A 57,671-nucleotide genomic window follows, 5' to 3' on the forward strand; every position below is an offset into this window, starting at 1 on the left:
GATAAAAACTATTAAAAGCGTCTTGCTGACCAATGGCAACTTTAGTTTTGGCCAATTTTTTTAAGTTATAAAATAAAGCTACAGTTTCTTTGGTAGCATTTGCATCAACCATAAAGGTTGTTACGTTTTGCGTCGTCAACAGATCGCTTGGGTTTAAAACCGGCGGTTCGATGATAATCTCAGGATCTGATTCGTCGTTTGAAGAACAACTTGCCAGAGTCAAAATCGACAGACTTAAAAATGCTATTTTAAGGAAATTGATTTTCATTTTTTGTGGTTTAATTTGGTTAGTTAGCCTTTATGTAATTAATTTAAGTTGATAGTTAATAAGTGTAGTCCCTACGGGACAATGTAATTAAGTTAAGATTTTTTCTCATTTTATGTCATTTCGACGAAGGAGAAATCTTCGCAAGTAACTCCGCAACTAGAGTCCAATCTTTGACGAGCTTCTCGCGAAGATTTCTCCTTCGTCGAAATGACAAACAGAACGTTTGAGCATTACATCGTGAGAGATTTGTCCGTTATTTAACTTTTTGTCACAACTAATTTATTTGTTAAACAACCACTTAAATTTTATAAAATTCGGTTAATCAGCTCTAAACAAGCCCGACTATTATGATACGGGCATTTCCAGAAACCGGCTTTGTCTTTTTCGATCAAAGAATAGTCGCGATTAATTCCCCAAAACCATTCTCCGTTTTCGTTGTCTAAAATGTGTTTTTTTATAAACTTCCAGTTTTTATAAACGATGTCTAAATACGTTTCATCACCGGTTAATTGGTAAGCGTTATAGAAACCAATTAAAGCTTCGGCCTGAACCCACCAATGTTTTTCGGCTACTAATTCGTTATTTTCGGGATCAAATTCATACAATAAACCGCCATCCGAATCAAGGCCTTCTTTGGTAACTTCTGCCATCTGAATGGCGTATTTTTTATAATTGGCGATTAGATTTTCATCTTCAGAAATTTCGGCACATTGCAATAAAAGCCAAGCCGCTTCGATATCATGACCGTATGAAATTACGTCTGGCTTTTCGATCCAGTTTTCATCAAAAAATAATCGTAAATGACCTGTTTGGATATTGATGAAATGTTTCTCGATTGTTTCTAATAATTCAATAATATCACTTTGCAGTTTTTTATCTTTCCAGACTTTAAACAAATTTGCATAAGCTTCAACAATATGCAAATGCGTGTTCATGGTTTTTTTTTCGTTGGCATCTTTATCGCTCAAACGCAAATCTTCGATAGGTTGCCAATCTCTTGTAAAAGCTTCCAGATAACCTTTATTTACAGGATCGTAACTGTATTTCTGAATCTTTAAATATAAATTGATGGCTATTTCTAAAGCTTTATCTTCTTTAGAAATAGCATAATATTCAGATAATCCATAAATCGCAAAAGCTAAAGCATAAATCTGGTTTTTGGTATCTTTTGGAGTTGCATCAGCATTAATACTCCAAAATAAACCTCCAAATTCGGGATCATAAAAAGAATCCGAAAGAAACTCAAAAGCACGTTTGGCCATTTTTTTATGACTTTCGTTTTGGGTTGCTTTATAACCTGCTGAGAAACTCCATAAAATTCTCGCATTTAAAACAGAACCTTTTTCAGTATTGGCAATAATGTGATCGTTGTAATCAATCTGGCCAATAAAACCTCCATTTTCGTTGTCTAAAGTATGTTTCGACCAATATTTTAAAATCGAATCAAGTTCAGCTGATAATTCCGTTTTAAGTTGCTTTAGTTGTACTGACACGCTAATTAAATTGTATTGTTTTTTTCGATTTGACTGATGATGGTTTTCACAGAACCTGCAGAAATAAAAGTATCTGCGGGCGCGTTCGTAACATAATCAACCAGTTTTTCTACTGATGAAACGGCAACATGCATTCTCGTGTCTGATGATGCGTAATACACATAAACGGTTCCGTCATTATCTTCGATCCATCCGTTTGAAAATAAAACATTCGATACATCGCCAACTCTTTCGATTCCTTCAGGCCCCATAAAATGTCCTGCGGGAACGTGCGTTACTTTGCTAATATCATGTAAATCGGTCATGAACATATAAAGTGTATAACGCAATCCAGCTGCGGTGTTACGAACTCCATGAGCCAAATGCAACCAGCCTTTTTCGGTTTTGATAGGAGCGGGGCCAAGACCATTTTTTAATTCATAAATCGTATGATATTGTTTTCCAAAGATGATTTTCTCCTCTTTTACAACTGGGTTTGTCATATCATCAACGTAGCCTAAACCAATTCCGCCACCGGCTCCAACATCGATAAAGCCATCTTGCGGACGTGTGTATAAAGCGTATTTTCCGTTTACGAATTCCGGATGCAAAACTACATTACGCTGTTGTCCTGTATTCGAAATTAAATCTGGCAGCCTTTCCCAGTTTACCAAATCTTTCGTGCGGACGATTCCTGCATTGGCTACAGCCGAACTGGTATCACCTTTTGGTGCTTTTGGATCTTTTCTTTCGGTACAAAAAATACCATAAACCCAACCGTCTTCATGATGAATCAAACGCATATCATAGACATTCGTATCCGGTTCTTCGGTTTGCGGAATCACGCATGGTTTCTCCCAAAACTTAAAATTATCCACTCCGTTTGGGCTTTCCGCTATAGCGAAAAAAGATTTTCTGTCGATTCCTTCTACACGAACGGCAAGCAAATATTTTCCGTTCCATTTCATGGCGCCTGCATTAAAAGCGGCATTCATTCCTATGCGTTCCTGTAAAAACGGATTGGTTTTTTCGTTAAGGTCAAAACGCCAGTTCAATGGTACGTGGGCTGCTGTAACAACCGGGTTTTTGTAGCGTTCGTATATACCGTTTCCGGCATGATCCTGAGGAGCATTTTTTTGCTCGATCAGTATTTTATGTTCTTTTTCTAATGCTACTTTTCTATCCTGAAATGTAGTTGAAGTGGCTATTGCTGTCATATAAATAGATTTCTGTATCTGTATTTTTTAATTGCTTTGGTCTCGTTTTTCGTTTAAATCTTGTTCGATTACCTGAAGTTTTTCTTCGGATAATGGATAGAATGCTATAAAAGCAACTGATATTAGGGCTGCTATGGCAGGAAGTATGCTTAACATTAACTGAATTCCGTTTTGAGCTGTGGCGGTTTGTTCTACATTGGCCTGAAAGCCATAATAACCCAAAAGCCATCCGGCTCCGGCTCCGCCAATAGTCCATCCAAATTTTTGTGACATTGAGGATGCTGAGAAAACCAATCCTGTGGCACGGCGGCCTTGTTTCCATTCAGAATAATCGGCGCTATCTGCATACATGGACCAGATTAGCGGAAAAATACAACCGGCACAAATACTAATTAAAACCTGAAAACTCATGATTAAGAATATTTCTTCTTTCCCGAATAAATAGAAAATCAAACTCAAAATTGCAGCTAATGCCATGGCACCAAAAAAGGTTTTCTTTTTACCAATTTTATTAGCAATTGGCGTAGCGATAATTACCCCGATAATGTTGGCTGCTTGTCCTAAAACCAAATAGATTGAAGTTGGCGTCATGTGAAAATCGGTTCCGAAAAGTGAGAAGTCAAAATTCACGCTGCTGCTGACATAATATTTAAAATAGTAAACGGCAGCTCCGTCACGAATCGAGTTGAAAACCAATGCGCCAATTCCGGCTCCGAGTAAAATCCACCACGGTTTATTTTTTAATAAATCTTTTAAATCTTCCTTTAAATTGTTTTCTTCGTCCGAAATGGGTTTTACTCTTTCTTTGGTGAATAAAAAACAAGCCCAGAAAAAAGCAGTTGTTATTACTCCAAAAACAGCAATTGTGGTAAGCCACCCTGATTTAGAGTTTAGGCTTCCGCCGAAATAATTTACTAAAGGTTCAATAAGCCAAAGTGCCAAAAGACTTCCTCCAAAGGCAAAAACCATTCTGTAAGACGATAATGTATTTCTTTCTTTTCGGTCAGATGACATTACGCCCAAAAGTGATGCATATGGCACATTGATTAAGGAATAAATCATCATCATGGCCGAATAAGTGACATAGGCATAGATTATTTTTCCTTTTTCGTCAAAATCTGGTGTGTAAAAAGTCAATACGCCAATTACGGCAAACGGCACCGCTACCCATAACAGGTAAGGTCTGAATTTTCCCCATTTGCTTTTTGTCCGGTCGGCTATGATTCCCACGATTGGGTCAAAACAAGAATCCCAGATTCTGGTAATCAAAAACATGGTTCCTACAACGGCAGGCGCCAGTCCGAAAACATCGGTGTAGAAAAAGAGAAGATACATACTGAAGATTTTCCAGAACATGGATGATGCTGCATCTCCAAGACCGTATCCTATTTTTTCTTTTAAACTAATTTTGTCGTGCATCAGGCTTTTTTTAATGGTTGTAATTTAGATTTGGTTAGTTATTTTAATGTTTCTATCCGTTGATTTTTTTGACGCGGATAAAACGGATTCACTTCGTAAAAATGCGGATAAAAACAGAATTTATTTTGAAAGCCATATCTTAAAATCTATGTTTCTATGTGTTGAATTTTTTGCACGCAGATCACGCAGATCACGCAGATTTAAGCAGATTTTTAATTTTTTTTAATGTCTTTTTCGAATAGGGTTTTGTCGAGATTATAAAAATCAACAAAATCCTTTGCGCTTATTTGTCCTGTATATGGCGCGTAATAATGCATTTTTTGTTCTTTTTCCTGCCAGCCGTGGTTTCTCCATAATAAAACATAAGAAATTTTATAATCACCAATAGCTTGAGATAAAGTTCCTGTCCACCATTTTGGGTCTGGAATTGCTTCGTAACCAGCTTCTGCAATGGCAATTAATTTGTGTTTTTCAATGCCAATTTCGTTGATGATTTTTAACTGATTCTGAACTTCTGTAATGAATTTTTCACCTTGTTTGTCGTCGTTATTTTGATAAGAATCGAAACTTATAATGTCAGCATAATTATCACCGGGATAGTTTGCCAGAAAATCTTCTTTCGAACTAAAATTGCTTGTGTTGTAAATATAAATTAAATTGTGAACTCCCTTTTTTTGAAGATAATCAAAAGTAAATTTCCATACCGATTTGAATTCTTCAGGCGTACCATTTCCTTTTCCCCACCAAAACCAGCCTCCGGTAAGTTCATGATAAGGTCTGAAAAGCACCGGAATGTTTTTTCCTTTTTTATCTTTTAAGGATAATAGATAATTGGCTGCTTTATCTAGCCAAACGGTAAATTTTTGATGGTTTTCACCGCTGGGTAAAACTGTTTTTAATGAATTTGGTGTGTTATCCCAGGCACTTTTTCCGGTTGCCGGATTGTCAAAATGCCAGCTTATAGTGGTGATTCCGCCTCTTTCGTGGCTTTCTTCTATAAATTGTTTCATTTTTGTAAATGGAATTCCGTCTATATTATCAGGACTGTCTTTTTCAAGACCCGCAAGATCCCATCCATAAACGGCAGGATAATCGCCTACGACATCTTTTATATCGCTTCGACCGTTTTCGTATTTCCAGTTTACACCATAAGCAAGATCATCCTGATGACCAAACATGTATCCTTTCTGAGTTAATTGATTGAGCTTTTTATATAAAGAAACGGTTTCTGGTGTAGCTTTTTTATCTGAAAGTGACAAATTAGTATTACTTATAAATTGTTGCGACGAACAGGAAGTGCCTATGAATATTACTGCTATTACTATTATTATGTTGTTTTTCATTAGAAATATGGTTGTTTATCAGTGATATAAGTGTAAAAGTAATAATTCAAAAACAGCTTATAAAACCTTCATTTTTTAAATCTTTAAATCGTTATTGTTTTTAGACTAGAATTATCAAAACTATAAAAACTTATTACATTAAAAATGATTAATGTTTATTATCAATGTTGTTTTTGTAAAAATGATAATTCTATTTTTCAAAGATAATGGGATGTTTATCGTGTAATTAATATTATTTTATCAATTATATATCATATTATTGCAAATAAAAAATACAATATCACTTCTTAAAATAGTTCTTAAAGATGAGCAGCACTAAAAATTTTTATAGAGAAATCGCTCCGCTTTCGGCTGGAGATAGTTTTTTAGTTTTCGACAGAGTAAAAGATAGTTTTGATTTTCCGGTACATTATCATCCGGAATTTGAGATCAATTTTATTTTAAATGGCAAAGGAGTCAAGCGAGTCGTGGGAGATAATATTGAAGAAATAGATAATGTCGAGTTGGTTTTGATTGGTCCAAATTTATATCACGGTTGGGAATTAAATAAATGTACGAGCAAAAAAATTCACGAAATTACGATTCAGTTTCATAACGATCTTTTTCATGAATCTTTATTGTCAAGACGTATTATGAATCCTATTCGGGATATGTTTAACAGATCGATTCACGGTATTTTATTTTCGAAAAAAGTAGCCGAAGAATTGACTCCAAGACTGGTAAAGCTTTCTAAATTAGATGGTATGGACTATTTTTTAGAAATTACTTCTTTATTATATGATTTGGCAAATTCCAGGAATCAACGTTTGCTGTCGACTTATACAGTAGATTATGACACGTTTGATGATTATGATAAAATGAAGCTGGTTTACGAATATGTGCAGAAACATTTTGCAGAAAAAATAACTTTAGAGGATGTTGCCAGTGTTGCGAGTATGTCGATTATTTCTTTTAACCGATTTATTAAAAAACGTACCGGAAAAACTTTTGTAAATTATATCAATGATATCCGAATTGGATATGCGGCACGCTGGCTGGTAGAAAAAGATATGAGCGTTTCTGAGGTTGCCTTTAAATCCGGTTTTAATAACATTGCCAATTTCAATCGTAGTTTTAAGGCTATTAAAAATTGTACACCCAGCCAATATAGAGAAGATTTTTCTGGATTAAAACGTATTTTGTAGTGATACTTTTTTTGCACAAACAAATATTATTTTTAACGAAATCGTTTGCTTTTAAGCGAATTCATTAATTTTTATTTATAAGATCAAGTAATTTAGCAGGGTTGATTTGCGAATAATGTAATTTTTTATACTTTTTATTTTCATATGTGTTTTTTTAAAACGTTATAGTAAAAATATTATCATCAAATGATATAATACTATCGATTTAATGTTTACTTGTGTTATAGATTTGTTAAATAATTTAAGAAATAAATACAACCCTTTTTTTATGACTTGAATTAAGAACAAATTTAAACTAACCAAACATTTATTATGAAAAAACTAATGACTAACTTCATTCATTGGAGCGCTAACCACAGAGTAGTTCCTTTGATTTTATTTTTGTTGCTGACCAGTAATTGTATTACAGCTCAGGTTAAGGTAACAGGAGTAGTATCTGATGAAAAAGGACTTTCGATACCAGGCGCAAATGTCATGGTAACAGGAACTAAGAAATCAGTTTCAACAGATTTTGACGGAAACTATTCTATTGATGCGCCAGCGAACGCTAGTATTTCAGTTTCGTTTATTGGATATGTTACTCAAACCATTAATGTAAAAAACGGAGGCAAAATAAACGTAGTTTTAAAGCTTAGTGCCGAGGATTTACGTGAAGTGCTTGTAAACGTTGGGTATCGTAACCAGAAAAGAAAAGATGTTACAGGTGCAATTTCATCAGTAACAGCAAAGGATTTTAAGGATTCTCAACAAGTAACAGTAGAGCAATTACTTCAGGGTAGAGCTGCCGGGGTTGTTGTAACGAATAATTCAGGAAAACCGGGAGGAAGTATTTCTGTAAAGATTCGTGGTAGTGCATCGTTAGGTGGTAGTAATGAACCGTTATATATTGTTGATGGTATTCCTATTTCAGGAGATGCTACAAATCAGGCTACTGGAGGAACAATTGTTAGTGGTTATATTGGTACAAATACAGGAAGTGTAACCAATAGCCCGTTAGCATTTTTAAACCCGAATGATATTGAGACTATGGACATTCTTAAAGATGCTGCTTCTGCTGCGGTTTATGGTTCAAGAGCGTCGAATGGTGTTGTAATTATTACTACTAAAAAAGGTAAAAAAGGAACTGGAAAAATAACATATGATACTGCTTTTTCTACACAAAATGTTACAAGACTACTTAAAACAATGGATCTTAGTCAGTATGCTACACAACAAAATGCATTGGCTCAATATTACGGTGTAGCGCCAAGAGATGAGTTTGCAGTGCCTTCGGTTTTAGGGAAAGGTACAAACTGGCAGGACGAGATATACAGAACAGCTTTGATGACAAGTCACCAACTGTCTTTTTCAGGAGCAAAAGATAATATGAGTTATTATGTTTCCGGAGGATATTTGAATCAGGACGGAGTTGTTATTGGATCTGATTTTAAAAGATATACTTTCAAAACTAATCTTGAGGCTAAAGTGAAAGACTGGCTGACAATGGGTATCACTATTAATACAGGAATCACAAACCAAAATATTACTATTGAAGGTTATAGCGATGGTATTATTGGTACAACAATATTATCAACTCCGGATGTAGCGGTTAAAAATTTAGACGGAACTTATGCCGGACCGCCTAAAGATGGTACACAAGGCGCATGGATTAATCCTGTTGCCAGTACTTTGATGAATACAAATTATCTGGTACAAAAGAATTTTCAGGGAAATTTTTATGCTACTGTAAAATTAGCAAAAGGATTAGATTATCGTTTTGAATTTGGAGGTTCGACCAACATTCAGAATTTCGAAGGATTTCAGCCTACATATGCCTGGGGTGCTGCTGTAAATAAAGTAAACCAGCTTCAGGAAAGATCGAATACCTGGTATGGACTGAATCTTAAAAATATGCTTACCTATAATATTTCTTTAGGAAAACATAACTTTAATGTTATGGCGCTTCAGGAGGCAAATGATTCTCATTGGTTTGGAGGAAGTCAGTCTGTAAGTGGTTTATTGAGTAATGATGTTCATTCTATAAATCTGGGAGATCAAAAAACATTAGTAGCCAGCGAATATAAAGGAGCTAATGCTTTGTACTCTTTCTTAGGGTCTTTGAACTACAATTTTGATAATAAATACTTTTTGCAGGCTACAGTAAGAGCTGACGGAAGTTCGAATTTTGCCGAAGATAAAAGATGGGGTTACTTTCCGTCGATTTCAGGTTCATGGAAGCTTTCGAATGAAAAATTCATGGAAGGTACAAAGGAGTATATCGACAATATTAAATTTAGAATTGGATATGGTGAAACAGGAAACCAAAATATTGGTGGCGGATTGTACGCTTCTAATATCCAAACTATAAAATCGGCTTTGGGGAATTTCTTTACTGCGGGTAATATTGCCAATCCGGATTTAACGTGGCAAAAAGCAGAAGACAGCAACTTAGGTCTTGACTTTAGTTTGTTTAAATCGAAATTATTTGCCACTATTGATGTCTACAGAAAACAATCTTCAGGATTTTTATTTGTATTGCCTTTACCAAGTTACGTGACAGGTTTAGAGCAATATCAAGGTGGTTTGGCAGCGCCAACAGTAAACTTAGGAAGTATGAGAAATCAGGGTATTGAGGCAACGCTGAAATATTCGAACAGTTTTTCTAAAAACTTTTCATGGGATGCTACTCTTATGTTCTCTAAAAACAATAACAAATTGTTGAGCTTAGTGGATAATTTTGATTTAATCAAAGATGTTCAGGTAAACGGATATACGACTAAAACAGTAACGAAAAGTGAAGTGGGTCAGCCAATAGGTCAGTTTTACGGATACCAAACGGTAGGAATCATTAGAACAAACGAACAATTAGCAAATGCGCCAATTCCTTATACAGGAAACAAAGCAGTAAAAAGTGTTCTGGGAGATGTAGAATATGTAGATCAAAATAAAGACGGATTGATTGATGAAAAGGATTTAACGTATATAGGGAATCCACAGGCTGACTTTATTTATAGTTTCAACAATCAATTTAGATACAAAAATCTTGATCTTTCTGTTTTCCTAACAGGATCTCAGGGGAATAAAGTGATGAACCTAACCAGAAGGGCTGCAACAAAAAATCAGCGTTTATACGAAAATCAATTAGCAGAAGCGGCAGATTTCTGGACGCCGGATAATCCTAATGCGAAATATCCTAGACCTGACGGCGGAGACGGACATCCAAATATTGCTATTTCTGACCGATATGTAGAAGATGGTTCTTATTTGAAAATTTCGCAGTTAACCTTTGGATATAGTTTGCCATCAGATGTGATTTCTAAAACTAAATTAAGCAAATTAAGATTTTATGCAAGTGTTCAAAATCTTTACACTTTCACAAAATACACAGGTTATGATCCGGAAATTGGAGACTACAACCAAAATGCTTTATTGAGCGGAATTGATTCGGGACGTTACCCTACGAACCGCACAATTACTTTTGGGATGAATGTTGAATTTTAATAAAAACTATTATGAAAATATATAAAATAAATTTTAAAAGCTTAGCAGTTTTTGTTTTACTGGCTTTATCTGCTTCGTGTAGTGATGATTACTTAGATCGACCTACTCAGGATGGTTATGTTAGTGATAACTTTTATACTTCGGATGAGCAGGTGCAGCGCACTACTTACGGAATGTACGGAAGAATGTGGGCGCCGTTTTACACTAAATGTTTTTACGCGCTTTCGGAATTGTCATCAGGAAATTGCTGGTCGAATGTTGACGGAAATGAAGTAATTCAGTTTAAACTAACTTCAGATAGTTTCATCTTATCAGATCCGTGGAGATCTTGTTTTAGTATTATCGCGCAATCAAATGATTTGATTAATAATTTAGATAAAAATGCAAAAGAAGGTGTAAGTCCGGCTGTAATTAAAAATACAATTGCCGAAGCTCATTTTTTCAGAGCAGTTTCTTATTTCTATTTAGTTCGTTTGTTTGGTCCGGTACCTATTATCGAAGATAATTTAGCACTTGCTAAAAACCCAATGGTGAATACAAATAGAATTGAAGATGTTTATAAATTCATCGAAAATGATTTAAAATATGCTGCGGCAAATCTTAAATCAAAAGTGAGATTAAGAGGAGGAAGTACAGAGAATGTTTTTGTTTCTCAAGGAACTGCAGAGTCATTTTTGGCTAAAGTATATCTTTATGAAAGAGATTATCCAAACGCAAAATTAATGGCGGAGAAAGTAATTAATTCAGGAGAATTTGGACTTTTACCTAATTACGCCGATTTGTTTTTGACGAGTAAAAACAATAACGAAGAGTCTATTTATTCCTGGCAATGGTCTGGAGCTGTAAACGAATATCAGGCAGGAAATTTTTCGAATGTGCAATATGGTTTAGATATTTTAAATGACAGAGTATCTTATGGAGCTGTATATATTCCTAGTAATGATATTCAGGAAGCTTTTGAAGTGGGAGATGTAAGAAGAAAAGAATCTTATATGATCTACGGAGATACTTATCCGGCACTAAAAGGAGATGATGTAGTAGGGTTTACTTTAGATAAAACAAAATATCCAAATGTTTTAGATGCAACAGGGGCAGCAGTAAAAAAATATGTTGTAGGTCAGGAAACAGGCGAAACTGGTCCGGCAGATAATTGGGGTGCGATGAGCAACTGTAATTATATCATGCGTTATGCTGATCTTTTATTAATTCATGCCGAAGCAATTTTGGCAGGAGCGAACGAAACCAGTGATCCTGCGGCTAAAGCCTCTTTTAATAAAATCAGAAAAAGAGCGGGATTAGGTGAATTAGGCGTTAATGTACCATTAACCAAAAAAGCGTTGTTTCAAGAGCGTAGAGTAGAGTTTGCTTTTGAGGGAGAATTCTGGTATGATTTAGGAAGATTACCAAGAGCTGAGGCTATTGATATTATTTCGAAACAAGACAGAGGTTCTGATTATGAAGGAGTAAAACACTATACGCCTGTAGAAACTGATTTTATTTTTCCTAAACCAGCGAACGATGTTAGGAAGAATCCAAAATTAAAAGAAGCTCCGGTTCCTTACGTTTTTAAATAAACCTTAAAGAAAAAACAATCATGAAAAATATAAAAAAAATAATGGCATTGAAGTTTTATTTACTGGCTTCAATTTCAATTTTCTTACTTAATTCTTGTTCTAATGACGACGGAGGTTCTTCGGGTACATTAGCCATAACGGGAATTAGCAAATCGGTTATAGATGATCCCTTGATAGAAGGCGACAGGCAGGTCGATGTGCCAACAGATGTTATCAATGCGGGTAATACTTATATTATTAGAGGTTCTGGTTTTTCGACTTTAAAAACAATTTCTTTTAATGGTTTAGAAACTATATTCAATCCAACCCTGGTTACTGATAATGTGATTGTGGTAACTGTCGATTCAGATACTCCTTATTATAACGAAATGGATGAGATGAAATTGGTTACTAATATCGGAACATTAGTTTATTCTGTAAAAGTAAGACCTCCTTTTCCTAGTATTACAGGATTTCCTATTAATCCTACTCCGGGAGACATAATCACGATTACAGGAGATTATTTTCTTCGTCCGGTTGTAAATTTTGGAACCACTAAAGTCGAGCCAATTACCTCTTCATTAACAGAACTTACAGTAAAAGTGCCAGACGATATTCAATACAAAAGTTTATCGATTACCAATGTATCAGGAACTACTGTTGCCGGACAATCTTTTGGAAGTGCAATTTATGATGATGCTTACACTTCGATTAGTGATGGTTACGCATTATGGGATGCAGCTAATCCTTATAATGATGCTTATACTAAAGATCCTAAACAAGGCACAAAATGTATTTCCTGGACAGCAAATCAATGGGGCGGATTAGAATTTAAAGTTTTAAGTTCTAAAGTTGATTTGTCTAGATATAAAGGTATCAGAGTAAGTCTTAAAGGGCAAAATGCAGGTAAAGTAGGTGTTTTCTTAAATGGTAGCGATGCGATTAAACCGTCATATGATTTTTCATCTGACTGGACTTATGTAGAAATTCCGTTCAGTGCTTTTAATAATCCTTCGGAGTTAAATAAAATTACTTTCCAGGAATTTGGAGGTAAAGTAGGAGGAAATACGATTTATATTGACGATTTAGGTCTGATATTAAAATAGTGAATAGACATTAAAAGAGTCATTCAAAATTATAAAATGATTCTTTTAATTCTTTTAGATGTAAAAATTACTAAAAAGAAAACTTATGAAAATATTATATAAATTAAAACAAATTGCATTAGGCGCACTTTTGCTTGCAATGGCTTCTTCCTGCGATGATACGATTGAAGATGTTGGAGGCGCTCAGCAAAATTATAACTCAGTTTATGGGATAATCGCAGCCAATACTAATTTAGCGACTTTTACCAAAGCTATAGATTTGGCAGGATTAAAATCTACTTTTGACAAACCCGACGATTTTACTTTTTTTATTCCTACAGATGCTGCTTTTGATGCTTATTTGGTAAAAAGCGGTTATGTAAATTCGCTTGGATATCCTGATATCACACTGGTTCCGGTAGATGTTTTAAGAGAGGTGGTTTTAAGTCATGTTGTAAAAGGAGTAAAAAAGAGAGTAGGCTATTTAGATGGTGTACAGGCTGATTATCTAACAACTGGTGAATTGTCTACAATGGCGAATGCAGAAGATGCAGATCTTTATTTGCTAAGTGTCAATGTTACAAATGGCGTTTTAAAAGTAAACGGATCTGATAAACCTGCTCCGGGAGTAGATTATTATGGTACAAATGGTTTTGTAAATGTTTTAGACAACGTGATATCTTTAGATCCTCCGGCTCCGGTAATTGAAGGCGTTTCTAATGCGTCTCCTTCTCCTGGAGAAGATATAATTGTTAAAGGTCTGAATTTTGTACAAGTTCAAAATGTTAAGTTTGACGGTAAAGTTGTTACGTTTAAAGTGTTGTCTAAAACAGAAATACAAGTAACAGTTCCGGCAGATTACGGATCGAATGCGATTGTAACGGTACAAACAGTTTACGGGACTTCAAATGTTGCTACGTTAGGTATTAAACATTTACTGTTTGGTGATGATTTTGATGGTTCGCCAACTCCTAGCTGGACTTGGAATTGGGGAGGAACAGAAGATTTTCAAAATACTGAAGTAGTAAGCAGAGGAACCAAATCAATTAAAAGAGAAAATAAAGATGCATGGAGTGGTCTTATGATTGGATATAATAGCTTAAAAGTTAGTGATTATCAATATTTGAAACTTTCGATTTATTCAACAGCTTCTACACGAATTTTATTCTCAATTGCGGGTCAGGAAGATGCGACAGGAATTGCTGTTGACATTAAAGCGGGACAATGGAATAATATATCAATACCATTTTCAAGTCTTCATACTGAATTACTAACCACTGGGGAGTTTAATTCTTTATTTATGAAAGAATATTCAGGACTTCCGGGAATTGTATATCTTGATGACATAGGTTTCTTATAAAAAGAAGGTTTTATTTTGAGTTTTGTTTAAAGTATTCCCTAATTCATTCAATTAGGGAATATTTTTTATATAAAAAAAAATAATTTATTTACTGATAATCAGTTTGTTATGTGATTGTTTAGTACTGCTATTTGAGAAAATAGTATCTTTTTTTATCTGTTTTTCTGGTTAAATTTATTTCATATTAACAAACCAAAAAAAAAAAGAATTTATGAAAAAAAATGACTTTCAATTATCAACCAAACTAAAACTTTGTTTATTAAGTTTTATTTTAATTTTAATGGGCTATCGGTCAAATGCTCAGGAAATTACAGGCTTAAATCCTTATTGTGTAGCCTCAAATCCTTCTTATTCAGTGGTGGCACCAAGCGTACCTTATGATGAGGTAGTGTGGTCTTGTACAGATCCACTGGTAACCTTTTCAGGAAATCCATCGCCTTTGACACTTTTTAAAGTTTTGTATAAATACCCGGGATTTATTGCCGGAGGAGAAATCCTTAAAGTAGAATTTAAAAGCGGAGGTACAGTTGTAGCAGTAAAACAAATGACATTCGTTGCGCCAGAAGTACCTGTACAGCCCAATTATCTTGTAACAAAAACAAATGATTATTGTACCAGTCAATATCATATTATAACATTAACCGTAACAACAGATCCAAATCCAAGCCCAAACACAAATTTTTCAATCGCACCAAGAGTACCGGATCCCAGTATTGTGGTAACACAAACCTCAAAAAATGTATTTGAATTAAAATTACCCTTAAACGGACAATCTTATTTTTTGTATGATGTTACAAGCACAACATCACTATCAGGATGTCAGTCAAATACTGTGTCGTCGACCACATATAGTAATTCAGTTTCGTTAAACTTAACAGGTTGTATAAATAACACGCCAAATCCGGGTCCAAATTATGAATTTACGGTATCGCCAAATCCGTATAGTGATGGATATATTACTATCGTAGCAACTGCAGTTTCATCGCAAGCTCCGGCAACTTGTAGAATTTATAATAGTTCAGGTGCTTTAAAACTTACATTTTCATTATTGGGTCCAAGTACCTATATTCCGCTCAGAACGGCTATAGGGCCATCTTTGACTGCAGGAATTTATATTGTTCAGGTAACGTATCCAAATGGAACGGTTAAAACTAAAAATTTAGTTGTGAATTAAAAAAAGTTGTTCTTAAAACAAAGAACTCCATTTCGAGCTAATCGATTTGGAGTTTTTTATATCGTTAATTATTAATGTATTAAATTAAAGCATTCTTCAATATTATAAAGAATAAAAAATATCAAAAATTAATTATAATGAAAAAATCAATAATAGTATTAGCCTTTTTAATCTGGTTCAATTTTAGCTTTAGCCAGGGAAATACACATACACAAACAGCAGGAAAATTCGAAGGTTTAGCCATGACACCTCTTATGGGTTGGAATTCCTGGAACACCTTTGGTACAAGTATCGACGAAAAATTAGTAAAAGAAACCGCAGATATAATGGTTTCGTCAGGAATGGCTGCCGCAGGATACAATTATATTGTGCTAGATGATGGCTGGATGACAAGAGAGCGTGATGCAAACGGAGATTTGGTTCCGGATCCAGTAAAGTTTCCAAACGGAATGAAAGCTGTGGTAGATTATGTGCATAGCAAAGGATTAAAATTTGGATTGTATAATTGTGCAGGAACACAAACCTGTGCAGGTTATCCGGGAACTCGTGGTTATGAATATCAGGATGCAAGATTTTATGCTAAACTAGAAATTGATTTTCTTAAATATGATTGGTGCAATACAAAAGGAATTACCGCTCCGGAAGCCTATACAACAATGAGTAATGCACTAAAAACTGCCGGAAGACCTATTGTTTTTAGTCTTTGCGAATGGGGAGATAACCAGCCGTGGGAATGGGGAAAACCAGTTGGGAACCTTTGGAGAATCTCGGGCGACATTTATCCTTGTTTCGATTGTGAATTCAAACATCCTGAGAATTGGTCATCCTGGGGATTTATGAAGATAGCCGAAATGAGAAAAGATATTCGTAAATATTCAGGTCCTGATCATTGGAATGATTTTGATATGATGGAAGTTGGAAACGAAATGAATGATACCGAAGATAAATCGCATTTCGCCATTTGGTGTATGCTTTCGTCTCCGCTTGTTGCCGGAAATGATTTCAGAAAAATGTCTAAAGAAACTCTGGCGATTTTAACCAATAAAGATCTGATCGCAATAAATCAGGACAAATTAGGAATTCAGGGTTTTAAATATTCAGCCGAAGACGGATTGGAAGTTTGGGTGAAACCTTTATCAGATGGAAATTGGGCAGTTACTTTTTTAAATAGAAGTGAAGTAAGTAAAAAGATTAATTTCGATTGGAAAAAGCACTTAATCAAAGATGCAGATTTTGGTTATGAAGCCGATTTTAGTAAAACAGTTTACAAACTGAAAGATCTTTGGAAAAATAAAGAAATAGGAAATACTAAGAAAAGTTTTGTTTCAGATCTGGCTTCTCATGATGTGATTACCTTAAAATTATCCCGTTAAATCTTTTATTATGAAGTTGAAGAATAAAATATTTCTTGTCCCTTTTATATTCGCTTTTGCATTTCTAAATGCCCAGGTTCAAACACATAAATATCTTAGTGTTTCGGGTACTCAATTAGTAGATAGTGATAATAAACCCATTGTTTTAAGAGGAATGAGTTTTGGTTGGCACAGTATGTGGCCAAGGTTTTATAATGAAAAGGCAGTACAATGGCTCAAAAAAGATTTTAACTGTAATGTTGTTCGTGCTGCTATGGGTGTTGAGCTTGGAGAATACTCCTATATGAAAGATCCGGAATTTTCGAAAGAAAAAATCGAAGCCGTTATAAAAGGAGCCATTAAATCTGATATCTATGTAATAGTAGATTGGCACAGTCATAATATTAATTTGAAAGAAGCCAAAGAATTTTTTGCAGAGATTTCGAAGAAATATTCTAAATATCCCAATATTATATATGAGATATTTAATGAGCCCGATCATGAAAGCTGGGCTGAGGTAAAGGCCTATTCTGAAGAAGTGATTAAAGTGATTAGAGAAAATGATCCTAAAAATATTATTTTGGTTGGTTCCCCACATTGGGATCAGGATGTAGATCTTGCCGCAGCCGATCCTATTTTGGGTTATAGTAATATAATGTATACAATGCATTTTTATGCTGCAACACATGGTAAGGAACTTAGAGATAAAACAGATGCAGCTATAAATAAAGGTTTACCCATTTTTGTATCAGAATCTGCCGGAATGGAAGCTACAGGCGATGGCCCGTTAGATCTAAAAGCCTGGCAGGAATATATCGATTGGATGGAAGCCAGAAAACTAAGCTGGATTACCTGGTCTGTTTCTGATAAAGATGAAACCTGTTCCATCTTGAAAAAATCAGCTAAATCTACTGGTAAATGGAAAATGGAAGACTTAAAAGAATCCGGAATTATCGCCCGTCAATATTTCAAAAAATATAATACTTGGGATTAGTGTGGATGCAAATGCCTGTTTATAAACAAACTTATTTATTTTTCCGTGATAAAAAATAGGTAAGCGACCAGGAAGAAATTCGTGGTATTAATTTTAATGGTAATTTATCGATATAAGGACGTACAATTGTGCGTCCTTTTTTTGTTCCTTTTTTTGGATCATTTGGTACTATTCCGGTCTATACATTTTGGTTTGCTATCTGTCAAAATGAGAGTTTTATCGTTGTGTTTTTGTAGGAATTTAGACTTTATAACTTGAACTGGATTATTTGTTATATAAATGCTTGTTTTGGCTTGTCTTTTATTTTTGTTTTTAATCATACCCCTATTTTTTTAGGGGGTGTTTTATTTTAATGTGTGTTTTTTGGTGGTTTTAGTCTTTTTTTTAATGTGTATTTTTTATTATGCGTGCGTTTTTGGTTAAAAACACGATAAAATTCGTTGTTGAATTTTCAAAAAATATTCTTTATAAATGTCAAATCACGATTATTGTTAATTTAATTTTTGTAATCCATAATTCTGCTATCAAAACATCAAAAAAATAGACTTCAGTTATTCTACTCATACAAAAGTTAATAAATTCGCTAATGAAAATGAAGATGTTTTAGAGGCAGAAAGGAGGTTTTAAAAAGGGACTTATAGTATTACAATACATATATAAAAGATTAACTAACCAGAATCAATTAATAACCAAAAACCAATTACACATGAAAAAAGTATTACACATTTTTGCCGCGATGTTAACGAGTTCTTTTGCTTTTGCTCAAGAAGATACTGAAACCACGACTTCGCCAGCAACAACTTGGGGAGGATCCGCAGATGCTTACTATAAATATGATTTTTCAAAACAAATGAACGGATTAACGAGCTTTACCAACTCTCAAGATTCATTCGAATTAGGAATGGCCTCTGTTCAGGCAGCGCACACATTTGGAAAAGCCTCTGTTTTTGTAGACTTAGGTTTCGGAAAAAGAGCAGGAGAATTTTCATATAATGAAACAACAGATAAAGATATTGATGCGAAATTTTTAATTAAACAATTGTTTTTCACTTATCAGATAACAGATGAATTTAAAGTAGTGGCAGGTAGTTTTGGTACACATATAGGATATGAGGTATTAGATGCGGTAGGAAATAAAAACTACAGCATGTCATATGCCTTTTCTTATGGGCCATTCTTTAATACTGGAGTAAAAGCACAGTATACATCAGGAAAATTTACTGCCATGGCAGGAATTACAAATCCTACTGATTTTAAATCAGCTATGGATGCCGGTTCAACTCAAAAAACATATATAGCGCAATTGGGTTATATAGGAGAAACAGGAAGTGCGTATTTGAACTTTACATCAGGAAGTACAAATCCTACTCCGGGAACTATAGTAATCCCATCTGATGAAAATAAAACACAAATCGATTTTGTGGCATCAAAAACAATAACTGATGCTTTTTCTTTAGGATTTAATGCAACGTACGCTAAAACTAAAAATGATTTCGACAGCGAGTTAGATGGTGATTGGTTTTCAGTAGTAGGATATGCTAACTATGCTTTCAAACCATCATTGAGCTTAGCTTACAGAATGGAATATTTTGATGCTAAAGATGCTGCAGCAAATGTTGGAACATTAATGGGATCTAGTGTTTTTGCAAATACAGTTTCTTTAAATTATAAAGTTGGAAAACTAACGATAATTCCTGAGTTAAGATACGATGCTGCTTCAGAAGATATCTTTTTAGATAAAGATGCTTTACCAACAGGAGGATCATTCTACGCACTAATTGCTACAACATACTCTTTCTAGAGATAAAGATTGATATTTTTTTTTTTTTTTTTGGAGCTGTCAAAACACACTAATGTTTTGGCAGCTTTTTTATTTGAAGTTTTTTTGTGATGACTAGAGTGATAGAGCAGAGAAATAGTAGTTCGTAAATTCTTTTTTCACGCAGATTTAAAAAGATTTGGGCAGATCTACGCAATACATTCATCGCTAGAGTTTGAAAATTAAATCCATTTTAATCTGCTTTGATCTTTTTAAATCTGCGTGAAACAAAATCATTTTATTTTTTTGTGCAGTCTCTGATGTTAAGTTTTTATTTCAAGTTGTGCGAAGAATTGATGTAATTGCTTCGCCTGTTCGCTGTCGCTCGGGTTGTGGCAAAAAGTATAGATAAAGAGAAGTATTAATCTTTCTATCCTTATAGCTATCAGGAGTAGCTAAATTTTATATTCTTAATTTGTGCAAATTTGTGTAATTTGTGGTAAAAAAAAATTAATCTGCTTTAATCTTTTTAAATCTGCGTGAAACAAAATCATTTTATTTTTTTGTGCAGTCTCTGATGTTAAGTTTTTATTTCAAGTTGTGAAGAATTGGTGTAATTGCTTCGCCTGTTCGCTGTCGCTCGGGTTGTGGTAAAAAAAACTTTTAATCCTTTACTTAGGTAGCGATAGGGTGGTTAAATTTTCCTTATTTCAATTTGTGTAAATTCGTGTAATTCGTGGCAAACTTTACTCAAAAAAAACGCGTCTCTAAATGCTTAGAAACGCGTTTTATATTTTAGTATTGTATTCTTTTTACTGAATTTGCTTTTTATAAATCGAGTAAATAGCATCTATTGTTTTTCGATCTAAAGTAGGCGTTACATCAGTTTGAATATAATGTAGTTTAAAAGCCTGAATTGCTGCCGAAAGATTCTTGGTGTTATAACCAATAATTCTCAAAGCAGGTTCGATTTTAAAATCAAAAGGAGCTTCTTCCAGAATTTCATCCGGCCAGATACCAAATCCTTTTTCAGCTAAAGTCTTCCACGGAAATAAAGCACTTGGATCTTGTTTTCTGCCTGGTGCAATATCCGAGTGACCTAGGATATTTTGAGTAGGGATATTGTAGTCTTTCTTCAGTTTTGTTAAAAGAGCTACTAAACTGCTAATTTGTGCTTCTGTAAAAGGTTTAAAACCATTATTGTCCAGCTCAATTCCTATAGATGAAGAGTTTATATCGGTGTTTTTCCCCCAGGTTGCTGCACCGGCATGCCACGCTCGCAAATAATCATTCAACATCTGAACTACTTTTCCGTTCTCAGAAATGATATAATGAGCACTTACCTGAGTTCTTGTTAAGGTGAATGTTTTTATTGTTTGCTGGATAGAATCCTGAGCAGTATGGTGAATAATGATAAAGCTTGGCTTTCTCAAATTAAAATTCACGGTTCCAACCCATTCTGTGTTTACTCCATTTAGTAAATACGTAGATCCTGTTTTCGATAAAGTATCTTTTACGATACCTAACTGAGCTGCATAACTTGTATCGATAACTACAGGACTAACAGCAGGTATAGGTTTGGCCTCTTTGCTTGTAATTTGAGTTTCTAAAGTTTTAAGCTGTTGATCATAGACCTTTTCTGTAGTCTTATAAGGGTTTGTCGAACAAGCGGTGATAACAAGGGCTAAAATCAGATAACAAAAGTGTTTTTTTGTCATAGTGCTTATATTTTAAGATGAGGTTGAAACAATTATTCCTGAACTTTCGTTGCTTCAGTTTCTTCTTTTACTTCTTTCGTGTCTTTATCTTTAGAATCTTTTTTCTTTTTTGACTTCGCAGGTTTTTTGATCTCCTTAAAGTCGGCCATAAAGGCAGTATATTTTTCAACCTGATCCGGATTCAGGAAAGCAGTTACTTTTTTAGTGGTACTTTCTCTTAGCGCTTTTATTTGTTCTACCTTTTCATCCTGATTACTGCTTTCGTTTTTCAAAAGAATTCCTTGTTCTTTCATGCTGTCGGTAAAAACATTTGCGATGGCAATGGCCTGAAGTTCATCAAGGTTAACTACCGGCTTCATTTGTTCTACAATTTTAGCTGCCATTTCTTCGGGTGGAGTTTCTTTGGGTTTGCTTGTATTAGGCTGAGGTCCTGACATCATACTTCTGTCCATTCCGTTATTGCGCCCATAACCATTTCCGTAACCGCCGCCGCCATAGCCATTATTATATCCGTTTCCGTATTGAGCCGAAGCAAAATTGAAGCAGAATAAGGTAAAAACCAAAAGAAATAAAGATTGAGTAGGTTTCATAAAAAATGTTTTTATCTTAAATTGATAATTGTTTAGCGTAAATTTAAGCAGGTTCTCCGTATAAATCAAATTCTGTTGCTTCTATTATTTTTATATTAACAAATTCCCCTGTTTTTACATAATGTTTAGAGGCATCAATCAAAACTTCATTATCGACATCCGGGCTATCAAATTCCGTTCTTCCAACAAAGTGCGCACCTTCTTTTCTGTCAATAATACATTTAAAAACCTGACCCACTTTTTCCTGATTCAGATCCCATGAAATTTGCGATTGCAATTCCATGATTTCGTTTGCTCTTGCTTGTTTTACTTCGTCCGGAACATTGTCTTCTAATAAATAAGCATGCGTATTTTCTTCATGAGAATAAGCAAAACAACCCATTCTGTCAAATTTCATTTCCTGAACAAAATCTTTCAAAATTTCAAAATCTTCCTGAGTTTCTCCAGGATATCCAACGATTAAAGTCGTTCTAATGGCCATTCCCGGAACTGCAGCACGGAAATCTTTCAATAATTGAGTCGTTTTAGCCTGTGTAGTACCACGACGCATCGATTTTAATATGGAGTCAGAAATATGCTGTAACGGTATATCGATATAATTACAAATCTTAGGTTCGCGTTTCATTAATTCCAAAACATCCATCGGGAAACCTGTAGGGTAGGCGTAATGCAAACGAATCCATTCGATGCCTTCTACTTTTGCTAATTCTTCTAAAAGTTCAGCAAGATTTCTCTTTTTGTAAATATCAAGACCATAATACGTTAAATCCTGAGCAATCAGTATTAATTCTTTAACGCCATTTTTTGCTAAACCTTGTGCTTCCTTAACTAATTTTTCAATTGGCTGCGAAACGTGCGAACCTCTCATTAACGGAATAGCGCAAAAACTGCAAGGTCTGTCGCAACCTTCGGCAATTTTTAGGTAAGCATAGTTTTTAGGAGTAGTAGTCAAACGCTCTCCTAATAATTCATGTTTATAGTCGGCTCCTAAAGCTTTCAATAATTGAGGTAATTCTGTTGTACCAAAATATTGGTCTACATTCGGAATTTCTTTTTCTAAATCAGGTCTGTAACGCTCAGATAAGCAACCAGTCACAAAAACTTTGTCAACTAATCCTCTGTCTTTTTTGTCTGCATATTCCAAAATCATATTTACTGATTCTGCTTTGGCATTGTCAATAAAACCACAAGTGTTAATTACGATAATGTTTCCTTCTCTTTCTGCTGGTGCTTCGTGTTCAACTTCTTTTCCGTTTGCACGAAGTTGTCCCATTAGCACTTCACTGTCATATACATTTTTCGAACACCCAAGAGTGATTACGTTAATTTTGTTCTTTTTTAAAGACTTGGTTCTCATACTTTTATAAATTGGAGTGCAAAATTACACTTTTTTATTCAAACACCGCTTGTTTCCTTTTCTTTTACGTGTTTTTTATGAAGCTTTAGGAGAGTTATCTGATGTGCGGACAAATTAGAATAAACACGAATTTCACTGATTTACACCAATTGCTTTGTGGAATTAACTTTACAAAGTAAATCAGTTTATTAAAATTTGGTGCAAATTCTTGAAATTCCTGTTTAAAAATAAGCTAACGAGACTGCTGTCCGATTTTATTAGTGTAAAATTTCCGGTTTATCAGGGATAAAAAAAAATCCGCCAGACAAACGCCTGACGGAAATTTCCATTCATCTATTTATTCTTAATTACAATTCAAATAATAAAGTCAAAGAAACATTATTGAGTTTCGATGTAATATTCGCGCCATCTGTAAATCCGGTTGCGAAAAATCCCTGATTCGATTTTCTTTCTAAATAAGAGTAAGCTAAATCTACTCTTGTTCCTCCAAAATTATATCCTAAACCTCCAGAGTAACTGTTTAAATCTCCAATTGTAGTTCCGTTTTTATAAGGACTACCTTCAAAACGATATCCACCGCGTAAGCTTAATTGTTTTATTTTGTATTCAGCACCAACCCTTAATTCGCCTGCGGTAGTCAATTGATTGCTAATGTCATTGTTTAATCCTTTAAATCCTGAATCATTTGGTTTGTATTTAGTGTTTCCGTAATCTTTAATAGCATAATCAACACTAATCAATCCTGATTTTCCAAATACATACGCGGCACTAAAAGTTGTTTTTCCTGGAGTTTGCAAGGTGTATGATTCGTAAACATTTAGTACATCAGGGTTAATGTCATAATATTGAGATTGTCCTCCAATAACGTCTGTTGTAGTGTATAAACTTTGTGATAATTCATCATAAAGTTCGTACCAGGTATTAGATTCATATGCTAAACCAAGTCTAAAAGATTCTGTTACTTTGGCAATGGCTCCAAGTTGAAAAGAAAATCCATTTCCGTATGTATAAAGATCATTGTTGAAGCGTAAGTTGGATATTGTTTCTGTTGGTAGTAACGGATTGTCATTGTCTTCGTAAAAACTGCTTGTTCTTCTGTAATCTGTAATGTGTACATTCAAATTGGCCCCTAAATAAATTCTGTCTTTGTACGATGTTGCGATGTTAAAGCTTAATTTGCTATTGTATCCGCTAGTGAAAATTTCATTTTCCTGATAATAATTACCACCTGCAGGAATTCTTGATGGGTAGGAATTACTGACATTATCATAGCCAATAATTTTCCCTTGACTTCCTAAATAAGCTTGCTGTGCAGAATAGCCGGATAAATTAGGGTATTGGCCATTAGGATAGTTAGATCCTAGGTTTTTATAAGTGTAACTAATATTATTATTGTTGATAATTTGAAAAGGAACTGGAGATCCGCCGTTAGAGTAATTTGCAAATTCTGAAAAATAATCACCAATAGAGTTTGTTGGATTTGTTCCTACAGATACAATACTATTATTAAAATTATTGGTGTTTTCATAATTTGCTCCAATCGCAATTTTTTTCCAATTATTGCTTGGGTTGTGATCGTTAAAAACGAAAACAGCTCCTGCTTGGTTTAGTATAAAAGAATTTTCTTTATCACTTGTTTGAGTTCCAAAATAATTAGAATTATTCTTAATATTCTGGTTGCTAAAAGTTATTCCGGTCTGATTATTTAAGAAAACGGCAGATCCTGCAGGATTGACACTTATTGAAGATAAGTCTCCTCCAACTGCTCCAAATGCACCGCTCATCGCTCTAAAACGAGCTGTTCCGGTTAGGTTATCTTGTGCGTAACGAATAGCGTCAGATACTTCCTGTGAATGTGAGACGCTGACAGTTAATCCTGTAATAAGGAGGAATAATATTTTTTTCATTGGGATAAGTTTTTAATGTGATTTTTCGATTTGTGAAAGAAGGAATTATCTTCTTCCACCTCCGCCTCCTCCGTATGATCTTCCGCCACCGCCACCGCCGCCAGATGATCTCATGCTTCCTCCGCCACTGTTCATAGAACGTGATGGGCTAGGAGAGTAGCTTCTTGTTGGTGCGCTGTTATTACCGCTGTTGTAATTTCTGGTTGTTGTGTTGCTGCTTGATCTTCTGTTAGAATAGTCGTAACTATTGCTTTGTCCCTGAGCAGCACTTCTTCTGTTTGTGAAATTTGGGCTTGAAGAATTATAAGTTCTTCCGTTTGTAGAACTTCTTCTAAAGTCAGAATACCCGTTTCTGTTTGTTGTATAATTCCCTCTGTTTGTAGTGTAGTTTCTATTGCTGAAATTTCTGTCAGTGTAGCTTCTGTTGCTGCTGTAGCTTCTGTTGCTGTAGTTTCTGTTGCTATAGCTTCTATCATAACCATAGTTTCTTCCTCCATAATAAGCGGCAGAACCTCTTCTTCCATAACTATAAGCGTAGTTATTGTATCCGTAGTAGGGTCTGTATCCTGGATAACCCCATCCTGGTCCCCAATATCCCGGGTAGCCCCAGCCGTATGCAGGGTAGCCCCAGTAGCCTCCTCCGTAACCCCATCCGTAATAAGGGTATCCGAAACCAAGTCCAAATCCCATTGACCATGTAGGATCAGAGTAAACGTTTACAGAAACATCTGTATTTGCGCTTCCCCAGGCAGGGTAAGCGGTTGCAACTGTTTGCGTGCTGTCATTATCGGCATAATTGCCATACGTGTCAACATCTGTAAAAATTTCAGTTGGCTGACTGTCATCTTGCAATGATCTGAAGTAATCTTTATATTGATTATTTGTGTTTGTGGTATTTGTTTGAGCATACGTTCTTGTCGAACCACCATAGACTCCATCATTATCATTATATGAAGCGTTTTGGTAAGAACCACACGATGCTAGTAGAAAACTCAATATTCCAATTAAGTAAAAATGACTTGAGTTTTGGCGGAGAGATGTAGAAGTTTTCATATCTGTGGTGTTTTTTATTGTTGCACATTACAAAAATAGTTAGTTTTGTCAAACTATTTAGTTAAAATTATTAAAACAAAATTTGTGCCAAACTATTCAATATGAGTAAGAACCTCACTACAAGATCAGAAGATTATTCGAAATGGTATAACGAGCTGGTTGTTAAAGCAGATCTAGCCGAAAATTCAGGCGTTAGAGGATGTATGGTTATTAAGCCGTACGGATATGCTATTTGGGAAAAAATGCAGGCGGAGTTAGATCGAATGTTTAAAGAAACAGGACATCAAAATGCGTACTTCCCTTTATTCGTGCCTAAGAGCATGTTTGAGGCTGAAGAAAAAAATGCAGAAGGATTTGCAAAAGAGTGTGCTATCGTAACACATTATAGATTAAAAAATGATCCGGATAAACCCGGAAAACTAATGGTAGACCCAAATGCTAAATTAGAAGAAGAACTTATCGTTCGTCCTACTAGTGAAGCAATTATCTGGTCTACTTATAAAGGTTGGGTACAATCATACAGAGATTTACCTTTATTAATTAACCAATGGGCAAATGTGGTGCGTTGGGAAATGCGTACGCGTTTGTTTTTAAGAACTGCAGAGTTTTTATGGCAGGAAGGGCATACGGCACATGCTACAAAGGCAGAAGCATTAGAAGAATCTGAAAAGATGATGAATGTGTATGCTGATTTTGCAGAAGGCTTTATGGCAATTCCGGTTGTAAAAGGAATAAAAACCGAAACAGAACGTTTTGCGGGAGCTGATGAGACCTATTGTATTGAGGCTTTAATGCAGGACGGAAAAGCGTTGCAGGCTGGAACATCGCACTTTTTGGGACAAAATTTTGCCAAAGCTTTTGATGTAAAGTTTGCAAATGCCGAAGGAAAGCAAGAACATGTATGGGGAACCTCTTGGGGAGTTTCTACTCGTTTAATGGGAGCTTTGGTGATGACACATTCTGATGATCAGGGATTGGTTTTGCCTCCTAACTTAGCGCCAATACAAGTGGTAATTGTGCCTATTTATAAAACAGACGAGCAATTGGCTGAAATTACAACTGCAGTTAATGAATTAACAGCGAAGTTGAAAAAGTTGAAGATCTCTGTTAAGTACGATGACAGAACAACTCAAAAACCAGGATTCAAATTTGCTGAATGGGAATTAAAAGGTGTTCCGGTTAGAATTGCTGTTGGGCCAAAAGATTTAGAAAACGGAACTTTTGAAGTTGCCAGACGTGATACATTGACAAAAGAGACGGTTTCAGGAGAAGGAATTGTTACTTATATAAATGACTTGCTGGAGCAGATTCAGGCAGATTTATTTAACAAAGCATTAGAGTATCGTAATACTCATATTACGGAAGTAAATAGTTTTGAGGAATTTAAAGAAATTTTAGATGGTAAAGGTGGGTTTGTATCTGCACATTGGGATGGAACTGCTGAGACTGAAGAAAAAATAAAAGACTTGACAAAAGCTACCATTCGATGCATTCCTTTACATGCTGTTGAAGAGGTGGGAACCTGTGTGTTTACGGGGAATCCTTCTTCAAAAAGAGTGCTGTTTGCTAAGGCTTATTAATTTTTTTTAATTTTTTTTGCATCAGGTATTGTACATCTTAAAAATAGTTGTATTTTTGCATCCGCATTAGAGAAGCAGGCCCGTTCGTCTATCGGTTAGGACGCATGGTTTTCATCCATGTAAGAGCGGTTCGATTCCGCTACGGGCTACTACTTTTTTTATTGCAAAATGTTCTTGAAATACTGAGAATTAAAATGGCCCGTTCGTCTATCGGTTAGGACGCATGGTTTTCATCCATGTAAGAGCGGTTCGATTCCGCTACGGGCTACAATAATACCTCTATTTAAATATAGAAAAACTTAGAAGGATATGGTCTGTTCGTCTAGGGGTTAGGACTCCAGGCTTTCGTCCTGGTAACAGGGGTTCGATTCCCTTACAGACTACTGAATTAGTTGTAAATAAGTTTTGTAAAATAAAAATTGGTGTCTCGATTTTTGTTTTATTAGTTAAAACCAAAGTGATTGCCTGGCAATTGTGGGAGGTTTTTCTTTTTTAACTAGTATTTATAATAATTATTACATCTAAAATTAAAACAAAATGGCAAATCATAAGTCAGCATTAAAAAGAATCAGAAGTAACGAAAAAAGAAGAGTTCTTAACAGATATCAACATAAAACTACTCGTAATGCTATAAAAGCATTAAGAATAGCTACTGATAAAGCTGATGCTACTTCTAAATTATCAACTGTAATCTCTATGATTGATAAATTAGCTAAAAAGAACATCATTCATGATAATAAAGCTTCTAACTTGAAGTCTAAATTAACTAAACATGTTGCTAAATTGTAATTAATTACAATTTCCTAAAGTATATAAAAAGCCCTCTTTTAGAGGGCTTTTTTTTGTTCAAACAAAAAAAAGGAATATCCCAAAAAATAAATTCCAAATTCCAATAGCTATATAGTGTTGGGATTTGGAATTTAGATATGTTTGTTGGAATATGGAATGGATCAACACGAAAACCTGTGGATATAGAAAAAATTACCACGGAGAACGCAAAGTTTTTTAAACATACTAAGTTTAGAAAAAAACACAAAGTTCACAAAGCTTTGTGGACTTTGATTGTGTAAACACTACTTAAATCATAGTGAACTTTGCGAATCCCGATAGCTATCGGGATTGCGTTCTCTCCGTTAAAAAATAATTAGGGAATATAAAATTTTTAATGTTTCTCCACAATATTCAGTGTTGATGCGTCAATCTTAAAACCTCTGAAGCAAAAAAATTACCGCAAAGATCGTAAAGCTGTATATTGATTTAGCTTTGCGAACTCTGTGTTTATAAGAACTTCTTAGATAAAATCTTTGTTTCTCTGCGGTAAAAAAAAACAGTCAGAATTTATAAGCTGCTCCACAACATTTAGCGTTGATCCATTTTTTATTTAGAATTTAGATATGTTTGTTAGAATTTGGAATTTTATATATTGGGATTTAAATTTATTTAAAGATCCATTTTCTTTTTAAGGTACTCCAGCATTGGCTGAGTGATTGGTTTTGAAAGGAAATCGATAATGATAGGGTACTTTTTTGCTTTGGCTAAATCTTCAGGGTCAATTGTAGAAGAAAGTACAATGACACGCGCGCTATTGAATTCAGTATAGTCTGAAGAGGTAAAATGATCCAAAAATTCCCAGCCGCCCATAACAGGCATGTTTAAATCCAGGAAAATTAGTTCTGGTTTGCTTGCTTTGTTTTTGTTGTATTTTAAGGTGTTGAAATGATGCAATGCTTCTTCGCCATTTTGAGCAGTGATAATTTCTTTTGAAAAAGATGATTTCGAAATTACTTTCTTGCATAGCATTAACGTGATTGGGTCGTCGTCGATGCATAAAATTTGCTCGAGCATATAAATTAATTTTTAAATGTTATTGTAAATGTTGTTCCTATGTTGACTTCGCTATCAATACTAATTGTTCCTCCCATAGTTTCTACTTGTGATTTTACTAAATACAAGCCCAGGCCTTTGCTGTCAGGATAATTATGAAATCTTTGATACAATCCAAAAACTTTATCGCCGTTGCGTTCCAGATCAATTCCAATTCCGTTGTCTTTAAAGGTTAGGATGGCTTTATGATCGATTTGTTCGGCAGTAATAGAGATTTTTAATTTTCTATTTTCTGATTTGTATTTTATAGAATTGGTTAGTAAATTAAGTAAAATACTTTCAATATAGGCTTTATTTGTGTTTAATATCGGAACTTTGTCGAATTTGAGTTTGATAATAGGTTTGTGCAGTTCGATTTGAAAAGACAATTGGCTAAATACATTCTCGAAAACTTCTTTTAATGAGACTTCTTCTTTTTGCATCGAAGGATTGTCTTTGATAATAATAACTTTTACCAAATCGTTGATAGTTTCATTTAGTAAATGAGTCGATTTTGTAAAACCCAAAAGTATATCCTGAAGTTCAGGATTTTCTACAGGAATGTCTTCTATTAAATTTAAAAGTCCTATTAAATTAGATAATGGCGCTCGCAAATTGTGCGAAGTAATATAGGAGAATTGTTTTAGGTCTTTATTATTTTGAGTTAGTTCACGAATAAGATGCTCTTTTTCGGTTTCCAGTTTTTTCTCATCAGTGATGTCTCTTTGTATAGAAATCCAGTGTGAGATGTTTTCTTCGTTATTGAAAATTGGAATCATCGAAAAACGAACCCAATATTCTTCTTTTTTCTTGGTGTAACTAATAGTTTCTATTAAGCACTCTTCTTTATTTTTGATGGCTCTTAATAGTTTTTTTAATTCTTCCGAATCTGATTTTGGTCCTTTGAAGATGTTTGGAGATTTTCCAATTATTTCATGAGAAAGGTACCCGGACATGTGCGAAAATGCTGGATTTACATAAACTATTTTAGGAATTTTACGATCTACTGAGTTAGCTTCTGTAATTAAGATAGAATCTTTAGATTGTGTAATTACGGTTTCTAAAAGTTTTAGTCGCTGTTCTTCTTCTTTTTGTTTGGTAATATCCTGAATAGCCCCAATCATTCTTATGGCTCTTCCATTTTCATCTTTTAATAAAAAACCCCGGTCAAGAACATATTTATAGGTTCCGTCTGAGCATCTAAAACGGTATTGATCCTGCCATTTTTCGGTTTTTTGTTCTATAAATGAATATAATTTAATAGACATTCTGATGCTGTCTTCGGGATGTATTTTGTCAAACCACCATTTTGATGTTTTTCCTACATCTGCCGGATTGTACCCAAAAACACTTTCGATTCCTTTGTTCCAGTTAATGCTGTCTTCCTGAATTTTCCAGTCCCAAATGGTATCACTTGTTGCTTTTGCAACAATGTCGTATTTTTCGTTCGATTCTTTAATTTCTTCGTTGGTACTTTTTAATTTTTCGAAAATAGAGATATTTCTGTTTTCGTTTTTAGAGAGTATATATCTGAAAATAAATCCTGTAGCAAGTATAAAAATGATGTCTTTTACGAAGAATAAATAAAAATATTCTATTTTAGAAAAGTAGGTAGTAAGTATTTTATGACAGAGAATTGCCATAATTAGCGATATGATAACGTAAACTAGAGTAATTTGGAGAGTTTTACTTTTCATTACTCAAATATAGTTAAATTAACTATAATTAAACAACAACGAAAGTTCAATTTGAAGGTTAAATTTACATTGTTTTAACGAACTAATTACTTGTCTATACGCAAACTATCGCAGAAACGTTTTTTATATCAAAATAAAGTGTACCTTTGCACCCATTAAAAATCACAGATGGAATCTATTAGAAACATTGCAATTATTGCCCACGTCGATCACGGTAAAACCACTTTGGTTGATAAAATTATGTATCACTGTCAATTATTTCGTGACAACGAAAACACAGGTGATTTAATTCTTGATAATAACGATTTAGAGCGCGAGAGAGGTATTACTATTACTTCAAAGAACGTATCAGTTCAATATAAAGGAACAAAAATCAACATTATCGATACTCCAGGTCACGCCGATTTTGGAGGAGAAGTAGAACGTGTATTAAACATGGCCGATGGTGTATGTTTGCTAGTCGATGCTTTTGAAGGTCCAATGCCGCAAACGCGTTTTGTATTGCAAAAAGCGATTGACCTTGGTTTAAAACCTTGTGTAGTTATCAACAAAGTTGATAAGGAAAACTGTACTCCTGAAGAAGTTCATGAGAAAGTTTTTGACTTAATGTTTGAATTAGGTGCTTCTGAAGAGCAATTAGATTTCCCAACTGTTTATGGTTCTGCTAAAAACAACTGGATGTCTGACGATTGGAAAAACCAAACTGACAACATTGAGCCTTTATTAGACATGGTAATCAAAAACGTACCAGCTCCTAAAGTATCTGAAGGAACTCCTCAAATGTTGATTACATCTTTAGATTTCTCTGCATTTACAGGTCGTATTGCTATTGGTCGTCTTGAAAGAGGTGTGTTGAATGAAGGAATGCCAATTTCTTTGGTAAAAAGAGACAGTAAAATTATAAAATCACGTATTAAGGAATTACATACTTTTGAAGGTTTAGGTCGTAAAAAAGTACAACAAGTAATTGCTGGTGATATTTGTGCTATTATTGGAGTTGAAGGTTTTGAAATTGGTGATACAATCGCTGATTCTGAAAATCCTGAAGCTTTACAAACTATCGCAATTGATGAGCCAACAATGAGTATGTTGTTTACAATTAACGATTCACCTTTCTTTGGTAAAGAAGGTAAATTTGTAACTTCTCGTCATATTAGAGAAAGATTAACAAAAGAATTAGAGAAAAACTTAGCTATGAAGTTAGGTGAAACTGATTCTGCTGATAAATTCATGGTTTTTGGTCGTGGAGTACTTCACTTATCTGTTCTTATTGAAACAATGAGAAGAGAAGGGTATGAGTTACAAATTGGTCAGCCACAAGTTATCATTAAAGAAATTGATGGTAAAAAATGTGAGCCAATTGAGGAATTAACAATCGATTTACCAGAAAATCTTTCAGGTAGAGCAGTTGAATTCGTTACAATGCGTAAGGGAGAAATGCTTTCTATGGAAACTAAAGGGGAACGTATGATTGTAAAATTCAATATTCCATCTCGTGGAATTATTGGATTGCGTAACCAATTGCTTACTGCAACAGCTGGTGAGGCTATTATGGCACACCGTTTTATTGGATATGAGCCTTACAAAGGAGAAATTGCAGGACGTAACAAAGGTTCATTGATTTCTATGGAAAAAGGAAAAGCTATTCCTTATTCTATCGATAAATTACAAGATCGTGGTAAGTTTTTTGTTGAACCAAATGCTGAAATCTACGAAGGTCAGGTAATTGGAGAAAACTCTCGTGCAGATGATATGTGTGTAAATGTAACGAAAGAGAAAAAACAATCTAACGTTCGTTCTTCTGGAAATGATGAAAAAGCAAGAATCATTCCACCAATCATTTTCTCATTAGAGGAAGCTTTAGAGTACATTCAAAAAGATGAATATGTAGAGGTAACTCCAAAATCTATTCGTTTGAGAAAAATCTACTTGACAGAAACTGATAGAAAAAGATTTAAAATCTAAGGTTTTAAATTTCAATATAAAAAATCCCAAATTCCAATTAAGGAGTTTGGGATTTTTTTATTCTAACCTTTTAGGATTTATAATTTTATAGGTGAAGTTTATTAGAATTGTCAAGTATTGGAATTTGGGATTTTTAGATTACAATTTTCCTTTATTTTTTTATCTTTTTAAACTAAAATGACCTTTTACAATTTTGCCATTAACAAATTGCAGGGTAAACCAATAATCATCTGCGGGTAATTGTTGGCCGTTATAAATTCCGTTCCATCCGGCACTATTTTGGTTCATTTCTTTTAGTAATTTTCCGTAACGATCGAAAATATAAATTTTGTAATCAGGTAAGTGATCTACATTGATAATAGACCATAAATCATTATAGCCATCTCCGTTGGGAGTAAAGAATCTTGGATAATCTACGACATATAGTAAAAATGAATTAGACAATCCGCACTTATTTTTATCTCTGGCAATTGCATTGTAAATTCCCGGTCTAACACCAGTAAACAAAGCATCGTCTTGAAAAACATTTCCGTCTAATGAAAATTCATAATTACCAACTCCTGTATATTTTATTAATACAGAATTGTCAATTCCCGAAAAATCTTTAACAACAGCTTCGGTTATAAATGCTGGTTCAGATAAAATTACTTTGAATTTCTTTGTTTTTTCACAACCATTTTCATCCGTAACTATTACGGAGTAATCTCCTGCAGTGTTAACTTCTATCGAGGTATCGCTGCTTCCGGTATTCCATAGATAACTTACAAAACCAGTGGCAACACTTAATGTAATCTCTTCTCCCTTGCATAAAATTTTTGCTTCATCTTGAAAATCAGGAGGATCAAAAGTATTTACAACAAGCGTAATAGGAACAATATCAAAACAGTCAGCTCCGTTTGTAGCTTTAGCATAAATAATTTGGCTAAATGCGACGGTATTCTTAAAAATATTAGGAAGTTTATTGGCATCATTCAATGCGTCATTAGTATTTAGATAATAATTAAATACTAATGTGACAGGCAAACCTGTTGAAACTTGTGGAGTAACTTCCGCAGCGAGATCAAATTGATACAATCCGTCCTGTTTGTCATCTCCATCACAGGTTGCAATGGGGTTTTGATCTGGAATTGTCGTATTTGAAACTTTTAATGTTACTTCGGCAGTTGTAAAACAGCCGTATTGATTTTCAATTCTTGCAAAAACAATTTGATCAACGGTTTTGTTCGTGTATTGTTCGGGCTTTAAAATTGGGTTTGTTTTTGATTGAGCATCTGCCAATGATTCGTAATATCCTTCATTTACTATTCCAGAAACATTATTTTTTACAATGTTATTAACTTTTGTAAGGTTGAAAACAGTAATTCCGTCTGTGTCATCATCGCATTGCAATAAATCGGTTCCTGTTGCTATAATTTCTGCGGCATATTCAATTTTAATTTGCCCCGTCGATACGCAAGTTGAGCCCTTTATGGTTGCCTCAACCTTATAGTTTCCTGCCGATTGAACATTGTATGTAGCACTTGTCTCTGAAGGAATTTCTACAAAATTATTAGAGGCATCTTGCTTAAACCATTTAAAGTCATATTGGGTATTGTCTAATTGAGTATTTAAAGTAATGGTTTCACCAAAACATGCAGGATTGTTATTGGCAATAGTTCTGTCTGCGCCAAAATCAACTAAGGAAAGAAAACTTCCTCCTTCTATAAAAACAGCTGAATTATATTCTCTGGTGTCATCATCAGCAATGACCAATTTCAGGTGATATTTTTTATTGGGAATTACCTGAGCTCTCGCATTCATTACTTTAGTTTGTCCAGCATAATTTATAGGACTAGTGGCAGTATTATATCTGTCAAAGAAATCTTCATTTTGTGCTGGACAGCCGGGAGAAGATATGGTGCCATCTGAATAGGGCTCTATTGCATTATGGACAGTTGTAGAAGAAACAGGTGTTGTACCATTGGGTAATACTGCTAAATTTTTGTACTCCTCTGTACTTTCCGCTTCTTTTATTAAGAAAGCGAATCCATCAGAATATTTACAGGGAAAATAAATTTGGTACTCATTTGAAGCGAAAATATAATTAAAACTTATAACGTTTGTCGATGCTACAAAGTCAAATTCTAAAACAGTGGCTTGAGTACTTTGAGTCGTATTTAGCGCCTTTTCTAAATCATCATCACCAGCCCATCCTTTCGTTTGAATACCTTTTGAGTTAGCTTCTATGTAAGGTCCTTCAGCATTTTTACTGGCTGATGTACTTAAAACAATTCCACCGGAAAAAGGAAAATCACTAGTTCCTGAATTGAAAGAAGCATAGCTACTTCCACTACTGGTTGGATTTCCGGAAGACTTAATATTAGATGTATTTATACAGGAACTATTTATTAATACATTTTTCACGAGTGATTCAGGTGTTTTCGAATCATCTACAGTAATATTCTGTGCTTTTATCTTTGTGGATAGTAAGCACAGAAAGAAAACTAGTAAAAAGCTTTTAATAAAATTCATAGTATTACAAATATACTATAAATCTCTTTTTTTAAGCAATTTGTAAGAAAAAAGCATGAATAAAAATGTCCATACCAAAACAATTACAATCGAAAGAAAATGTACACTATAATCTTTAGTATTTTCGACCCCAATTTGCGTTCCGATACTTTTTATTACCGATAATCTTGAAACGGGTTCAACAATTAAATTTGACATGGCTTCTAAAGGTAAAAACTGCGTAATCTTATAACCTATATTGCTTTCCGGGAAAATTTGAAATACTAAAAGACCTTTTATAATTGATTCAATAAAAATCCATACCAATAAAAATCCCAAAGCAAAGGCAGATCGTTTTACTAATATTCCTAAAAATAAACAGAAAGAAAAGAATCCTAACAACTTTACGAAAAAGGCCAATAGATATTCTAAATCACTAAAAACAATACCAAATTCAGTATAAGATGAAAATGAATATCCAAGGATTAAGGTCATGATAAAAACGAAAACAGTAGAGCCTAATGCGAAAAGTACAACAGTTAAGAATTTAGATAAAATAAATTCTTTTTTACTTAAACCATCAATTAAATTTTGTTTTAAAGTACCGTAACTGTATTCATTTGCCATCATTGATACAATAACAATGGCCAGGAAAAATTTTAACCACGCAGCAAAATAAGTATTGAAATGCCATATAAAAGGAAAATTAAAAATTCCCATTTCTGAGGGATCAATATGAATTGGTCCTAAATCAAATTTTATAGAAGCAATTAATGCAATGAACGAAAGTAAAATGAAGTAAGTTAAAGTAAGGACACGACTGGCTTTGTTTTTCCAGATTTTTTGTAATTCTATAGAGATAAGTCTGTTCATGGTTTAGTTGTTTTGAGTAATGGCATTTTTGGTTAATTCTAAAAACTGAGCTTCTAAACTGTTTTTGCGTTTTACTAAATGGCTCAACGTAATGTTTTTAGAAAATAAAAACTGATTCAGTTCCGTTGCTGATAAATCTGATTTTAAATAAACCAAAATTTTTCCATCCTCTTCTGTAATTCGGTCTATCGACGAATGTGTTGCCAAAATATTTTTTAGTGCATTGTTATCATCAGCCATAATTTCAAAGAAACCTTCGTTAGCTGACATTCCATCCACCGAACCTGAATATAAAATTTCACCTTTTCGTAAAACAATAACATGTGAACACACTTTTTCGACTTCATCTAATAAGTGCGAGGCCAGTAAAATAGTAGTGCCCTGCGAAGCAATTTTTTTGATAATATCACGAATCTGATGAATTCCCTGAGGATCTAAACCATTTGTTGGTTCATCTAAAATTAAAATTTCAGGATCATTCAATAGCGCCGATGCAATAGCCAAACGCTGCTTCATTCCTAAAGAAAAAGCACTAAACTTGCTGTCTTTTCTCTCGGTTAAACCTACTAAATCCAGCTTTTCGCTGATTTTAGAATAATTGATACTTTTTATTTTACAAACCAATTTCAGGTTTTCTTCGGCCGTCATGTATGGGTAAAAGTTAGGCCTTTCTATAATGGCGCCTACTTTTTTTAAGGCTTCATGCGTCTGAACCTTTCCTCCAAACCAGCTGTAGTTTCCGGATGTACGGTTTACAACATTCAGTACAATTCCCAGAGTAGTCGATTTTCCACTTCCGTTAGGGCCCAAAATGCCGTAAACACGACCTTTTTGTATTTCAAAAGAAACATTTTTTAAGGCCTGAATGCGCCCGTATCTTTTATGCAGATTCTCAATAGTAAGTATGGTTTCCAAATTTATTCGGTTTTAGTTTTAAGTATGACGATTCAACTCGTTTATTGTTACGCTAAATTTTATTTAATGTAAATTTGTAATAAAGATATTCAAAATGAGCGAACCTTTAATGGTTTTAAAAAAACCATCGTACCCTTTGACACCAGCTCTTTTAAGTTATTTAGACCGATATGAGCGTATTTCGAAAGTATCTGTGTTCTATGATGATTTATTGCGATTTTCAGGTGCTATAAATTTATATGATAAAAACGGAGTAGATACTTTGTGGACTCGTGTTTATTATGGAGAGTTTGACCGCGAAGAAATTGATTTGAATTTAAAAAAGATTTATTCGCTGTTGCATTCAGACGGAAATAATGATATCATTCAGTACCTAAATGTCGATGCTATCGATTTTTGCACCTTTGGAAACTCAAAGCCTTTTAGGGTAAAAGTACGTAATATTCTCAATGATAATTATGTTCATTTTTATATAAAAAAAGCCGATGCTTCGAGAATTTACGGATTAGAACTTGAAGATATTTTATCACCGGATAAAATAAATTTTTTGGTTTTTGGCGATACTTTGATCGAAGAACATATTGTGGGGATTCCGGGTGATATTTTTATGGAAACTTTACTGCATACGTCTACCGAAACCGAAAAATCTCAAATAGCAAAAGAGTTTGTCAAATTTAATGAGCGTTGTATGATCAGGCTTTTGGGCGATATGCGTTCGTACAATTATGTAATTGTCCCAATTCATGATTTTGACCAGGTAGTCTATAGAATTCGCGCCATAGATTTTGATCAGCAATGTTATGAGGGGAATTTTAAAGTTTATCGTCCGCAGTTTTTTAAGGAGAACTTTCAAATGATGAAGCTCATTAAAGAAAAGTTAGAAGACCGTTCCGTTATTCAGTATAAAGATGAAGAAAGAGCCATTTTGGCCAAACGAATTCATTCTGCCGAAGCCAGGATTACAAAATTATTGAATATCATGTGTCACGATACCATTTCGACAGTAGATCATTTAAATCAACTAAAAATGGAATTGTACCGTTATACCAACGATATGAAGTTTAAAAATGCCAAATCGATGGGGCATATTATGTTTGCAGCATTTGAGTTTATTACACGCAATTTTAAAAACACACATTTAATTTAATACATAATCTTGTCGTCCTTTGTTGCTTAGGATTACAATACTGTGACTAAATAAAAATAATAATATTATGAAAAAGTTTTTTTTACTTGGAGTTTCTGTCGCCTTACTGGCTTGTCAGCAACAATCAACGGCTGAATTTAAGACGCTTTATTCGCTTCCTAAAAAGTTAAAAGAGGTTTCAGGGATAACTTATTTTCCAGAAACAAACCTTATTTATACTTTAGAAGACAGTGGCAATAAAAATGCAATCTATGCCCTAAATTCACAAGGTAAATTAGCTAAAACAATAACAATTACTAACGCCACAAACGTAGATTGGGAAGATATTACCAAAGATAAAACCGGAAATATCTATATCGGTGATTTTGGAAATAATGATAATGAACGTAAAGATTTGTGTATTTACAAAGTCAATAAAAACCAACTGGATAAAGATTTGGCTGTAGCCGAATATAAAGTTTCATTTTCGTATCCGGAACAAACCGAGTTTCCTCCAAAGAAAAAAGAACTATTCTATGATGTTGAAGGTTTTTTTGAACACGGAAATTACTTTTACCTTTTTACAAAAAACAGAAGTAAAGGTTTCGACGGAACAGCTTTTATTTATAAAATTCCAAACGCTCCGGGAACTCAAAAAGCAACTAAAATAGGTGAATTTAAAACCTGTGATAATTACAATCATTGTGTACTGACAAGTGCTACAATTAGTCCTGACGGAAAAAAAGTTGTTTTGTTAAGTCACGATAAAATTGTTTTATTTAAAGATTTTAAAGGAGACTTATATCATAAAGGATCCCAAACCGAAATAAAACTAAATCACTTTTCGCAAAAAGAAGCCATAGTTTTCAAAGACAATAATACGTTACTAATTGCAGATGAAAAAGCAAATAAAACAGGAGGGAACGTATATGAGTTTAAAATTAAATAAGTTGCTAAGACTCTAAGCTGCTAAGTTTCTAAGTTTAAAATAAGAAAGTATCTCATCAAAAAAATTAGCCACGAATTCACGAATTATTTATAATAAAAATTCGTGAATTCGTGGCTTTGTCCCTTTGAGGCTTTGCAACTTTGAACCTTTCCAAAAAAAACTTAGAAACTTAGTCACTCAGAACCTTAGCGTCTTAGACTAAAAGCTATATGCCGCTCCAAAAATAACCCTTCCTACTTCATCAGGAGATTTAAAATAAGAGACTCTTGCTGTTAAAACATTGATGGCATTTATCCAGACTCCTCCGCCGTAATCCTGATGCCATTTTTTAGAATCTTCGCCATCAAGCCAAACTCTTCCGTAGTCAAAACCACCCAAAATTCCGTAGGTTAACGGAGCAATTGTTTTTTGAATTTTACCTATGCTGAATCTTAAATCACTACTTTGAGAGAAATAAGAACTTCCTAAAAAGCGTTCATTTCTATAACCTCTTAAATCAGTATCTCCACCTAAAGAAGCTCCGTGATAAAAATCAAAATTATTATTTAAAACTGCTTTTCCTTTAAAAATAGTCGCTAAAACTAATTTTCCGTTATGATCAATTTTGTGTGTAAACCCTAAAAAACTTTCAATCACAGGAAAGTTTTGTTTCGTATTATCTAAATTAGTAAGCCATGTTGCCGAAGCCATAAAAGCTACCCCTAACGTTGGTTTTGCTGCAAAATCAGCATTTTTGAAAAGGTATTTTACTTTTAAACCACCATAATTTTGATTATCAAAAACATTTGGATTTACAATATTTGGCGTGTCAATAAATCTGTTTTCAGTTTCTTCAACAGTCATTCTTTGAAAAATAGGCTGTACGCTAAATTCACTTCCATAACGGCCAACGTGTCTGATGGCACCCGAAAGATTAAATTTTCTGATGCGTACACGATTATAATCCATGTCGACCTCGTCATCATCGTATTTAGTTTCGTTTCCGTAGCCAAAATAATTCATCGCAAAGTTTGGAGTCGTATATTGAGATTCAACATCAATCACCCATTTACCTAACAAGCCAGGAAAATGCGCGACATAATTAAACTCTAAACCTCCTGTTGCAAAATAGTAGAAAGCATTTAAAACGTGTCGTTGCGTATAAGGATTTTGTTTGAAATTGTTAACGGTGTAGTTCAAATTAATACCCACTTTTACACCATCATCAGGGTTAAAACCAATGTTTGGCAGTCCGGATACTACATTATATTTAGGTCTTTCGTAATTGTATAAGTTCACATCATAATCATCTGTTAATTGCGTTCTGGTTTTAGCATCCAGATTATACGTGTTTTCTTTAGATTTAAAATCATAAACAATTACTTTTTTCCCGTTTTCGATGTTGTACGTGTCATTGTTCTGACCGCCAATCAAACGAATTTTAATGTTTGATTTCTGATTTCCTTTTACTTCAAAAACATCATTGTCATCTAAACCATAAATCCATAGATTTTTAGTTTTAGAATCCGTTACCGTTTTCGTGTAAACTAATTCATCGCCTTCTTTTTTAACTCTGAAAACCTGAATTTCGATGCTTTTTTTAGCATTATGATTGATAACGAATTTGTCTTTTTTATCTGTTCCGGCAATCATTACCGTATGGCTTAAAACATCAAAATACTCCGAAGCATACTTTTGAAGATCTTTCTTTCTGTTTTTTAATTTTTTCTTGATGTCTTCAATTGTGCCATCCTGAACTTCTTTTGGTAAGTTTTTAAAAGCTTTATCAATATCACTATCCGATAAGTTTTCCTGAATATATTTGGCCTGAGCGATCCAGTCTTTTTCTTCAGCAGTTCTTAAAAATGCTAAATCCATAGGATAAGGTTCTCTGTTAAGCCATTTTACATTATCAATTTTGTTTTTGAAAGATCTCATGTGGCGAAGCGCCGGAATATTCATTAGAAGCGAAAGTAAAGTTCCATCGTATTTCACAAAAGCCTGATCGCGGTCACGAGGAATTGGCTCATAAATCACTTTGCCATCTTTTTTATGTTCTGCCCAACGCCATTGATCGCTGTGTCTGTCCCAATCGCCAATAAGCATATCAAACAAACGCGCTTTCATATAAGCATCTTCATCAACGCTGTATTTTTCGTCTTTATGAAGATTTTTCATCATATCCTCAGTGCTAATAATATTAGTTGGATTACCAAAATTTTTAGCATCCAAATGATTATCAGCAGGTCTTTCTTCGACCATATAAAGCTGATCTCCAAAATTCGAGTTAAACTCTTTTAAGCCATTTTGTTTTGGTATGTAATACAAAACAGGATTGGTATGTGCTAAACCAATTTGGTCTGACATACTGCCAATTGCAAATGTCGTGTAAGGATGAGAAGTGGTGTAGAAATCAAACAGGAAGTTCTCAGCATAAGTATCTTCAAAATCATTAACAACATATTGATCTTTAAAAGCTACCGATTGCAGAAATACGGTGGCACTTTTTTTCAAGGCACGCATTACATATTCTCTTCCTTTAGGATCTGAGACTCTTAACGATACAGATTGATGACCTCCGCCTTCGCGAATAGGTTTCAGACCGCCCATTAAAGTATCTAAAGTAGCCGTTTTAGCTTCTATTGGCAAGCTGTAATACTTTCTGTAATGATTTCCGAATAAGAATTTATGAAAAATACTTTTCTTCGTCATTTTTTCAGAATAGATCGAAGTGGTAACTGTTGCAGGAAATTTATTGTCTACAGTAGCAGCCCAATTAATCTCTTTTGCTTTTATAATTTCATGTTCGAAAAGTAATTTTTCTTTATTGTTTTCATTTCCAAAAAACGAAACTTTAGCATCACCGCTTTTAAACAAAGTTAAAGTTACGTAACCATTTCCGCCATAGGAGAATTCAGTAGGATTTATAGCTCTTGCCGCTTCAGATTTTGATCCCGCGCCACTAATAATTTGCTGAATGTTCTCTTTGTTTACATATTGAAGATTGTGATCGTGTCCAGAAACAACAATTACATTTTTTTGCTTTTGCAAAAGCGTTTTAATTCGCTTTGCATAAATAGTATACTGCTTGTTCTGAATATCCTGCGGACTTACTCCGGATGTTTTGCGTAGTAAGTTGATAAAAGAACCAATTATAGGCAATGGTATTTTTTGTTCTAATGGAAAAAGTTGTTTTTCTAAAGAAAACTGTCCGCCGTGAGTTCCGTTGCTCATCAAAGGATGGTGAATAGCCAGAACAACTGTTTTTTCCTGATTTTTATTTAAGAGGTTTTCTAATTGATCAAAAAAATCTTCTCTCGTCTTAATGTCACAATCGTCATTGATAGTAGGGTGATTGTCCCAGTCTTCCAGAAACCATTCGCTGTCAACAGTAATTAATGTCGTAGTGCTGTCAATTTTTACATCTTCGATCGCACAGCTTTTTCTAGGTAAAAAAGCCTTCTTGTCGTTTAAATATTTTGTTACAAAACTGGCTTGACGTTCCAGCCCTTTTATACCATTGTACCAGTCATGATTACCTGGAATAACAATTGTTTTTCCTTTAAAACCTTTAGTAAGTTTTAATTGATTGGTCAATTTCGTTTCAGCCAAAGCTTTCTCTGCAGCATTATCATCGCTGGGAAAACCTTTAGGATAAATATTATCACCTAAAAAAAGTAAGGTTGCTTTTTTATTCGATTTTTTTAATTTTTGATGCAATAGTTCCAGCGTTTGCTGTGCCTGTTCTTCATCAGCATTTCCAGCATCTCCAACTAAATAAATTGTATGTGCAATTTTTATAGTATCAGTTGCGTTTTCCGTTTCGTTAGCACTAACATTTTTTCCATATTGCGCTTTATGTGTCGCACAGGAATAAACCAGTAGCAATGCAACTATTGCCAATGACCGGTTTTTAATTTTAGTAATAAAATGATTATCCAAAAACAATTTCATAATTTAGTGGTATAAAAACAATTCTCCATGAATCTAATAGAACAATCCGAAGATTTCGTCAGTAATTTACTCAAAGATAAACTTTCTAATTTATATTCTTACCATAATTTTAACCATACTTTCACCGTAGTAAATGCGGTAAAAGAACTATGCAAAAAGGAAGATGTGAGTAGTGATGATAAAGAAATGCTTCTTGTGGCAGCTTGGTTTCATGACACAGGTTATATTGATGGTTATGAAAACCATGAGGAGGAGAGTGTGAAAATTGCTACAGCTTTTTTGAAAGAAAAAGGGCAATCGGATGAATTTATTGCGACTGTTTCTAGTTTGATTATGGCAACAGTAAAAGAATATGTTCCCAAAACACATTTAGAAAAAATAATTAAAGACGCAGATTTTGCCCATCTTGTTGGAGTAGAGTATGAAACAACTTGCGAATTGTTGCGAATTGAACTAAAAAATACCTGGAAGCTGGATTTTTCTAATGTCGAATGGGCAAAAGAAAATTTGAATTTTTTAATGAACAAACATCGTTTTTATACCGATTATGCACTTAGAAAATGGCAGCCACTAAAAGAGAAGAATTTACTGCTTGTTCAGAAAAGATTTGAAAAACAAAAAAAGAAAGAAGCAGATAAAATAGAAGAAGAAATTAAAAAGAAAGAAAAAATCGAAAAACCGGATCGTGGTGTCGATACTTTGTTTCGTGTTACTTTAGGAAATCACACACGTTTAAGCGGAATTGCCGATAGTAAAGCTAATATTTTATTGTCTGTAAATGCGATTATTATTTCGATTGCACTTTCGTCGATTATTCCAAAATTAGATAGTCCTAAGAATGCACATTTAGTGATTCCAACCTTTATAATGCTGATTTCAAGTGTTATTACGATAATTTTTGCCATTCTTTCGACAAGGCCAAAAGTTACTTCAGGAGTTTTTACCAGAGAAGATATCGAGAACAAAAAGATTAACCTGTTGTTTTTTGGAAATTTCTATAAGATGCCTCTGGAAGAATACGACTGGGCAATGAATGAAATGATGAAAGATCGTGATTATCTCTATTCGAACATGATCAAAGATTTATATTATCTTGGATTGGTTTTGCAGCGTAAATACAACTTATTGCGAATCGCCTACAACTTTTTTATGATCGGAATTATTATTACGGTAATTGCTTTTGTAATCGCTTTTAAATCAATTTAATAACATAAATGAGCTCAACTGTTTTAGTTGAGCTCGTCTAATAAATCCTGATAGGTAATTTTTTGTTTTACCGGATTTGTATTGTTATTAATCACTTTTACACGAATTGCTCTCAAGCCTGAAACACCCTGAAGATCTTCGACTTCAAATTGTTCAATCGATGGTTCTAAGATTTTTTTGTGCTGCAAATACTTGATATATTTTAAATACTCTGCTTCTTCACTGTTTTGAGAATATACAATTGTAATTTTCTCTTTCTCTGTAATGCGTTCTTTTGAGCCTTTAATGTTCGATTTATCGATACGTTTTTTTACCACCTCATATCTTGCATTATAAGTTCCGTCAACATCAAAACGTTTTTCATCCATTCTAAATCGAATAGAAAGCGGCGCACTAAATACTAAGATTAGCGAAGTTACGTCAAGTTCATATGGCAACGATTCTTTTAGCTGATGATGTTCCAGTTCCATTTCGCATAAAGTCTGTAATTGCCACAAACGTAAATTGTGCAAATACATAATATCAAAAGGTTTTGTTGGCGCAATTGATGCTCCTATGTAAAGATTATGCTCTACACCATCCGTTTTAAAACGCTCGTAATAATGCGGATAAATTTCTTGTGCTTCAATTTGTTTTCTGTCCAGTACAGAGGCTAATCTTTTGTTGATAATAGACATTGCATTATCAAATTTCTTTCTTTCCTGATAAAACAATCCACTTTTTTCGTCAAGACTTTCAAAATACAAACGTTCCAGTTTCTCGCTTTTTTGAGTTTCTGTTGTGTTCTTCAAAAGAGGATGAATTTCTTCCTCGATATATCTTTGAATGTATTGTTCAGTATCTGCTTTTAGCGGAGCATCTAATTCATCACGAAACGATTCTAATTCAAATTTTCTTTGTTCCAGCAAGACTAAATTTGTATTAGGCGCCTGCGATTCGAAAATGTTTAATATAGCCGTCAATTGATTTTTAAGATCTCTTTTTACCGTTTCATTTCTATGTTCAGAAGAACCTTTGATATCGATCTGGCCGTATAGCGGATATACATTTTTAAAAACTATTTCTTTAAAAATGTAATCTTTAGTATGATTGGTATTTTGGAAATAATTCTGTGACTCTTTCTTGAATTTCCAATATACACTTGGATGAATTGTAGTGTATTCACGCTGAATAATAGATGCAATTTGATGTTGCATATCTGTATTATAGCGATCGATTGTATCTGTTAAATAGGGTAGGACCAATTCAAGTTTTGTCGCGTTGACACTATTTAAATCTCGCGGGTGCTCAGAAACTAGTTCGACAACGCCCAATAAATTTCCGTTTCTTGTCACCGGTGCAAAAACACAACTTTGGATTCCTTGCTTTAATAAATGCTCTCCCAGCTTTTTGTTTGCTGATTCTTCAATAAATTTTTTTACATTAGAAATGACCAAAGGTTCATTGTTGTCTAATAATTTTTCGAAAGTGCAGCCAAAAAAAGCATTTTTACAATCAATTTCCTGATCTTTTGTAAGCAGGAAACTTTGCAATTGATTGTCAAATTTAACGGGTCTGATAAATTTTTCCTCCTCTGGATTATAGATGATAAAGCCGACTTTTAAGTTAGGAATTTTAAAAATTGATTTAAAAATATTCTCTATAATTTCATTTGAGGTAACTCTGGTGCTATCAGGTTTTAGTAAATTACTTTTCAAATTTGATATAGCACTTTCTGTAGTAGCATCAAATAAAGAAACGATTCCAAAACCTTTTAAAGTCCAGCTTCCGGGAGGAAATTTTAGTTTCCAGAGTTCGATATCATTATAATTATCCATTAATAAATCAATATCATCCTGAGTAAGATCTATAGAATTCTCACTTGGAATAATCTCCATAAAATCAGCATTGTACAGAATGCGATAATGTTTCTCAACACCATCTTCATCCGGAATATCGTAGAAAAAAGGTTTATTAAAATCTATTTTCTGTTTGTAATATACTCCTAAAATAAGGCAACAGTTGTTGATATAAAATTGATGATCGTCGAAATCACGAATTTCCATATAAAATTCATCACCGGCATTGCGCAGGATTTTCTTGAAACGATCTGTATAATTGAATGATATATTTTGAAAAGGAATTGTAACGGCTTTTATTTCATTATTCGTTAAAGCAGTCGGAAACAAGTCAGCTAATAAATTTTTGATTAAAGCTTCATTGTTTTTAATGATCGAAAAATCCTGAATACCGGACCTAAATTCAGGAATTGGTTCTATTTGTTTTAATAAGGCTGTGGCGTAGTTAGCTCGGTAATCTACATTTGATAAAGCAATTTCTTCAAGAGATTCAATTAGTTTATGAAATGAAATTATGGTTTTAAAGGGACTTTCTTTATATAAATGAATATCCATGTTAAGTTTTTTTTTTGACTACAAAATTAAGCAAATATTAAGATTCTACGACATTTTATTATTTCTTTCGTCTATAGTTCTATAGGTTTTAGTTGCTGTGAATCAGTGTTTTCAGGGCTGTTTATTATTTTAACGAAATATTAACTTTAATAATAACGGAACGATCGTTCCGTTATTATATCTTTGTACCATAATAATTGAATAATCAATAATTTAAAAAATAATAAAAATGAAAAATTTACAAAACAAAGTAGCGATCATAACTGGTGGAAACAGCGGAATTGGATATGCTGCAGCTGCAGAATTTAAAGCACAAGGTGCAAAAGTAATTGTAACCGGAAGAAACAAAGAAGCTTTGGCTCAAGCCGAAAAAGAATTAGATGTAACAGGAATTGTTGCTGATCAATCCGATCTAAAATCTATTGATAGTTTAGTAGAACAAGTAAAATCTCAATTCGGAAAAGTCGATATCTTATTTTTAAATGCTGGAACGGCTTCTTTTGCTCCGGTAGAATCAGCTTCAGAAGCGCATTATGACAGCATTATGAATGTGAATGTAAAAGGAGTTTATTTTACCGTTCAAAAAGTATTACCAATCCTGAATGATGGCGGATCTATTATTTTTAATACTTCGATTAATGCTCATGTTGGTATGCCAAACTCGAGTGTTTATGCAGCAAGTAAAGCAGCTGTTTTATCTCTAAACAAAGTATTTGCTACAGAATTAGCGCCAAAAAAAATCAGAGTAAATGCTGTTTCTCCCGGTCCTGTTGAAACTCCATTGTATGGAAAGTTAGGTTTAGAAAAAGCAGAAGTAGAAGGTTTTGGAGCTGTTCTGGCAGAAAAAATCCTGTTGAAACGTTTTGGACAATCGTCAGAAATTGCTAAAACAGTAAGTTTCCTAGCTTCAGATGATGCATCATTTATTACAGGAGCAGAAATTGTTGTTGATGGCGGACTTATTGTAAACGCTGTAGTATAATTTTTTTTACAGAAATTCAGGAACGATTGTTCCGTTTTTTGTATCTTTGTAATGTAATTTAATATTGAAATTATGGCTAGAACGAAAGAATTTAATGAAGACCAGGCTTTAGACAAAGCCATCGAAATTTTTTGGCACAAAGGTTACAACGGAACATCGGCTCAGGATTTGGTAACACATTTAGGTTTAAGCCGTTCTAGTTTGTATGATACTTTTGGCGATAAACAAAAACTGTTTGCTCAATCATTGCGCCGCTATCAAAAAAATGCACAAAACCAGATCGTAGAGCTTTTTGATCAGTCAACAAATATCAAAGAGACTTTGCAGGATATTTTTAAACAAGCTGTTATCGAAAGTTTAGAAGACCGAATTACAAAAGGCTGTTTTATGGTAAACTCCTCGGTAGAATTGGCGATGCATGACGAGGAAATTGCAAAAATCGTAAAAAACAACAGCCAGACAATGGAAGAAGTTTTTACAAAAGCAGTTTTAAAAGGGCAAAATGAAGGACATATTTCCAAAGCTATTGATGCGAAAGTCTTAGCAAGGTTTATCTTTAATAATTATTCCGGAATCAGGGTTTTGGCCAGAACCGGCGAAAAAGATAAACAAGTTTATGATGATATTGTAAAAGCGTTGTTTTCTATATTATAATTTGTAATTTAGAAAATAGAAAAAAGAAAATAGAAAATAGAAAAAAGAAAAAAGAAAAATTCAATCGGTAATTACTACTAGTTATTTTACCGCATAGAAAGCCAAGATTTTAATCTAAGAATACCTTTGAAAAATACAAAGTTCGCAAAGCTAAATCAATACTAAGCTTTGCGAATTTTGCCTTTTTTATAAAAGCTAAGAGGAAAAAAACTTGGGGTTCTCTGCGTTAATTTTTTTTCTCTACACAGGTCTTAGTATAAATCTAATTAGCAAATAAAAAAACGGCAATTACTAATGTAGTTGCCGTTTTTTGTTTTAAGTAAGTAATAGAAAATGAATAACTCTTAGCTTTTTTCTTCTTTATTGAAATAAACTAAGTAGTAATACATTTGTTTTTCTTCATCCCAGCCTTTTTCAACAAATTTCTCAGCGCTTTCAGGGTTGATAAAATCCATTTTAATCTGAATGTGAGTATCCAGATTAATAACGTTTTTAATTGATTTTCGGGCGTCTGAAACTGCTGCGTTTGCAATAGGGAATGAGGTTACATCTTCGATGCTGTATTTTTCTCCTTTATCAACTTTATAATTTTTGAATTCAGGAATTAAGTCTGGATTGTCTAATACTTCATTCAGGAAATTTTGTTCTTCAAACTGATCATTTTTAGCGAAATAATTCACAGATCTGTTCATAAACATTACTTCTTCTTTTTTGTCTTCTGCTGGCAAAACAACATCTTTTGCGAAGTTTTGACAGAATTTTAAGTATTTTTTAGTGATGAAGTTTTCATCTTCAAAAGCATCAACAGATAAAAAATGCTCTAACCAATAACGCGCGTCATAACGGTTACTGTCAACGGTTAAAATTTTGTATCCTTCTTCTTTTTTATAATTAAAAATCAAACAACCTTTATCTAATTTGCTAAGGTTGATACCTTGTTGCAAGATCATCTCCAGGTTACTGTTTTTTTCTTCAAATTGTAAAAAGTCAGCTTGTAACTCACTTTTAAAAATTCCGATCGCATCAACAACATTGTTGTCGATACTTAAATTGGTTAAATACGTTACGTAAACCTCTCCGTTTTTAATGTGTGGGTGATTCGATTGCTCAAATAAATGCGTAGTGATTCTTTTAGAAATCTCCTGCAAATTATTCGGATTATCGAAAATCTCCGTTGCATATTTAAACATGTCGTTGTAATCCAAATCGACTTCGTGCGCAAACTGATAATAGTTTTCTTCTTTCTCTCTAAAAGGTTTAAAAAAGTACTCTTTTATCAAAGGCACAATTTCATCATTCAAATTAAAAGGCTGTTCCGATAAAAAAATCGCTTCGTTTCTGCTTTTGTTTCCTACGCGGTGTATCGCAAGCGTCTCGATGTGGGTGTTGAAAAGGTTGATCATATTTTTTTAGGTACTGAGGTTCTGAGATGCTAAGGTACTGAGGTTTAGCTTCTATCTTTTATTTTTTTAATAAAAGAAACTAACATTCTTTCTACTTCGCGGCTGTCCTCATATAAGTTATTAAAATCGTATTCTTTTAAATAAGATATGTTTTTTGCGATTTCTAATTGCGTTTGCATTTCGAATAAAGATCCAACAGAAATATTTAAAAAACGCAAAAGCTCTTTATCGCTTTCTCTGCCAAATCCTTCTGCAATATTACTGGGAATAGATATCGAACTGCGTCTAATCTGTGAAGTTAATCCGAAAATTTCTTCTTTTGGGAAATTATTTGTTGAAAAGTAAATCTTTGTGGTCAAGGCCATTGATTTTTGCCAGATAAGCAGGCTTCTAAAATTACTCATTTTTTTATTTTTAGTTAATTTGTAAAATTAATTAAAAAATAAGAAAAAACTTTCAAAATAAAACCTTAGAACCTTAGCAACTCAGAACCTTAGAACCTTTCCTCTAATTCCAATTCTCCTCAAATCCAAAATCTTCAAAGCTGTCGTCTCCTTCGAACATATCAAGATCGTCTTCGTCAAGATCATCTTCAAATTCTCCGTAGATATCGTCGTGCATATCGGCTTCAAAGCTTTTTTCAGTGGCTTCGTCAGGCATTTCTCCGTGAGAGAATAACGTTTCCGGGTAAGGAACTCCTGCAATTTGATCTTCGATAGCAGCCAATTCAACTAAGAAAGTCCACATATTGATGAAATCATACACATAGATAATTTTAGTATTTTGCTCATCTAAGAGATCAGATAATTTATAATCGCTCATGGTTCTTTGTTCTCCGGGAACATCGCCAGTATCAAAAAGTGCAATTTCATCTTCCTGATTCCAAGTTTCATCGCAGGTATAAAACGAAGCTACTTCCATTCCGTCAAAACCAAAAGCGTTGAAGATCGCATTGTGTAAATCTTCAAGCGTATCGTCTTCAAGAATTGCAATGTCTCTAAAAATATCTTCTTCGGCGTCTAGAATTACTCTAAATTTATAAACCATAATCTTTGTTTTTATTGAGAGGTCAAAGGTAAAATATAAAAAAGGATTTATGAATTAGGAATTGAGATTTGTTGAAAAGATTTTTTAGTTGTCAGGTTGAGCACATTCCGATTGTCAGGCTGAGCGGAGTCGAAGCCCACGTTCCAATTGGAGCGCCCTTCGACTCCGCTCAGGGTGACAACTGTATTTGATGTAAAATTTTATCTCCCTACCAATCGTTTTCTAATTTTATGATAACGCTTGTGATAAGAGCTATGACTAGGATAACTTCTGCCTGAAGTCATATTATTAAAAATCAAGGCAGTTAAAAGTAAAATCAAAGTTCCAACCAAAACAGGTGAAATCACATACATATATCCCAGAGCTTTTACTTTTTCTGTACCAATAACAGCGATTAAAGCGGTTGCGCCTCCGGGAGGGTGAAGTGTTTTTGTAATTTGCATGGAGATTATGGCAAGCGAAACTGCCAATGGAGCAGCAATCCAGATAATATCCGGTGCGAGTTTATGAACTGTAACACCTATAAAAGCAGATATCACGTGTCCGCCAACTAAATTTCGGGGTTGTGAAAACGGACTCTGAATAATTCCGTAAACCAATACACTCGAAGCTCCAAAGGAACCAATTAAATAAACGGCATCATTTCCTGAAAAGTGAATTGACTGTACATAAGCCAGAATTCCAATCCCAATAAATGAACCAATAAATGACCAAAAATGTTCTTTAGTGTCAATTAAAGTTTCTTTGTAAAGAATATATCGTGTTTTGCGGTAGCTTCTTTTAATTTTTGGAGTGGGCATAAATGTGGTATTTTGCTTGAAAAGAGTTAAGATTAATAATTAACTTATTTAGTCAGGCTTGGGGCATAACTGTATACGGTAAAAGGATAAATCATTTTTGCGGTATATTTTGATATTAAACAAACAACTAAAATTGGTAAAAACAAAGTGTAGTCATTTGTTAATCCGCATACTAAAAATATGGCTGTAAAAGGTGCATGAATACTGGCACTTAAAACAGCCGCCATCCCGATAATCATAAAGTTAACTGGAAGTACGTGCACATGAAAAAATGTATTTAGAACAGAAGCCAATAACAATCCTAAAAAAGCACCAATAAAAAGACTTGGAGCAAAAACTCCTCCGTCTCCGCCCGAAGCTAATGTAATAGAGGTTACAATTGGTTTTAAAAGTAAGACTCCAACAAAAGTAAAAGCCAAAGTAAGCGTTAACGGAATTTCTGCGGAATTCCCAAATATTCCTTTTATGGCATGATAACCTTCACCATATAATTGAGGGAAGACAAATAACGAAACACTTAAAACTACAGAACCAATTAAGATTTTATAATAATGTGTATCGATTCTCCCAAATTGAGATTTGAAAAATAAAACACAACGGGTTAAATAAACCGAATTGATTCCGGCTAAAATGCCTAAAAGAATAAAATACGGAATCGCTTTGAGATGCCAGGTTGTAATAGAAACGGCAAATAAAGGTTCTTCTTTTAAAATCGTTAATAATCCAAAAGCCACTGAAACTGCAATGATATTCGAAATCACAAAAGCACGGGTTACTTTTCTGGAAATTACTTCGAGAGCAAACAGAATTCCTGCAATTGGGCTACTGAATAATGCCGTAACTCCGGCGGCAACTCCGGCACAAATTAACTCTGTTTTGTATTTGCGAAATACGTTTTCTTTTTGTTGGGCCACAGATCCTATTGTGGCCGTGGCAACAACAGTCGAAACTTCGATTCCGGTTGAACCTCCAAAAGCGACAGTTAGTAATCCGTTGATAAAGTGAGAGGGTATTTTGTATGAAGGTAAATTTTTTGAAGTTGATTTGGTACTTTCAAAAACTTCTTTGATGCCTTTGTTTTCTTTTTTCTTGAATAAATATTGTCGTAGAAAATAAATTACAGATAGTCCGAAAACTGGGAAAAGAATATAAAATAAAGGGTTTACAGATACTTGATGAAAAAATATTTCTTCGTAATACTCCGTAATTTTTTTGAGAGATATTCCTAAAAAGGCCGAAAGAAAGCCAATTAAAACAGAAACAATAACTAATTTTTGAAGGACAATAAATTGATGATTTTTTTTGATTTTCGCCGTTTTGTTCATCAGATGTGGATTTATAAAATCGCAATATTTTTATGCGGATTACAAAATTAGCTAATCAAATTCGTTTTTTAATACAAATCACTCATTATATTGTGTTAAAGTTATAAAAGAAAGAAAAATCTCTCGGTAAAAAAAGGATGCCACAAAGGCGTTAAGGCGCTAATTTTTTTAATCAATTGATAAGTGAAAATTGGTAAATAAATCTTGCGCAAAGTCGCAGAGTCGCTAAACTTTTTAAGTTAATTTTCTTTGCGACTTTGCGCGAGATTCCACAACAATTTGAATAGCCTCCAGCTTTAGCTGGAGATACATTATTTTATATAGAAAAGGCTTTAGCCAAATTTTATTTGTTCGGCTAAAGCCTTTTTGCTTTTGTTTATTTACACATCCAGCTAAAGCTGGAAGCTATTCAAAATAACGTTGAATAAAAATATGAAAAACTTTGCGACTTCGTGACTTTGCGAGATTATTTTAAATATTATCTCTCATAAAACTCAATAGGCAACAAATCAGGATCAGCAATAAATGTAAATCGCTTTTCTGTCGTTTCATCAATTCTTATGGGTTCTGATTCGATATTTTTGGTATCTAAAAATGCAATTGTTTCTTCCAGATTAATTACTTCGAATGCTAAATGACGCAATCCAACTGCTTCCGGTCGTGAAGGACGTTGCGGCGGATTTGGAAACGAAAACAATTCGACGATATAACTTCCGTTTAAAGCCAAATCGAGTTTATACGATTGGCGTTCTTCGCGGTAGATTTCCCTAATAATCGTTAATCCCAAAACTTCGGTATAGAAAGTTTTCGATTTTTGATAATCAGAACATAAAATGGCAATATGATGAACTTTATTTAAGGTAAGCATTTATTTAGATTCAGGTTCTTGATTTAATTTTCGAATTACTTTTGCCGGATTTCCAACAGCTAATGAATTGTCCGGAATATCTTTTGTCACCACCGATCCTGCGCCAATAACACATCCTTTACCAATAGTTACTCCTGGACAAATAACAGAATTTCCGCCAATCCAGCAATCATCACCAATAGAAATAGGTAATGCATTTTCGAGTGTTTTTCTTAATTCGGCGTCAAGCGGATGAGTGGCAGTATAAATTTGAACGTTTGGTGCAAAAAACACATTCGAACCAATATTTACAGGAGCACAATCTAAAACAACACAATTTACATTGAAATAAACGTTGTCGCCACAAAAAATATTATAACCATAATCGCAATGAAAAGGAGGCTCGATATAAAAACTCTTTCCCGCATTAGGAATTAATTCTTCTAAAATTAGTTTGGCTTTTTTTGTTAGGCGATATTCGGTTACGTTTAATCGGTGTAATAAATTTTTGGCTTTTCGGCGATCTTTTACTAAAACAGGGTCTCCTGCAACATAATATTCTCCCTCAATCATTTTTTCTTTTTCTGTTTTCATAAGAATTTAAAATTTAATTTGCTTATTTGTAAGCATGTCGTTCGCGATCAGAACCCAATCTTGTCATTCCGAGGAACGAGGAATCTCCGTAAGAAACTCCGCAAAGAAAGTGCAAATCTTTGCCGATTCTGCAACGAGGATTCCTATTGCGAATGATGGATTAAAATCCATCCCTACAATATATTTTGTTCCTACGGAACTCCTCAAAAAAATTCCGAAGGAATGCTTTATATTATAGCAACGGATTTTAATCCGTTGAAAGGATCATTTTTTTTATATTATTAATTAAAGCAACTTCTTCAAAATCACAATTTGTCCTAAATGATAAACATCGTGCTGAATAATACCATGAATATCTTCATAAAAATTATGATTATTATTTTGGTCTATTTTTTCGAAATCAGCATCATTAAAATCGCTCAAACAAGCGTTCCACATTTCCTGAGATTTTGCCAGACTTTGCAGTGATTGTTCCCACGAAGCTTCAGAAGAATCCAGAATTGGCACAAAATAATTATGATCAGGAGTTGTAATTATTTCTCCCTGAACACGCCTTAATATGTTTCTTCTCCATTGTATCAGATGATTGACAATTTCCCAAATCGTGTTTAAATTTGGATTAATTTTTCTGTAAGCCTGCTCAGCCGTTACATTTTCTAAAGTATTTGCCAAAGTAACCTCCAGCCATGGATTTCCATTATAAATGGACTGATATAAATTCGAAACTCTTTTGCTTTCTGACATAACTGCTATGGTTTATTTGTTTTATTTTAAAAAATTAAACTTTCGGTCTTAGTGATTATCAAAGATATAAAATCAATTTCTAGATAATCTGTTTTACAACTTTTTCAGTCTCAGTATTAAAAATGATTATACCTTCGTTTTTGTTGTCAAGCTGGTCGGCTAATTTTCCGTCTTTTGTCCAGACAGCACTGTAGCCAACACTTACAAAATTATCGCATTCCCCAATACAATTAGCCATTAGAACCGGCATAGTGTATTTTTTAGCAATGTTAGGATAATGCACAAAGGCTTTTTCTATTCCGTTTTGAGATTTTGCAACACTGGCGAGATAAATTTCACCTCCAAGTTCACTTGCTTTTTCGGCGTGTTCTATTTGCAGGCTTTCATAACATATAGCCGGAATAATTTTTTGATTATCAATTTCGATTATTTCCTGGCCTTTTCCATTTTCAAAATACGGCAATTCGTCTTCGTGAAGTAGCTGTTTAGAATAAGAAATACTTTCTTTATTGGGCTGAAAAATAATCATACTAATTTGTATTCCGCTTTCAGTTTTTAGTGGAGATCCAACTCCAATCGTAATCTTTTTAAGATCGCTAATTTCCTGAAAAACATTAAATCTATTGTCATCTTTATGAGTTGAGAGAGCTTTAGCCAACTCTGGTTCATAAGCTGTTAACGAAAGTTCAGGGAAAAAGACAGCATTTGCATTTAATGAAACTGCAAGTTCAATAAATTTGATGTGTTTTTCTATATTGGCTGAAATATCTCCTTTTAAAGGTTTTATCTGTGCAATTGCTATGTTCATTAGATGTTTTATTAAATACTTTGAACTAAAAGCTAAGATACAAATAAAACTAATTTACAACTCATCCTCGAAATTCTACAATTGGGTTATTTAATGTTTTTTAACAAAAAATGTTAAAATATATTTGCTTCATCAAAATCAAATACCATGACAACCAAATTACTTTTTACAATTACTTTTTTATTTTTTACCAGTTTTATTTTTGCCCAAAATACCATTTCAGGTAAAGTATTAGATCAAAAAGGCAAACCTGTTCCTGGAGCTAATATTTATATAGACGGGACCTACGACGGAGCGACAAGTTCTGAAACGGGAGATTTTTCGTTTGAAACATCAGAAACAGGAAATAAGACTTTAGTGATAAGTTTTTTGCTTTATGATACTTTCAAAAAAGAAATTGATGTTGCCAACTATAAAGATCAAATCGTAAAATTAAGAGAGAATGTAAACGCACTGGATGCCGTTGTAATTACCGCCGGAACATTAGAATCAGGAGATAAAGCCAGAGTTTCAGTTTTAAAACCTTTAGACATCGTAACCACTGCGGGATCTGCCGGAAATATTATTGCTGCTTTGCAAACCTTACCGGGAACACAAACTGTTGGCGAAGACGGACGTTTGTTTGTTCGTGGAGGTGAAGCCAGCGAAACCCAGACTTTTGTAGACGGACTTCGTGTAGCACAGCCTTACGGCGCAACAACGAATAATTTACCAACCCGTAGCAGATTTTCGCCTTTTTTGTTTAGCGGAATTGCTTTTTCAACCGGAGGATATTCTGCTGAATATGGCGAAGCTTTATCAAGTGTTTTGTTGTTAAATACGCAAGACGAACCAGACCAGAATAAAACAGATATTGCTTTGATGACGGTAGGTTTAGGAGTTGGAAATACGCAAAAATGGAAAAAAAGCTCTTTTAGCATCAATACCAATTATATTAATTTGGCACCTTATCAGGCTGTAATTCCTCAAAATGTAGATTGGAATAATCCGTATCAGTCTTTGGGAGGTGAAGCGGTTTACAGATATCATTTTGAAAGAGGTATTTTTAAATTGTACGCTGCTTTTGATGCTGAGAAATTCGATCTAAACCAGAAAAATGTAAATTTCACTGATCCTATCAGAACGGATTTAAACAATAATAATTTTTATTTGAATGCTTCTTACAAAGGAGATTTTGGAACTGGTTGGCAAC

At 33.9% G+C, this 57,671-nt stretch carries 44 protein-coding genes and 3 tRNA genes (2 of these 47 running past the window's edge); 21 read left to right on the forward strand and 26 right to left on the reverse strand.

The window, feature by feature from the left end:
* The 5 genes from ACIDC4_RS16420 to ACIDC4_RS16440 all read right to left on the reverse strand — a co-directional run.
* Window positions 1-268: the 5' end (the start) of a glycoside hydrolase family 26 protein gene (locus ACIDC4_RS16420; RefSeq protein ID WP_412044071.1), read on the reverse strand. Its footprint begins 968 nt before the window's first position; the window shows 268 of its 1,236 coding nt (coding positions 1-268); the start codon lies at window positions 266-268; the stop codon falls past the left edge of the window.
* A gap of 305 nt (window positions 269-573) precedes the next feature.
* Window positions 574-1,761: an AGE family epimerase/isomerase gene (locus ACIDC4_RS16425; protein ID WP_412044070.1), complete on the reverse strand. Its 1,188-nt coding sequence runs from the start codon at window positions 1,759-1,761 to the stop codon at window positions 574-576.
* 5 nt (window positions 1,762-1,766) lie between these two features.
* On the reverse strand, window positions 1,767-2,957 hold the full coding sequence (locus tag ACIDC4_RS16430; protein ID WP_412044069.1) for a glycoside hydrolase family 130 protein: 1,191 nt from the start codon (window positions 2,955-2,957) through the stop codon (window positions 1,767-1,769).
* A 27-nt stretch (window positions 2,958-2,984) separates the two neighbouring features.
* On the reverse strand, window positions 2,985-4,376 hold the full coding sequence (locus ACIDC4_RS16435) for an MFS transporter (RefSeq protein ID WP_230040660.1): 1,392 nt from the start codon (window positions 4,374-4,376) through the stop codon (window positions 2,985-2,987).
* Window positions 4,377-4,588: 212 nt separating this feature from the next.
* On the reverse strand, window positions 4,589-5,719 hold the full coding sequence (locus ACIDC4_RS16440; protein ID WP_412044068.1) for a glycoside hydrolase family 26 protein: 1,131 nt from the start codon (window positions 5,717-5,719) through the stop codon (window positions 4,589-4,591).
* Window positions 5,720-6,024: 305 nt separating this feature from the next.
* Here ACIDC4_RS16440 and ACIDC4_RS16445 point away from each other — a divergent pair, with 305 nt between their 5' ends.
* From ACIDC4_RS16445 to ACIDC4_RS16485, 9 genes are all read left to right on the forward strand, one after another.
* Window positions 6,025-6,903: an AraC family transcriptional regulator gene (locus tag ACIDC4_RS16445; protein WP_412044067.1), complete on the forward strand. Its 879-nt coding sequence runs from the start codon at window positions 6,025-6,027 to the stop codon at window positions 6,901-6,903.
* 312 nt (window positions 6,904-7,215) lie between these two features.
* Complete coding sequence (locus ACIDC4_RS16450) at window positions 7,216-10,383, forward strand: SusC/RagA family TonB-linked outer membrane protein (RefSeq protein ID WP_412044066.1); 3,168 nt, start codon at window positions 7,216-7,218, stop codon at window positions 10,381-10,383.
* An 11-nt stretch (window positions 10,384-10,394) separates the two neighbouring features.
* Window positions 10,395-11,957, forward strand: coding sequence for a RagB/SusD family nutrient uptake outer membrane protein (locus ACIDC4_RS16455; protein ID WP_412044065.1), 1,563 nt, complete (start codon window positions 10,395-10,397; stop codon window positions 11,955-11,957).
* 20 nt (window positions 11,958-11,977) lie between these two features.
* Window positions 11,978-13,042, forward strand: a complete 1,065-nt coding sequence (locus ACIDC4_RS16460; RefSeq protein WP_412044064.1) for an IPT/TIG domain-containing protein — start codon at window positions 11,978-11,980, stop codon at window positions 13,040-13,042.
* An 85-nt stretch (window positions 13,043-13,127) separates the two neighbouring features.
* Complete coding sequence (locus ACIDC4_RS16465) at window positions 13,128-14,381, forward strand: fasciclin domain-containing protein (protein WP_412044063.1); 1,254 nt, start codon at window positions 13,128-13,130, stop codon at window positions 14,379-14,381.
* A gap of 211 nt (window positions 14,382-14,592) precedes the next feature.
* Window positions 14,593-15,555 carry a T9SS type A sorting domain-containing protein gene (locus ACIDC4_RS16470; RefSeq protein ID WP_412044062.1) on the forward strand — a complete coding sequence of 321 codons (963 nt, stop codon included), beginning with the start codon at window positions 14,593-14,595 and terminating at the stop codon, window positions 15,553-15,555.
* A gap of 137 nt (window positions 15,556-15,692) precedes the next feature.
* Window positions 15,693-16,928: a glycoside hydrolase family 27 protein gene (locus ACIDC4_RS16475; RefSeq protein ID WP_412044061.1), complete on the forward strand. Its 1,236-nt coding sequence runs from the start codon at window positions 15,693-15,695 to the stop codon at window positions 16,926-16,928.
* 10 nt (window positions 16,929-16,938) lie between these two features.
* Window positions 16,939-17,901: a glycoside hydrolase family 5 protein gene (locus tag ACIDC4_RS16480; protein WP_412044060.1), complete on the forward strand. Its 963-nt coding sequence runs from the start codon at window positions 16,939-16,941 to the stop codon at window positions 17,899-17,901.
* A 706-nt stretch (window positions 17,902-18,607) separates the two neighbouring features.
* Window positions 18,608-19,702: an outer membrane beta-barrel protein gene (locus ACIDC4_RS16485; RefSeq protein ID WP_230040643.1), complete on the forward strand. Its 1,095-nt coding sequence runs from the start codon at window positions 18,608-18,610 to the stop codon at window positions 19,700-19,702.
* 770 nt (window positions 19,703-20,472) lie between these two features.
* Here the strand turns inward: ACIDC4_RS16485 and ACIDC4_RS16490 are convergent.
* From ACIDC4_RS16490 to ACIDC4_RS16510, 5 genes are all read right to left on the reverse strand, one after another.
* Window positions 20,473-21,378, reverse strand: coding sequence for an N-acetylmuramoyl-L-alanine amidase (locus ACIDC4_RS16490; RefSeq protein ID WP_412044605.1), 906 nt, complete (start codon window positions 21,376-21,378; stop codon window positions 20,473-20,475).
* A gap of 32 nt (window positions 21,379-21,410) precedes the next feature.
* Window positions 21,411-21,968, reverse strand: coding sequence for a hypothetical protein (locus tag ACIDC4_RS16495; protein ID WP_412044604.1), 558 nt, complete (start codon window positions 21,966-21,968; stop codon window positions 21,411-21,413).
* Between the two features lie 43 nt (window positions 21,969-22,011).
* Window positions 22,012-23,325, reverse strand: a complete 1,314-nt coding sequence (gene rimO / locus ACIDC4_RS16500; protein ID WP_412044603.1) for a 30S ribosomal protein S12 methylthiotransferase RimO — start codon at window positions 23,323-23,325, stop codon at window positions 22,012-22,014.
* Window positions 23,326-23,672: 347 nt separating this feature from the next.
* The gene (locus ACIDC4_RS16505; protein WP_412044602.1) at window positions 23,673-25,232 is read right to left on the reverse strand and encodes an OmpP1/FadL family transporter; all 1,560 of its coding nucleotides are present in this window, start codon (window positions 25,230-25,232) and stop codon (window positions 23,673-23,675) included.
* A gap of 45 nt (window positions 25,233-25,277) precedes the next feature.
* Entirely contained in the window at window positions 25,278-26,285 is a 1,008-nt protein-coding gene (locus ACIDC4_RS16510; protein WP_412044601.1) for a hypothetical protein, read from the reverse strand.
* Window positions 26,286-26,386: 101 nt separating this feature from the next.
* Here ACIDC4_RS16510 and proS point away from each other — a divergent pair, with 101 nt between their 5' ends.
* The 5 genes from proS (at window position 26,387) to rpsT (ending at window position 28,654) form a co-directional block, all read left to right on the forward strand.
* Window positions 26,387-27,865 (forward strand): proline--tRNA ligase, encoded by a 1,479-nt coding sequence (gene proS / locus ACIDC4_RS16515; RefSeq protein WP_412044600.1) that lies wholly within the window; start codon window positions 26,387-26,389, stop codon window positions 27,863-27,865.
* Between the two features lie 77 nt (window positions 27,866-27,942).
* Window positions 27,943-28,014, forward strand: a tRNA-Glu gene (locus tag ACIDC4_RS16520).
* A gap of 47 nt (window positions 28,015-28,061) precedes the next feature.
* A tRNA-Glu gene (locus tag ACIDC4_RS16525) sits at window positions 28,062-28,133 on the forward strand.
* 43 nt (window positions 28,134-28,176) lie between these two features.
* Window positions 28,177-28,248, forward strand: a tRNA-Glu gene (locus tag ACIDC4_RS16530).
* 154 nt (window positions 28,249-28,402) lie between these two features.
* Window positions 28,403-28,654: a 30S ribosomal protein S20 gene (gene rpsT, locus ACIDC4_RS16535; protein ID WP_055095632.1), complete on the forward strand. Its 252-nt coding sequence runs from the start codon at window positions 28,403-28,405 to the stop codon at window positions 28,652-28,654.
* 651 nt (window positions 28,655-29,305) lie between these two features.
* On the opposite strand, the gene ACIDC4_RS16540 is transcribed toward rpsT, so the two are convergent.
* Both ACIDC4_RS16540 and ACIDC4_RS16545 read right to left on the reverse strand, forming a co-directional pair.
* The gene (locus ACIDC4_RS16540; RefSeq protein ID WP_412044599.1) at window positions 29,306-29,710 is read right to left on the reverse strand and encodes a response regulator; all 405 of its coding nucleotides are present in this window, start codon (window positions 29,708-29,710) and stop codon (window positions 29,306-29,308) included.
* A 5-nt stretch (window positions 29,711-29,715) separates the two neighbouring features.
* On the reverse strand, window positions 29,716-31,371 hold the full coding sequence (locus ACIDC4_RS16545; RefSeq protein WP_412044598.1) for a PAS domain-containing sensor histidine kinase: 1,656 nt from the start codon (window positions 31,369-31,371) through the stop codon (window positions 29,716-29,718).
* A 222-nt stretch (window positions 31,372-31,593) separates the two neighbouring features.
* On the opposite strand from ACIDC4_RS16545, the gene typA reads away from it, so the two are divergent.
* Entirely contained in the window at window positions 31,594-33,390 is a 1,797-nt protein-coding gene (gene typA, locus ACIDC4_RS16550) for a translational GTPase TypA (RefSeq protein WP_412044597.1), read from the forward strand.
* Between the two features lie 159 nt (window positions 33,391-33,549).
* On the opposite strand, the gene ACIDC4_RS16555 is transcribed toward typA, so the two are convergent.
* The 3 genes from ACIDC4_RS16555 to ACIDC4_RS16565 are packed head-to-tail and all read right to left on the reverse strand — an operon-like array spanning window position 33,550 to window position 37,668.
* Window positions 33,550-35,901: a T9SS type B sorting domain-containing protein gene (locus tag ACIDC4_RS16555; RefSeq protein WP_488381150.1), complete on the reverse strand. Its 2,352-nt coding sequence runs from the start codon at window positions 35,899-35,901 to the stop codon at window positions 33,550-33,552.
* A 15-nt stretch (window positions 35,902-35,916) separates the two neighbouring features.
* On the reverse strand, window positions 35,917-36,753 hold the full coding sequence (locus ACIDC4_RS16560) for an ABC transporter permease (protein ID WP_412044595.1): 837 nt from the start codon (window positions 36,751-36,753) through the stop codon (window positions 35,917-35,919).
* Window positions 36,754-36,756: 3 nt separating this feature from the next.
* Window positions 36,757-37,668, reverse strand: a complete 912-nt coding sequence (locus ACIDC4_RS16565; RefSeq protein WP_412044594.1) for an ABC transporter ATP-binding protein — start codon at window positions 37,666-37,668, stop codon at window positions 36,757-36,759.
* A 94-nt stretch (window positions 37,669-37,762) separates the two neighbouring features.
* Between ACIDC4_RS16565 and ACIDC4_RS16570 the strand changes: the two genes are divergently transcribed.
* Complete coding sequence (locus ACIDC4_RS16570; protein ID WP_412044593.1) at window positions 37,763-38,815, forward strand: hypothetical protein; 1,053 nt, start codon at window positions 37,763-37,765, stop codon at window positions 38,813-38,815.
* 67 nt (window positions 38,816-38,882) lie between these two features.
* The gene (locus tag ACIDC4_RS16575) at window positions 38,883-39,743 is read left to right on the forward strand and encodes a hypothetical protein (protein WP_412044592.1); all 861 of its coding nucleotides are present in this window, start codon (window positions 38,883-38,885) and stop codon (window positions 39,741-39,743) included.
* Between the two features lie 198 nt (window positions 39,744-39,941).
* On the opposite strand, the gene ACIDC4_RS16580 is transcribed toward ACIDC4_RS16575, so the two are convergent.
* Complete coding sequence (locus ACIDC4_RS16580; protein ID WP_412044591.1) at window positions 39,942-43,676, reverse strand: metallophosphoesterase; 3,735 nt, start codon at window positions 43,674-43,676, stop codon at window positions 39,942-39,944.
* Window positions 43,677-43,703: 27 nt separating this feature from the next.
* On the opposite strand from ACIDC4_RS16580, the gene ACIDC4_RS16585 reads away from it, so the two are divergent.
* Window positions 43,704-44,882 carry a Pycsar system effector family protein gene (locus ACIDC4_RS16585; protein WP_412044590.1) on the forward strand — a complete coding sequence of 393 codons (1,179 nt, stop codon included), beginning with the start codon at window positions 43,704-43,706 and terminating at the stop codon, window positions 44,880-44,882.
* 23 nt (window positions 44,883-44,905) lie between these two features.
* Here ACIDC4_RS16585 and ACIDC4_RS16590 read toward each other — a convergent pair whose 3' ends face one another.
* Window positions 44,906-47,275 (reverse strand): GAF domain-containing protein, encoded by a 2,370-nt coding sequence (locus ACIDC4_RS16590; protein ID WP_412044589.1) that lies wholly within the window; start codon window positions 47,273-47,275, stop codon window positions 44,906-44,908.
* Window positions 47,276-47,504: 229 nt separating this feature from the next.
* Here ACIDC4_RS16590 and ACIDC4_RS16595 point away from each other — a divergent pair, with 229 nt between their 5' ends.
* On the forward strand, window positions 47,505-48,257 hold the full coding sequence (locus ACIDC4_RS16595) for a glucose 1-dehydrogenase (protein ID WP_412044588.1): 753 nt from the start codon (window positions 47,505-47,507) through the stop codon (window positions 48,255-48,257).
* 72 nt (window positions 48,258-48,329) lie between these two features.
* Window positions 48,330-48,911 carry a TetR/AcrR family transcriptional regulator gene (locus ACIDC4_RS16600; RefSeq protein WP_412044587.1) on the forward strand — a complete coding sequence of 194 codons (582 nt, stop codon included), beginning with the start codon at window positions 48,330-48,332 and terminating at the stop codon, window positions 48,909-48,911.
* A 344-nt stretch (window positions 48,912-49,255) separates the two neighbouring features.
* Here the strand turns inward: ACIDC4_RS16600 and ACIDC4_RS16605 are convergent, their stop codons facing one another.
* The 9 genes from ACIDC4_RS16605 to ACIDC4_RS16645 all read right to left on the reverse strand — a co-directional run bounded on the left by ACIDC4_RS16605 (window position 49,256) and on the right by ACIDC4_RS16645 (window position 56,479).
* Window positions 49,256-50,314 carry a nucleoid-associated protein gene (locus ACIDC4_RS16605; protein WP_055095663.1) on the reverse strand — a complete coding sequence of 353 codons (1,059 nt, stop codon included), beginning with the start codon at window positions 50,312-50,314 and terminating at the stop codon, window positions 49,256-49,258.
* 44 nt (window positions 50,315-50,358) lie between these two features.
* Window positions 50,359-50,718 carry a four helix bundle protein gene (locus ACIDC4_RS16610; RefSeq protein ID WP_026984811.1) on the reverse strand — a complete coding sequence of 120 codons (360 nt, stop codon included), beginning with the start codon at window positions 50,716-50,718 and terminating at the stop codon, window positions 50,359-50,361.
* Window positions 50,719-50,821: 103 nt separating this feature from the next.
* Window positions 50,822-51,361 carry an IS1096 element passenger TnpR family protein gene (locus ACIDC4_RS16615; RefSeq protein ID WP_065451381.1) on the reverse strand — a complete coding sequence of 180 codons (540 nt, stop codon included), beginning with the start codon at window positions 51,359-51,361 and terminating at the stop codon, window positions 50,822-50,824.
* Window positions 51,362-51,561: 200 nt separating this feature from the next.
* Window positions 51,562-52,161, reverse strand: a complete 600-nt coding sequence (locus ACIDC4_RS16620; protein ID WP_230040603.1) for an HPP family protein — start codon at window positions 52,159-52,161, stop codon at window positions 51,562-51,564.
* 44 nt (window positions 52,162-52,205) lie between these two features.
* On the reverse strand, window positions 52,206-53,486 hold the full coding sequence (locus tag ACIDC4_RS16625; protein ID WP_230040600.1) for a chloride channel protein: 1,281 nt from the start codon (window positions 53,484-53,486) through the stop codon (window positions 52,206-52,208).
* 478 nt (window positions 53,487-53,964) lie between these two features.
* Window positions 53,965-54,354, reverse strand: coding sequence for an SMU1112c/YaeR family gloxylase I-like metalloprotein (gene gloA2, locus ACIDC4_RS16630; RefSeq protein ID WP_230040598.1), 390 nt, complete (start codon window positions 54,352-54,354; stop codon window positions 53,965-53,967).
* Window positions 54,355-54,927: a sugar O-acetyltransferase gene (locus ACIDC4_RS16635; RefSeq protein WP_230040596.1), complete on the reverse strand. Its 573-nt coding sequence runs from the start codon at window positions 54,925-54,927 to the stop codon at window positions 54,355-54,357.
* Between the two features lie 285 nt (window positions 54,928-55,212).
* The gene (locus tag ACIDC4_RS16640) at window positions 55,213-55,671 is read right to left on the reverse strand and encodes a DinB family protein (protein WP_412044586.1); all 459 of its coding nucleotides are present in this window, start codon (window positions 55,669-55,671) and stop codon (window positions 55,213-55,215) included.
* Between the two features lie 79 nt (window positions 55,672-55,750).
* Window positions 55,751-56,479: a carbon-nitrogen hydrolase family protein gene (locus ACIDC4_RS16645; protein WP_412044585.1), complete on the reverse strand. Its 729-nt coding sequence runs from the start codon at window positions 56,477-56,479 to the stop codon at window positions 55,751-55,753.
* Window positions 56,480-56,626: 147 nt separating this feature from the next.
* Here ACIDC4_RS16645 and ACIDC4_RS16650 point away from each other — a divergent pair, with 147 nt between their 5' ends.
* A protein-coding gene (locus tag ACIDC4_RS16650) for a TonB-dependent receptor (protein ID WP_412044584.1) crosses the window boundary here: on the forward strand, window positions 56,627-57,671 show its 5' portion. 1,121 nt of this gene lie beyond the right edge of the window; only the first 1,045 of its 2,166 coding nucleotides appear in the window; it begins with the start codon at window positions 56,627-56,629; its stop codon lies off the right edge, out of view.

It is taken from the genome of Flavobacterium sp. C3NV (assembly GCF_046825355.2).
Lineage (GTDB): Bacteria > Bacteroidota > Bacteroidia > Flavobacteriales > Flavobacteriaceae > Flavobacterium.

Bases quoted from the DNA above. Each gene is read 5' to 3' on its own strand.
- ACIDC4_RS16625 (WP_230040600.1), bottom strand. From the start codon at position 53,486: ATGAACAAAACGGCGAAAATCAAAAAAAATCATCAATTTATTGTCCTT.
- gloA2 (WP_230040598.1), bottom strand. From the start codon at position 54,354: ATGCTTACCTTAAATAAAGTTCATCATATTGCCATTTTATGTTCTGAT.
- ACIDC4_RS16575 (WP_412044592.1), top strand. From the start codon at position 38,883: ATGAAAAAGTTTTTTTTACTTGGAGTTTCTGTCGCCTTACTGGCTTGT.
- rpsT (WP_055095632.1), top strand. From the start codon at position 28,403: ATGGCAAATCATAAGTCAGCATTAAAAAGAATCAGAAGTAACGAAAAA.
- ACIDC4_RS16560 (WP_412044595.1), bottom strand. From the start codon at position 36,753: ATGAACAGACTTATCTCTATAGAATTACAAAAAATCTGGAAAAACAAA.
- ACIDC4_RS16485 (WP_230040643.1), top strand. From the start codon at position 18,608: ATGAAAAAAGTATTACACATTTTTGCCGCGATGTTAACGAGTTCTTTT.
- ACIDC4_RS16480 (WP_412044060.1), top strand. From the start codon at position 16,939: ATGAAGTTGAAGAATAAAATATTTCTTGTCCCTTTTATATTCGCTTTT.
- ACIDC4_RS16505 (WP_412044602.1), bottom strand. From the start codon at position 25,232: ATGAAAAAAATATTATTCCTCCTTATTACAGGATTAACTGTCAGCGTC.
- ACIDC4_RS16545 (WP_412044598.1), bottom strand. From the start codon at position 31,371: ATGGCAATTCTCTGTCATAAAATACTTACTACCTACTTTTCTAAAATA.
- ACIDC4_RS16615 (WP_065451381.1), bottom strand. From the start codon at position 51,361: ATGGTTTATAAATTTAGAGTAATTCTAGACGCCGAAGAAGATATTTTT.
- ACIDC4_RS16510 (WP_412044601.1), bottom strand. From the start codon at position 26,285: ATGAAAACTTCTACATCTCTCCGCCAAAACTCAAGTCATTTTTACTTA.
- ACIDC4_RS16465 (WP_412044063.1), top strand. From the start codon at position 13,128: ATGAAAATATTATATAAATTAAAACAAATTGCATTAGGCGCACTTTTG.
- ACIDC4_RS16555 (WP_488381150.1), bottom strand. From the start codon at position 35,901: ATGAATTTTATTAAAAGCTTTTTACTAGTTTTCTTTCTGTGCTTACTA.
- ACIDC4_RS16580 (WP_412044591.1), bottom strand. From the start codon at position 43,676: ATGAAATTGTTTTTGGATAATCATTTTATTACTAAAATTAAAAACCGG.
- ACIDC4_RS16490 (WP_412044605.1), bottom strand. From the start codon at position 21,378: ATGACAAAAAAACACTTTTGTTATCTGATTTTAGCCCTTGTTATCACC.
- ACIDC4_RS16450 (WP_412044066.1), top strand. From the start codon at position 7,216: ATGAAAAAACTAATGACTAACTTCATTCATTGGAGCGCTAACCACAGA.
- proS (WP_412044600.1), top strand. From the start codon at position 26,387: ATGAGTAAGAACCTCACTACAAGATCAGAAGATTATTCGAAATGGTAT.
- typA (WP_412044597.1), top strand. From the start codon at position 31,594: ATGGAATCTATTAGAAACATTGCAATTATTGCCCACGTCGATCACGGT.
- ACIDC4_RS16460 (WP_412044064.1), top strand. From the start codon at position 11,978: ATGAAAAATATAAAAAAAATAATGGCATTGAAGTTTTATTTACTGGCT.
- ACIDC4_RS16435 (WP_230040660.1), bottom strand. From the start codon at position 4,376: ATGCACGACAAAATTAGTTTAAAAGAAAAAATAGGATACGGTCTTGGA.
- ACIDC4_RS16445 (WP_412044067.1), top strand. From the start codon at position 6,025: ATGAGCAGCACTAAAAATTTTTATAGAGAAATCGCTCCGCTTTCGGCT.
- ACIDC4_RS16600 (WP_412044587.1), top strand. From the start codon at position 48,330: ATGGCTAGAACGAAAGAATTTAATGAAGACCAGGCTTTAGACAAAGCC.
- ACIDC4_RS16570 (WP_412044593.1), top strand. From the start codon at position 37,763: ATGAGCGAACCTTTAATGGTTTTAAAAAAACCATCGTACCCTTTGACA.
- ACIDC4_RS16605 (WP_055095663.1), bottom strand. From the start codon at position 50,314: ATGATCAACCTTTTCAACACCCACATCGAGACGCTTGCGATACACCGC.
- ACIDC4_RS16495 (WP_412044604.1), bottom strand. From the start codon at position 21,968: ATGAAACCTACTCAATCTTTATTTCTTTTGGTTTTTACCTTATTCTGC.
- ACIDC4_RS16610 (WP_026984811.1), bottom strand. From the start codon at position 50,718: ATGAGTAATTTTAGAAGCCTGCTTATCTGGCAAAAATCAATGGCCTTG.
- ACIDC4_RS16635 (WP_230040596.1), bottom strand. From the start codon at position 54,927: ATGAAAACAGAAAAAGAAAAAATGATTGAGGGAGAATATTATGTTGCA.
- ACIDC4_RS16645 (WP_412044585.1), bottom strand. From the start codon at position 56,479: ATGAACATAGCAATTGCACAGATAAAACCTTTAAAAGGAGATATTTCA.
- ACIDC4_RS16640 (WP_412044586.1), bottom strand. From the start codon at position 55,671: ATGTCAGAAAGCAAAAGAGTTTCGAATTTATATCAGTCCATTTATAAT.
- ACIDC4_RS16455 (WP_412044065.1), top strand. From the start codon at position 10,395: ATGAAAATATATAAAATAAATTTTAAAAGCTTAGCAGTTTTTGTTTTA.
- ACIDC4_RS16430 (WP_412044069.1), bottom strand. From the start codon at position 2,957: ATGACAGCAATAGCCACTTCAACTACATTTCAGGATAGAAAAGTAGCA.
- ACIDC4_RS16595 (WP_412044588.1), top strand. From the start codon at position 47,505: ATGAAAAATTTACAAAACAAAGTAGCGATCATAACTGGTGGAAACAGC.
- ACIDC4_RS16540 (WP_412044599.1), bottom strand. From the start codon at position 29,710: ATGCTCGAGCAAATTTTATGCATCGACGACGACCCAATCACGTTAATG.
- ACIDC4_RS16590 (WP_412044589.1), bottom strand. From the start codon at position 47,275: ATGGATATTCATTTATATAAAGAAAGTCCCTTTAAAACCATAATTTCA.
- ACIDC4_RS16475 (WP_412044061.1), top strand. From the start codon at position 15,693: ATGAAAAAATCAATAATAGTATTAGCCTTTTTAATCTGGTTCAATTTT.
- ACIDC4_RS16470 (WP_412044062.1), top strand. From the start codon at position 14,593: ATGAAAAAAAATGACTTTCAATTATCAACCAAACTAAAACTTTGTTTA.
- ACIDC4_RS16620 (WP_230040603.1), bottom strand. From the start codon at position 52,161: ATGCCCACTCCAAAAATTAAAAGAAGCTACCGCAAAACACGATATATT.
- ACIDC4_RS16440 (WP_412044068.1), bottom strand. From the start codon at position 5,719: ATGAAAAACAACATAATAATAGTAATAGCAGTAATATTCATAGGCACT.
- ACIDC4_RS16585 (WP_412044590.1), top strand. From the start codon at position 43,704: ATGAATCTAATAGAACAATCCGAAGATTTCGTCAGTAATTTACTCAAA.
- rimO (WP_412044603.1), bottom strand. From the start codon at position 23,325: ATGAGAACCAAGTCTTTAAAAAAGAACAAAATTAACGTAATCACTCTT.